Raw genomic sequence first — 57,671 nt, forward strand, 5'->3', positions numbered from 1 at the left:
ATGGCCAAGGCTGGTATACAGGTATGAACGATCCTACCCGAGTTCTCTTCATCGCCACACGACAAATTGGCGATGTGCTGGTCACCACACCTTTAATTGAAGCAGCTCGTCGCATTTGGCCCAAGGCGCAATTTGATTTCTTGGGTTACCGCGGCAAGCTCGATATGCTCAAGGGCAATCCAGAAGTTCATGAGCTGATTGAAACCTCCGAACATCCCAATCTTTGGGAATACCTCAAACTGTTTAATCGCCTATTCCAACGTTACGATTTAGCCATCATCACCCAACCTAGCGATCGAGCCTATTTTTTTGGTTCCCTTGCTGCGCTTCGCCGTGTTGGTGTAGTGGTACAAGATACCCCAAAGAGTCGGCAGAAAAGTGCATGGAAACGCTCCATCTGTATGCATTGGGTTCCAGTCGATTATTTTGAGCAACACGTCATCGTTGAAAAACTCAAGCTTCTCGAACCTTTCTACCGCGCTAAGGGTCTCGACCTTTTTGCAAATCCAATCTCGGTGACTCCTCCAAGCAGCGAAGCCCTTACCCCGGTGTTACAAAGCCAACTTCGTCAACCGTATATTGTTTTGCATCCGGGTCCGCTCAATGGCTATAAGCGCTGGCCTTTAGGGTATTGGGCTCAATTAATTAAAGATCTTGTGGCCTTAAAGTATCAAGTGGTCTTAAGTGCATCGCCTGCAGAGCAGGATCTCTCCCTTAACCGAGATATTCTGTCCTTGCTCGATCACGAGGTCACCCAATTGGTCATTGACACTAAGGGGCAGCTCAACTTACCCCAAGTCAAAACCTTGTTAGATGGTGCGGCTTTATATATTGGTGTTGATACATCAGTAACGCATCTTGCTGCCGCCTGCGAAATCCCAACCATTGCTTTGTTTGGACCTACACCACCTACCAATTTTGGGCCCTGGCCCAATGGTTTCATTGGCGAGCGCCCTTATCAACTTCGAGGTCGAACCCAAATCGTCGGTAAGGTGTGCATTTTGCAAGGCCCGGGTGATTGTGTTCCTTGCCGAAAAGCGGGCTGCTTTGATACCGCCAATAGCAAAAGTGAGTGCCTTGACATGCTAGAGCCCAGTCAAGTATTAGAAGCTACTAAAAAAATGCTGGATCGAAGTACGAGATTATCCTAGCGGCGCTTGACGTAAAACACCATCGTATCGCCCTCGTTATCTGTAGCGATCAGTTCATTACCAGTTTGTTTGCAAAAGGCGGGGATGTCATGCGTTGCGCCTGAATCGGTTGCCTTGAGTTTTAAGACCTCACCGGTTTGCATTTCAGCGAGGGTTTTCTTGGTACGCAGAATAGGCAAAGGGCAGTTCATGCCAATGGCATCCACTTCGCGATGAACCACAATCGAGCCTGCTTCACTCATCTCATTCTCCTATTTGATGCTATTTTAGCGACGAATTGCTAAATCCGCTCGGCAACCCAAGCGTCAACGGCAGCGAGCGCTTTACTTAAACCGCTTGGGTCGCTACCACCAGCCATCGCCATTTCAGGCTTGCCGCCACCTTTGCCGCCCACTTGTTGAGCCACAAAATTGACGAGCTCACCCGCTTTGATCCGATTGGTCGCATCACTGGTCACCCCAGCAATGAGACTTACCTTGCCGTCTTGAACGGATGCCAAAACAATCGCGGCTGACTTTAATTTGGCCTTCAGAGCATCCATCGTGTCTCGCAATACTTTCGTATCAGCCGAATCTAATTGAGCTGCCAACACTTTGATGCCTTGCAGATCTTTTGCTTGATTGACTAAATCATCGCCTTGGCTCGCAGCTAATTTTGCATTTACGCGCTCGAGCTCACGCTCAACATGTCTGAGTTGATCTTGCAATTGACTAACGCGTTGCGGCAGATCATGAGGAGCCGTCTTTAACAACTGGGCCGCCTCTTGAATCTTCGACTCAAGCCCTTGAACAAAATCCATCACATTCGTGCCGGTCACCGCTTCAACCCGACGAATACCAGCAGCCACTCCACCCTCAGAGACGATCTTAAAACTACCAATATCACCCGTTCGCTGGACATGGGTTCCACCGCATAACTCTTTAGAAGAGCCAATTTCAAGTACACGCACACGCTCACCATACTTCTCGCCAAATAGCATCATGGCTCCGGTCTTTTGCGCATCCTCCAAAGCCATCACATTGGCAGCAGTTGCAGTGTTGGTCAAAATCTCCTGATTAACCATCTGTTCAATCCGAGTAATTTCAGCCTTCGTCAAGGGTGCAGTGTGAGTGAAATCGAATCGAGTCTTGTCGGCATCGACTAAGGAACCCTTCTGTTGCACATGATCGCCAAGTACTTCGCGCAAGGCTTTGTGTAGCAAATGCGTGGCGCTGTGATTGCGCATCGTCTTAGCACGCAAGCTTGTATCCACACGCGCCTCAACCATATCTCCAACCCTTAACTCGCCCTCTTGAAGTTCACCTTGATGTCCAAAGACATCGGCCTGAATCTTAAAAGTGTCCGCCACGATGAATTGCGATTGCTCAGTTCGTAACTCGCCACGATCGCCGACTTGACCACCAGACTCTGCGTAAAACGGGGTGCGATTCAGAACTACGACTGCACTTTCACCGGGCCGAATCGAGTCGACGGGGCTACCGTCACGATACAAAGCGGTGATGCGAGCATCCTCAATCAACACTTGCTCGTAGCCCAAGAACTGGGTAGGCTCGCCCCGATAATCCAAGCCTTGTGCCATCTTAAATTTACCGGCAGCCCTTGCTTGATCGCGTTGGCGTTGCATGGCTGCTTCGAAGCCAGCTGAATCGACACCGACTCCGCGCTCACGACAGACATCAGCCGTAAGATCAAGGGGAAACCCAAATGTATCGTGCAGACGAAACGCGGTTTCTCCATCTAGAACAGATTGATTATTTTGAAGCGCAGATTCTAGAATCTCCATGCCATTGGCAATGGTCTGGAAAAAACGTTCCTCTTCTTGCTTGAGCACATCCATGACCCGCGCTTGCGCTTGACGTAACTCAGGATATGCATCGCCCATTTCAGCGACCAAAGCCGGTACTAACTGATGAAAGAAGGCCTGCCGCGCCCCCAATTTATACCCATGACGGATAGCGCGTCGCGCAATACGCCGCAATACATAACCGCGCCCCGCATTACCTGGAATCACTCCATCGACCACAATAAAACTGCAGGCACGAATATGATCCGCTATGACTTTCAGCGATGGGCTATCTAAATCACAACCGGTGGCTCCGGCACGATCAACCGCATCTTTTGCGGCTTGCAGAAGATGAACAAATAAATCGATTTCATAGTTGGAGTGCACATGCTGCAAAACAGCAGCAATTCGCTCCAAGCCCATACCAGTATCAACACTAGGCTTAGGCAAGGGATGCATTTCACCGGCCTCATCGCGATTGAACTGCATAAAGACGTTGTTCCAGATCTCAATGAAACGATCACCATCTTCATCAGGACTACCCGGAGGGCCGCCAGCAATTTCTGGACCATGGTCATAAAAGATTTCAGTGCACGGTCCACATGGCCCGGTGTCGCCCATCATCCAAAAGTTGTCAGAGGCATACCGAGCGCCCTTGTTGTCGCCAATGCGCACGATACGCTCTTTCGGTACGCCAATTTTTTTCTCCCAAATATCGTAGGCTTCATCATCCTCGGCATAGACGGTGACCCATAACTTATCTTTGGGTAACTTAAAAACCTGGGTTAGGAGCTCCCAAGCGAATTGAATCGCATCCTCTTTGAAGTAATCTCCAAACGAAAAATTACCGAGCATCTCAAAGAAGGTATGGTGACGAGCGGTATACCCAACGTTATCAAGGTCGTTGTGTTTACCACCAGCTCGAATGCACTTTTGAGCGGTTGTAGCGCGCTGATATGGTCGCTTGTCAAACCCCAAAAAGACATCCTTGAACTGGTTCATTCCAGCATTGGTAAATAGCAAAGTGGGATCATCACCAGGAACCACGGGGCTCGAAGCCACAATTTGGTGACCTTTGGAAGCGAAATAATCAAGGAAGGCTTGGCGGATTTCGGAGACTTTCATCCGCAGAATTATCGCATTGGCACAGAATTAGGGCAAACCCTTAAATATACCCATACTCATTCCCTTACAATCACAAATCGACTAAAAATAGCCCTTTAAGAAAAAGCAGCGATTGCTACAAAGGAGACAGATTTTGAATATTCGCAATAAAAAGGATTTTGGCGCCGGGATCATGTACATGGTCTTTGGTCTATTTTTTGCGTTAAATGCCTTGAGCTACAAAATGGGTACTGCTGCCAAAATGGGTCCGGGTTACTTCCCTTTCTGGTTAGGCGCCCTTCTGACTGCACTCGGCTTTTTTGTGCTCCTAAAATCGATGTCATCCAAAAATACTAAGGAAGAAATTGGTGGCTGGAACTGGAAAATTGTTATTTGGATTGCAGGATCGGTAGTGCTTTATGGACTGCTATTACCAACGCTCGGTTTTATGTTGTCCATTTTTATCTTAGTACTCATTTCTGCTAGCGCAAGTCATGAATTTACTTGGAAAAGTACCGTGCTAAATGCAATTTTCTTGGTAACTTTCACTTACTTGGCATTTGTACAAGGATTGAACCTTCAATTTCCCTTGCTCCCAACTTTCCTTGAATAACCCCATTGAACGGAATAACAAATGGAATTATTAAATAATCTTTCATTGGGCTTTGAGACTGCATTTACGATGCAGAATCTGATGTATTGCTTTATTGGATGCTTACTTGGCACTCTAATCGGTGTTTTACCTGGGCTTGGCCCGATTGCAACGATTGCCATGCTTTTGCCTGCAACCTACGCTCTGCCTCCAATTGCTGCGCTCATTATGCTGGCTGGTATTTACTACGGTTCGCAATATGGGGGGTCAACCACGGCGATCTTGCTCAACATCCCCGGCGAAACATCCTCTGTGGTGACTGCTATTGATGGCTACCAAATGGCTAAACGCGGCCGCGGTGGTGTGGCGCTATTTACTGCGGGCATGGGTTCATTTTTTGCTGGTTGCGTCGCTACTTTGATTTTGGCTGGCTTTGCTGCGCCCCTGGCAGAAGTTGCATTTAAATTTGGTCCTGCCGAATACTTTTCTCTAATGGTTCTTGGATTAATTGGTGCTGTCGTGCTAGCCTCTGGCTCCCTTATTAAAGCGGTTGGCATGATCTTATTGGGCCTACTACTGGGCCTCATTGGTACCGATGTGAACTCAGGCGTTGCTCGGTACTCTTTTGACATTCCTCAACTGACCGATGGTATCGGTTTCGTTTCGGTTGCTATGGGCGTTTTTGGCTTCGCCGAGATTATGCTGAACTTAGAGAAGAAGGGCTCTGGTGAATCATTCCTCAATAAGGTCACAACTCTAATTCCAGCCTGGTCCGATATCAAACGCATGGTTCCATCGATTTTGCGGGGCACAACGATTGGCTCGCTACTCGGCATCTTGCCCGGTGGCGGTGCTGCCCTTGCCGCTTTTGGTGCATACACCGTTGAGAAAAAATCTTCAAAGCACAGTGAAGAGTTTGGTAAGGGCGCTATTGAAGGCGTGGCTGGTCCAGAGGCGGCTAACAATGCGGCTGCACAAACCTCATTCATCCCCTTGCTGACTCTTGGTATTCCACCAAACGCGGTTATGGCTTTGATGGTTGGCGCGATGACAATTCATAACATTCAACCGGGGCCCCAGGTCATGTCTAGCAACCCCACCCTCTTCTGGGGTCTAATTGCGTCGATGTGGATCGGTAATATTATGTTGATTTTGCTGAACCTGCCTCTAATTGGTATTTGGGTCAAGCTGCTAAAAATTCCGTATCGCATGCTTTATCCCGCGATTCTGGTCTTCTGTTGTATCGGGGTCTATACGGTTAATAACTCGATCTTTGATATTTTCATTACAGCAAGCTTTGGTGTGATTGGGTATATGTTCTTTAAATTTGGTTGTGAACCCGCCCCCCTACTACTAGGCTTTGTATTGGGCCCCATGATGGAAGAAAACTTTCGTCGCGCCCTCCTCCTTTCAAGGGGTGATTTCACAACCTTTGTCACCCGCCCACTCTCTTTGAGCCTTTTAATTGCAGCTGCTCTTTTGCTAATTATCGTTACTCTTCCAGCTATTAAAAAGAGTCGTGAAGAAGTATTTACTGAAGAGTTATAAGACTTTCCTAAGATTTATATTGTTTTGTCTATCTGGCCCGCTGTTGCGGGCCTTATTTTTTGCTTCTAGAACCACTCGAGCAGTCTTCTCTACAATACTGGGATGTCCATGCCATCTGCAAACCCAGTCGAGCCGTCCAATTTCTTACGGCAAATCATTGATCATGATTTAGCCAAAGGTATCTATGTCAATCGCGTTGATGCGCATGGCAAGGCCCTACCAGCCGTGATCACTCGCTTTCCACCAGAGCCTAACGGCTACTTGCATATCGGACATGCCAAGAGTATTTGCCTCAATTATGGCTTGGCAAGAGACTATGACACTTTGCCATCGGGTGGTCGTTGCCATATGCGACTTGACGATACCAATCCAACCAAAGAGGATGTGGAGTATGTCGATAGCATCTTAGATGCGGTACGTTGGTTAGGGTTTGACTGGCATCATCAGGGCGATGAACACCTTTATTACGCCAGTGATTACTTTGAACGCCTCTACGAGTTTGCGCAAATCCTAATGCGTCACGACAAAGCATACGTCGATAGTCAAAGCGCAGAGGAAATTCATCGTAATCGCGGCAACTTTTCCACGCCGGGGGTCAATAGCCCCTATCGAGATCGCTCGGCTGACGAGAACATCGTACTTTTGGAAAAAATGCGTGCTGGCGAGTTCCCCGATGGTAGTCATGTCGTGCGTCTAAAAATTGATATGACTCACCCTAATATCGTAATGCGCGATCCAGTCATTTATCGTATTCGCCATGCCCATCATCATCGCACTGGCGATCAATGGTGCATTTACCCTTTGTATGACTTCACCCATTGCATTTCGGACGCTCTTGAAAACGTATCGCACTCGATTTGTACCCTCGAGTTTGAAAACAACCGTCCGCTCTATGACTGGATTCTCAACAGTCTTAAAGAGTGCGGGGTTTTTAAAGGCCCCTTACCCCATCAATACGAATTTGCCAGACTCAATCTGACCTACACTATTACAAGTAAGCGTAAACTCCTGCAACTCGTCGAGGAAGAACGCGTTGACGGCTGGGACGATCCTCGTATGCCAACCATCGCCGGAATCCGCCGTCGCGGTTACACACCAGAGAGTATTCGTTTATTTTGCGAACGAATTGGCGTATCCAAAGCCGATAGCTGGATTGACATGAGTGTCCTCGAGCAAGCCTTACGCGATGATTTAGATGCGCGCGCCCCTCGTGCCAGTGCGGTACTCGCTCCGCTGAAGCTTGTGATTGAAAACTATGAGGACGGTGCAAAAGAACCCTGTTCTGCCCCCAAACATCCGCACCATCCGGAATGGGGCAAACGCGAATTTCATTTTGGACGTGAGCTTTGGATTGAGGCTGATGATTTTCAAATGAATCCTGAAAAAGGATTTTTCCGTCTGTTCCCACCCAAAGACGGAGGGGCTGGTGGGCGCGTACGCTTACGTCATGGATTCGTCATCGAGTGCACTGGCGTCAAACTTGATGACCAGGGTAAAGTCACCGAGGTTCATGCGCGCTATTTCCCAGATAGCAAAAGTGGTACGCCAGACTCTAATAACTATAAGGTAAAGGGAAACATACATTGGATTAATGCTGCGGAAGCCTTGCCTGTTGAGATTCGTCTTTACGAGCATTTATTTACGGATCCGCACCCTGATAGTGGTGACAATGATTTTCTGAGCTTTATTAATCCGAATTCCAAAAAGGTGATTCAGGCTTATGTAGAACCCAGTATGCAGAGCGCCAAACCGGAAGATCGTTTTCAATTTGAGCGGCACGGCTACTTTGTGGTTGATCGCAAAGATAGCGCTCCAGGAAAGTTAGTCTTTAATCGCAGCGTTGGTCTCAAAGACAGCTGGAAATAATTACAAAGTTTTTAGATAGTCTTTGACCTGAGGGAATTTCAAGGGGCGCTTTAGTTCCCTTAATCGTTGATTACGCACTCGCCGTGACTCAGCCATGAATGACCACATCATGGGACCCACCTGAGAGCGAACCTCATCGGGCGGTAATCGCGGTGGCTTCGGCAAACCCAGTGCACTAGCGACCTCATCAAAGTAATCGCCCATTTTTTGCTCGCTACCATCGCATGCATTGATCACACGCTGTGGTTTACCGATAAACAAGGCTGCACAAATGAGTCGAGCAAGATCATCTGCATGAATATGGTTCGAATACGCATCAAACGGCTCTTGCAAAGCAGGCGTTTGGTTTTTCAAGCGCTCAATCGGTAAGCGATTGGGTCCATAAATTCCGGGTACGCGCAAAATAGTTAATGCAACGCCTTGCGAGGCCGCCCAAAAGCGAAGTGTTTGTTCTGCATCCACGCGTCGCTTCGCCCTCGGGCTGGTGGGCTGCAATTGACTGGTCTCATCTACAAAATCGCCATTGCGATTACCGTATACCCCGGTCGTGCTGATATAAACCAAGCGTCTGACAGATCGCCCCTGCTGGGATAAAATTTGAACTAGATTGCGGGTGCGTTGATCGTACTCACCATCTTGCGCTGGTGGTGCTAAATGAATGACCGTTGTTGCTAAATGGGCAATTCGCCATAAAGTCGCAGGGTGGTCTAGGTTTCCTTCAATTGGTGTGATGCCATGCTTTCGAAGTTCGGTAAAACGCCCAGGGCTACTGCTTAATGCAAAGATCTTAGGTCGACCTTGCGATTGAGCAAGTGCATTTCCTTGCAGCTGCTGTGCAACCCGAATGCCGATATCACCGCATCCAATGATGAGGATGCGGGGGCGACGAAATAGGCTAGTTTTGGACATCATAGAATGAATATCGTAATGATTTATTGGGAGAAGTGGAATTGCAGTACCAGGTGGAACTAAAAAAGAGTGGCAGAACATTCACCGTGGAGGCAGATGAGACTGTTTTAGAAGCGGCCATCCGCCAAGGCGTTCAACTGCCCTATGGCTGCAAAAATGGTGCTTGCGGCTCATGCAAGGGCAAAGTGCTACAGGGCTGGATTGAGCATGGGGATCATAGCCAAAGCGCCCTAAGTGCCCTCGACGAGACTGCGGGGGCGACCCTTTTGTGCTGCGCCCATCCCAAATCAAATGTGCTGATTGACGTTCGCGAAATCCAGGGCGGCGGGGACATTCCGGTACGCAAAGTACCCTGTCGGATTCAGACGATTACATATCCAAGCAATGATGTTGCAATTCTTCAACTGCAACTACCTGCCAGTGAACGTTTTCAGTTTTTAGCAGGTCAGTATCTGGAGTTTTTACTCAAGGACAATAAGCGTCGTGCGTATTCAATTGCTAGCGCCCCACATCAAGAGGGCCCGATCGAGTTGCACATTCGCCATCTGCCAGGCGGTCTTTTTACTGACCCGCTCTTTGGCCAAGGAGCTGATGGCAAATCAATCAAAGAAAAGGACATCTTGCGTTTTGAAGGTCCTCAAGGAAGTTTTTTCTTACGTGAGGACACTCAGAAACCGATTATTTTCTTAGCATCCGGTACAGGCTTTGCGCCGATCAAATCCATTCTGTTACATATGCGTGAGAAGAAAATTGATCGTGAGATCTATTTCTACTGGGGCGGTCGACGCCCCAAAGATCTCTACATGGATACTCTTTGCCAGGAGTTTGCTAGCACCCTGCCTCGCTTCCATTACATTCCAGTTATTTCCGACGCCTTACCTGAGGATCACTGGACCGGCCGGACAGGCTTTGTTCACCGTGCCGTGATGGCAGATTTTCCAGATCTCAGTGCATTCCAAGTCTATGCCTGTGGCGCCCCGATTGTGATTCAATCAGCCCAAACGGACTTTGTTAAGCAATGCGGTCTACCCGGGGATGAGTTTTATGCCGACTCATTCACGAGCGAAGCTGATCTAGTGCATGCCTAATGTTGTGCACTTGAAGGCAAATTCCCTTTTTACACCGATCTTTTGTATGATTGTGCTATGAATCAACTTTCTGATCCCCGTCCTGTTGATGCCCATTCGGTGATGTATATCACCAAGCGGCCGGACATCATCATGATGGAGGGTAAAGGCTCGTGGTTAGTAGATCAAAATGGCAAGCGCTACTTAGACTTCCTGCAAGGATGGGCCGTCAATTGCTTGGGGCACTGCAACCCTGGCATTGTTTCTGCGTTAAACGAGCAGGCTCAGAAGTTAATTAACCCTAGCCCTGCGTTCTATAACGAACCGATGATTCGGTTATCCGATTTACTAACCAGCCATAGCTGCTTTAACAAAGTATTTTTTGCAAACAGTGGGGCGGAAGCCAACGAGGGCGCCATCAAGCTTGCTCGTAAATGGGGGCAGATTCATAAAGGCGGTGCTTACGAAATCATCACTTTTGATCACAGTTTTCATGGTCGGACCTTAGCAACGATGAGTGCGTCGGGCAAACCGGGCTGGGATACTCTATTCGCCCCCCAGGTAGCAGGCTTTCCGAAGGCTGATCTCAACGATATTGAATCGGTTAAACGCTGCATCACCGATAAAACGGTTGCCGTCATGCTAGAACCAGTCCAAGGTGAAGGTGGCGTTATTCCTGCTGATCACGCCTTCATGAAAGAACTACGCCAGCTCACTAAAGAGCTCAATCTATTGCTCATCGTTGATGAGGTGCAAGCTGGTTTTGGAAGAACCGGCAAATTATTTGCCTACCAACATTTTGGGATTGAGCCCGACATCATGACCCTTGGTAAAGGAATCGGTGGGGGCGTGCCTCTCGCGGCCCTTTTATGCGCCGATGCAGTAGCCTGCTTTGTACCTGGCGATCAAGGCGGCACTTACAATGGCAATGCCTTAATGACCGCGGTCGGGATTAGTGTGATTGAACAACTCTTGGCGCCCGGCTTTTTGGACTCAGTGATTCAAAAAGGAGCGTTCCTACAAACTGAATTACTGAAACTTTGTTCTGAATTCGGCTTAAAAGGCGAGCGTGGTAAAGGACTGCTTCGGGCACTCATGTTGGGTAAGGATATTGGCCCCTCCTTGGTCGAGCTTGCTAGGGAGCATGAGCCCGAGGGCTTACTGATTAATTCGCCAAGACCCGATCTATTGCGCTTTATGCCTGCACTCAATGTCACCGAAGAGGAAATCCTCACGATGTGCGCTACCTTGCGGGTTCTGCTAAAGAAACTGACTTAAGTTTCTTAGGTCTATTTGGTTTTTAGATCCGCACCCAAATACGCTTCCCGTACCCGGTCGTCATTGAATAACTGATTGGCCGATCCCGATAGGGTAATGGCCCCACTCTCCATCACATACGCACGGTCTGCCATGGATAAGGCCAAGCGAGCATTTTGCTCGACGAGCAAAATCGTCATACCCTGTTGATTGAGGTTTTGAATCACCTCAAAAATGGTTTCCACCATGAGTGGTGCCAGACCCATCGAGGGCTCATCGAGCAAGAGAAGCTTTGGCTTAGCCATCATAGCCCGAGCAATCGCCACCATTTGCTGCTCCCCACCAGAGAGGGTACCGGCCAATTGGAACAAACGTTCGCGCAGGCGTGGAAAGGTTGTAAGCACCATCTCAAGGTCGTGATCAATACTCTTAGATGACTGAGAACCCTGTCGGATGTACGCACCCATTTGCAGGTTCTCCAATATGGTCATCCTGGCAAACACTCCCCTGCCCTCTGGAACCAAGCCAATCCCAAGCGCGGCCAACTCATAGGCCGGCTTGCCACCAATGGCATGCCCTAAGAATTGAATCGATCCAGCGCTTGGCTTTAGAAGACCTGCGATAACTTTTAACGACGTTGTTTTACCCGCGCCATTTGCCCCGATCAATGTGACCAACTCTCCAGTGTTGATATAAAAATCAATGCCCTTAACGGCAGCAATTCCGCCATACGATAACTTTAGATTTTTAATCTCTAAAAGAGGTGTGGCACTCATGCTGCCGCCCCGCCCAAGTAAGCTCGGATCACCTCTCGGTGACTGCGTACTGCATCAGGCAATCCATCGGCAATCACCTTGCCATAATCAAGTACCGTCAAATGATCACAAAGACTCATCACGAGATGCACATCGTGCTCAATGAGCAAAATTGTTTTGCCATCAGCGCGGATCTTTAGAATTAATTCTTTTAATTCCAGCTTCTCGCTTGCATTCATCCCCGCGGCTGGCTCATCAAGAGCTAATAGAATCGGTTCGGTGGCTAAGGCACGGGCAATTTCAAGACGCCTTTGATAGCCATAAGATAAATTTTTAGCCTTATGTCGCGCATAGTCTTGCAAGCCAACATACGCAAGCAAGGCAAGCGATTTTTCACGGATATCGCGCTCTTCCCGTCGATTGGCTTGCGTACCCAGGATAGCGCCCCACATACCAATGGATGAGCGGCAATGGCATCCCACCATAACGTTCTCTAGTGCGGTCATCTCTTTAAATAAGCGAATGTTTTGAAAGGTTCTAGCAATACCCGCTTGGGTGACCTGAGATACCGAATGAGGGGAATACGGCCGACCCTGGAGCTCAAACGTACCCTGATCGGCTGGATATAAACCAGTAATCACATTAAAGAAAGTGGTCTTGCCAGCGCCATTTGGCCCAATAAGCCCTGCAATTGTGCCCTCCCGCACATGAATAGCGACATCATCAAGCGCCTGAATGCCTCCAAAGCGCTTGGATACTCCAGAAATTTTTAAGAGATCGCTCATCCGTTTGTGGCTTTCAAAGCATCCGGTTTTTGCCAAATCCCATTGGGTCGGTAGAGCATGATGAGGATCAGCGCCAAGCCATAAAGTAACTGACGAATAATTTCGGTATCAACCAAGACCGACCCAAAGACAAATTGCTGAATCGGGGCTGCAATACTTCGTAACAGCTCAGGAAAAACTGCGAGCAAGACCGCTCCGAGAATCACTCCGGGAATATGACCCATCCCGCCCATCACTACCATGGCCAGAACCACAATCGACTCCCATAAAGTGAAGGACTCGGGTGATACAAAGCCTTGAAAGGCGGCAAACAATACCCCTGCGGCACCTGCAAAACTTGCGCCAATCGCAAACGCCAATAACTTCATATTACGCGTCTCAATCCCCATCGCCTCGGCGGCTATTTCATCCTCCCGAATCGCCACCCACGCCCGGCCAATTCGGGAATGCTCTAAACGTGAGCAGACAATGGCGACTAGAACGGCAAGGATTAAGAAAAAATAGAAGAGTAGATAGAGCGAGGGAATCTCTAGACCCCAGATACTCATTGGCTTTGACAGATTGAAACCAAAGAGCTCGATTGGCTGAATACTGCCAATCCCTTTAGGCCCATTTGTTAAATTCAGGGGGCGATCAAGGTTATTTAAGAAGATCCGAATAATCTCACCAAAGCCTAAGGTCACAATCGCTAAATAATCGCCGCGTAACTTTAGCGTTGGAAATCCAAGAAGTACCCCAAAGATGGCAGCCAATCCAAAAGAGAGGATGAGCGCGCCCCACAATGGAAAATGAAGCCCTGCAGGAAAAACAGCGGCAATCGCAGGAAATTGAGTAGTGAGATGGGGTGATGCGAGTAAAGCATAACTATAGGCACCCACTGCATAAAAAGCGATATAGCCCAAATCAAGTAAGCCCGCAAAACCAATCACTACGTTGAGACCTAATACGAGAACGACGTAGAGCAAGGCAAAATCCAGAACGCGAACCCAGTAGTTGCCACCAACCGAGCCGACAATCCATGGTAGCGCTAATAATACGATCGCACTGACGATCCAAAATCGTTGTTGATCACGACGAGATGTGCGATAAAAAAGTTGTTTAAGCACGATCCGATACTCGCTCGCCCAATAAACCGCGAGGCCTAAATACCAACACTAAGATCAATACCATGAAGGCAAAAATATCTTGATAGTTCGACCCCAAGAGACCACCAGTCCAATCGCTAATGTAACCAGCCCCAATCGCCTCAATCAGACCAAGCAACAGTCCACCTAACATCGCCCCCTGAATATTGCCGATGCCTCCCAGCACTGCGGCTGTAAAGGCTTTTAATCCGGGAATAAATCCCATTGAGAAATGCACATTGCCGTAGTTGGTGGCCATCATGATCCCGGCAAGGGCTGCCAGTGCACCTCCCAACATAAACGTGATCGAAATGACCCGGTTGGGATTGACGCCCATCAGCGCAGCCACATTGGGTTGCTCAGCCGTTGCGCGCATCGCCCGTCCAAGCTTGGTCTTTTGCACAATCAAGAGCAATAAAGCCATGACCGAAAAGGAAGTAACAATAATCACGATTTCTTTGCCAGTGATGGTTGCTCCTGAACCAAAGACATCGATGGGTGTTGAAGGCAATAACTGAGGATAAGTCATGGGATTGCGAGACCAGATGATCATGGCCAAGGTTTGCAATAAAACCGAGACGCCAATCGCAGAAATTAATGGTGCCAAACGTGGTGCTTGACGTAAAGGTCGGTAGGCAAAACGCTCAATCAAATAGCTGACCAACGCACACGCAGACATGGTCATCAACAAAACTAAAACCAGTAATGCCCATGGTGGCAAACCCAGGGGTAATTGCGTGATCAGCGTAATAAGAGTGAGGGATACCATTGCGCCAATCATTAGAACCTCACCATGGGCAAAGTTAATGATTCCTAAGATCCCATAGACCATGGTATAGCCCAATGCAATCAAGGCATAGATACTACCCAGTACCAAGCCATTCAAAATCTGCTGTAGCAGAATATCCATCGACAATTAGTCTATAAAAAAATAAGCACCGCGGTGGGTGCTTATTGAATTACTGAATCTTAATAATTTCGAGGACTGACTTCTTCTTATCCTTGTAGTCGTATAAGGTGATCATGCTCTCCTTGAGATCACCTTGATCATTAAACGCAATATTGCCAATCAAACCCTTTACTTGTGTTTGAGGCATCGCGGCTAAGATCTTGGCTGGCTCAACTGAGTTAGCACGTTTCATAGCATCCACAATCACATAAACCGCATCATAGGAAAATGGTGCATAGATATCGACATCAATATTGAAGCGCTCTTTATACTTTTTCTGGAACTCTGGGCCTGCTTCCATTTTTACAAGAGCCATAGCTGCTTCTGAACAAACCACATTGTTAATTGCGTCGCCAGCCAGCTCAGCTAATTTATCAGTACAAATTCCATCTCCGCCCACGATCTTCGCTTTGATTCCTAATTCCTTGGCCTGCTTGGCTAAGGGACCGCCCGTGGCATCCATTCCACCATACATAATGACATCTGGCTTACCGGCCTTCACTTTGGTGAGAATGGCCTTAAAGTCAGTTGCCTTGTCATTAGTGGCCTCGCGGGGCAATACCTTGATACCAGCTGCCTTGACTGTTTTCTCAAACTCGTCTGCAAGGCCCTTGCCATATTGGGTCGAGTCATCAATGATTGCCACCACTTTTGCTTTTAAGTTCTTAGCCACATAATCAGCTAGAGCCGGGCCCTGTTGCGCATCGGTGGCCACTAGACGAAAAGCGGTTTTGAAGCCCTGCTTGGTGTATTCAGGGTTGGTTGCCGATGGAGAAATTTGAGTGATACCAGCATCATGGTAAATCTTTGAAGCGGGGATCGTAGTCCCGGAATTTAAGTGACCTACCACTGCGACAACTTTTGCATCAACTAATTTTTGAGCAACTTGAGTGGCTGTTTTAGGGTCCGCTGCGTCATCTTCTGGAACTAACTTCAGCACCACCTTCTTGCCATTTATTGTTAGGCCTGCTTTGTTAATTTCCTCAACTGCTAGAACAGCACCGTTTTCATTTTGCTTACCCATATGAGCAATCGATCCAGTCAGTGGAGCCACATGACCGATCTTCACCTCACCATCGTTAGCCTTGCCTCCACAAGCCACTAACAATCCAAATGTCGCGAGCGAAAGTACGCTATATGAAAACATCCTTTGATATGGTTTCATGGGCAAATCCTCCAAGTTAAATAGTCATCAGAATTAAACGGGATGCGTCAGATTTTTTGGTAAAGAGAAAGTAACATCCTCCACAACCCCATCCAAAGATCGAATTTGACGTGGGCCAAACTCTTGAATACGAGCCACAATCGCTTGTGCAAGACTCTCTGGCGCTGATGCGCCTGCGGTTAAACCAACTCGCTTCTTGCCTTCAAACCATTCGGGGCGAAGTTGATCCGGAGCATCGACCATGTAGGCCGGTACGCCTAATTTTTCAGCTAATTCGCGCAGGCGATTAGAGTTCGAGCTCGCCTGACTTCCCACGACAATCACCAATTGAACTTGGGGCGCCATAAATTTCACGGCATCTTGTCGATTTTGAGTGGCGTAACAAATGTCCTGCTTCTTCGGTTGAATAATTTTAGGGAATTTTTTGGTGAGCGCATTCACAATTTCTTTCGTTTCATCGACCGATAGAGTCGTTTGGGTCACAAATGCCAAACGCTCATCGGCTGAAAAATTGAGTTTTTCTACATCATCCAAATTCTCAATCAGGAAGATGCCGCTCTCGACCTGCCCCATGGTTCCCTCAACCTCTGGATGGCCAGCATGACCAATCATGAATACCGTAAACCCGTCTTTGCACAACTTCACTACCTCAACATGCACTTTGGTGACCAAGGGACAAGTTGCGTCATACACTTGCAAGCCTCGCTCGGCAGCATCTTGACGCACTTGCTGGGAAACCCCATGAGCACTGTAGATCACAATCGCTCCACGTGGAATTTCATCAATCTCATCCACAAAAATCGCACCCTTCGCGCGCAATTCATCAACCACATATTTGTTATGGACGATTTCGTGACGCACATAAATCGGGGCGCCAAAGCGACTGAGGGCCTCATTGACGATGTTAATTGCTCGATCAACACCGGCACAAAATCCCCTGGGCTGCGCCAAGAGTATTTCAGCAGTTTCAGACGGTAATGGATTACTTTGCATGGATCTTAATTACAAAATGGCAATAATTTCCGCTTCAAAACTTAACTGCTTACCTGCTAAGGGATGGTTGAAATCAAACCACGCACCCTCTTCATTAATGGATTGCAATACGCCTGCATATTGTGCACCGCTAGGCGCATTAAATTCAATCATATCGCCCGGGGCAAATTCAGGGACTTCATCGGTATTGGCTAACAACACATCCATACCCACCCACTGGATGAGCTCGGGCTTGTGCTCCCCAAACGCATCTTGTGGGCTGAGAACCGCCGAGCGCTTTTCACCCACTTTTGCGCCGAGCAAAACTTTTTCAAAACAGGGGGCGAATTGACCCGTACCCAATTGCATCGTCGCCGGCCGATCGTCGAAGGTGTTGATGTAATCCTCCCCGCCAGGGAGAGTCAATCGATAGTTGATGGTCAAGAAAGAATCAGGGGAAACGGTAGGCTCACTCATGCTGCCATTGTAGCCAGAGAGGCGCAGAATCACCCAATCTCTCAATGGCCAAAATCACAACAGCCCCGTGAGAAATTAATCCGCCAAGGCGCCGCCTCCCTATCTGACGCTGAGCTCTTGGCTATTTTTCTGCGTTCTGGGGTCAAAGGTAAAAGCGCTGTTTCTTTGGCCCAGGATCTACTCAGTCAATTTGGAGGGATGCAAGGCCTCATGAATGCACCAATCTCCGATATTTATCGCTGCCATGGGATGGGGCCGTCAAAATGGGCTCAAATCAAGGCCGCCTATGAGCTGGTGAAACGCTGCCTTCATGAGAGCCTCTCTCAGCAAGCAATATTCTCATCCTCAACCCAGGTGAGGGAGTTTTTGCAAACCAAAATTGCCAGACTGGAGCACGAGGTATTTCTTTGCCTGTACTTAGACAACAGCAATCGTTTGATTGAGTGCCAAGAGCTATTTCGGGGATCCATTGATCAAACGGCTATTTACCCCAGAGAAATTATTAAAGAGTGTCTTAATCGCAATGCCAGCGCCTTGGTGATTGCCCATAACCACCCAGGTGGCAACCCACTTCCCAGTCCCAATGATGAGGCCATTACTCACGAACTGAGGCAAGCACTCCATTGGGTCAATATTGCACTTTTGGATCATTGCATCGTAGCCAAGCATGGTTTTTTCTCTTTTTCGGATGCGGGCCTTATAGAAAAGCCTATAAATGAGAGTGTTTACTAACTTTTTTTCGTGATCCAGTCGGAATAGTCATGAAACTCTAGCGCCAAAGGCCAGATGCCTGCTACAATCGATGTTTTTCGTACTGAAGGAGTGTGTCATGGCAAAAGTTTGCCAAGTCACTGGGAAAAAGCCGATGGTCGGCAACAATGTTTCCCATGCAAATAACAAAACAAAGCGTCGCTTTTTGCCTAACTTGCAAAATCGCCGTTTCTGGGTTGAGTCTGAAAATCGTTGGGTTAGCCTGCGCTTAACCAATGCTGGACTTCGTTTAATCGACAAGAATGGTATTGATTCTGTTTTGGCAGATCTTCGTGCCCGCGGTCAAGTTTAAGGATTGAGTAATGGCTAAAGGCGCACGCGAGAAAATCAAGTTAGAGTCGACTGCAGGTACTGGTCACTTTTATACCACCACTAAAAACAAACGAACCAAACCCGAGAAAATGGAGATCATGAAGTTTGATCCAAAAGCTCGTAAGCATGTTGCTTATAAAGAAACAAAGATTAAATAATTCCTCTTCCGATTGGAACTAAAAACCCGCTCATAAGCGGGTTTTTTATTAAGCCGGATTAGAGTAGCGCCGCAAGCGAAGTGAAAACTCCTTAAGGGAGTGTGGACCTGCCTCTTCGGCCCGATTGCACCAAGAACGCAACTGCCCCAGTAACTGCTCACGAGTGGCGTTGGAGCGACCCCAAATTGCATGCAACTCACGACGCATCTCAATCATCTTACGTAACTGAGAATTCGTTTTCATAAGCTCCTCAAGCTTTTCTTTCTCAAGGGCAGTCAATTTAGCTTCATCCTTATAAAGCCAATCACGCGCATCCTTCAGGTGCGATGCAAACTCTTGCATGTGCTGGAACTCGTTTGCGATGCAGCGCTTTAGAGTTTTGCTATAACGTGCCATGATCTCGTAGCGATTGGCAATAATCGCTTCTAAAGTTTGATCATCAGCAGGACGAACCTCTGCGAGAACGGGCTTAGGTGGAACTTTCTTGACCTTTGCCAAACCGAGCGAGCGTAAGGCGCAAATGTAAACCCAGCCAATATCAAACTCATACCACTTGTTCGATAACTTGGCGCTCGTTGCATAGGTGTGGTGATTGTTATGAAGCTCTTCTCCACCAATCAAAATGCCCCAAGGCATGATATTGGTTGATGCATCTTCACAGTCGTAGTTCCGATATCCCCAATAGTGACCGATTCCATTAATGACGCCTGCAGCGGTAATCGGAATCCAGAGCATTTGTACAGCCCAAACGGTTGCGCCAATCGCGCCAAATAAAAATAGGTCGATGATGAGCATGAGGCCTACGCCTTGCCATGTAAAACGCGAATAGAGATTGTGTTCAATCCAATCATCGGGAGTACCGTGACCAAATTTTTCCAGTGTCTCTTTCTTAGCAGCTTCTACCTTGTAGAGTTCTGCACCGCGCAAGAGAACAGTATCGATTCCTAAAATTTGTGGGCTATGTGGATCTTCAACGGACTCGCACTTCGCATGATGTTTACGGTGAACCGAGGCCCACTCTTTGGTCACCATGCCCGTGGTCAACCATAACCAAAACCGAAAGAAATGAGAGGGAATAGCGTGAAGCTCGAGTGCTCGATGGGCCTGACAACGATGTAAAAAAATCGTAACGCTGGCGATGGTAATGTGGGTCATGACCAGGGTAAAGATCACGATCTGCCACCAAGCCCAGTCCAAATAACCGTGAGCCAACCACTGAATCAATCCATCATGCAAACTAGAAACGGCACTCATCTCCAAACAACTCTCCCTTATTTACTGCGATCATGCTTTTAACTCCTCATTTTAAGGCTTTCGCTGCATAATTGCCCCAAAAAATCCATCAGTTCCATGTCTTGATGGTAAAAGCTGCCACCAAGGCTTGTCCTTACTGGTGCCAATCGGAATTCCATCATGTAAAAAATGATGTCCTAGGGCTTCCTTAGCCGATAAAAGCTCAAAATCGGGGTGTTTTTCTAGGAAAAGATTTACAAGTTCTTGATTTTCTTGATCTAAAAGGCTGCAGGTGGCATAAACCAGGCGACCGCCTGGCTTTAACAAACGAGCCGCTGACTCCAAAATGGATAGTTGAGTGGAGCCTAATTTGGCGATCTCGGCTGGTGTTTGACGCCACTTGAGATCGGGATTGCGCCGCAAGGTGCCTAACCCACTGCAGGGCGCATCCACCAAGACCCGGTCAATTTTCCCTACAAGACGCTTAATTCTCGGGTCTCTCTCGCTATCGATCCACATGGGATGCACATTGGATAGGCCACTACGTGCTAGCCGTGGTTTTAAGTTGGCCAAGCGGCGCTCCGAGGTATCAAATGCGTACAGGCGGCCGGTATTACGCATCATTGCACCCAAGGCTAGAGTCTTGCCGCCTGCTCCAGCACAAAAATCAACCACCATTTCTCCTCGCTTGGGATCAAGCAGGTGACACAAGATTTGGCTACCTTCATCCTGGACCTCAAACAAGCCCTCTTTCATCCAGGTCGAGTTTTGCAGAGCAGGTTTTCCAAAAATACGAATTCCGTCCTGTGAGTAAGGAGTTGGGTGCACCTCAAATCGATTCGCACTTTGATTCATTTGCATCAGCAATTGATCGCGTGAGGTCTTTAATGTGTTCACACGCAAATCCAGTGGTGCTGGCTTCATGAGAGACTCAGCCAAACGACCACCCTCTTCCTCACCAAAAGACTGCACCATGGTGTTCCAAAGCCATTCTGGCAAATTATGTTTTACCAATTGCGCCAACGCATCACGATCAACTTGGCCAAAACGACTTAGCCACTCGTACTCCTCCTTTTGTACGACAAAGGCCAAATCAGCCAATGCGCTCTCTAGCCGGTTTGCGCTGCCAAGCCCTCCTTCAGATAAGGCTGAAACGAGGCCCAGCAAGGCCAAGCGGCGGGCTAGGGAGCCAGAACCACTGGCTGCAAATTGAGAGAACTCCTGCTTGCGGCGCAATACAGAAAATGCAGCCTCAGCAATTAAGGCACGGTCGCGATTACCCAATTTGGGATGCGCACGAAAGTAACGACTGACAACACGATCTGCTGGTTGGTCAAATTGCAATACCTCAGGAAGCAACTGCTCAAGATGCAAAACATGCTGCGGTAATGCCTTCGCATGCGAATAATTCTTTTGGCCTTGGGGATTAATCAGTACAGGCGCTTTGGCATCCTTACTCTTTGCATACTTCTTTTCTTTGGATATCCGCTTTGAAGCGGTAGAGGAGGATCGCGTCATGAACTCGCCGTTCTTATGGAAAAGGAATGTACTGTAACTCAGGTGGGTCAACACTCACTCGATTACCTGCAATATGTAAACGCCCATTGATAAACCACTCAACTGCTAATGGATAGATTTGATGCTCCGTCTTTAAAACCCGAGCAGCTAACTCGCTTGGGGTATCGGTGGGTAGGACAGGGACCTCACTTTGACAAATAATCGGGCCCTCATCTACGCCAGCGCTAACAAAATGCACTGTGGCACCATGCACCCGATCTCCGGCCTCCAAGGCACGTTCATGGGTATGCAAACCTGGAAAACGTGGTAGCAGGGAGGGGTGAATGTTCATCATCCGCCCCTCATAGTGCTCAATGAACCCTGGAGTTAGGATTCTCATAAAACCAGCCAAAACCACAAGATCTGCTCCAAAGGCATCAATTTGTTGCATCAGCGCCTCATCAAAACGTTCGCGACTTGGATAGTTTCGGTGGTGAATCACAGCAGTGGGAATCCCAACCGACTTAGCAAACTCCAACCCCTTAGCCTCGGGCTGATTGGCAATTAAGCCCGTAAAGCGTACATCCCATGATTTTGCCTTTGCGGCCTTATAAATTGCCTCGAAATTAGAGCCGCGCCCTGAAATTAAAGAAACGATTGAATGCATGACCAACAATATAATTCAAGGCTAGCCTGAAAGCGAACTGTGAAGGTATTTCGAAGACTTAAGCCCGCCTCGACCCAAGCGCCATGCGCCCTAACCATCGGCAATTTTGATGGTGTGCATCGCGGCCATCAAGCATTACTCCAGCAATTAGTGGAGGGTGCGTGCGCGCGTCATTTAAGCCCCTGCGTACTGACCTTTGAGCCCCACCCCCGAGAATTTTTTTCACCGCAAGATGCGCCACCCCGGATACAGAATCTACGCGACAAATTAATGGCCTTAAAGCAATGCGCTGTCGATACGATTGCAATTGAAGAATTTAATCAAGCCTTCTCCCACTTAAGCCCCTCTGAGTTTGTACAAAATATCTTGATTGAAAAACTCAATACCAAATGGATACTCATTGGTGATGATTTCTGTTACGGCGCTAAACGCGCTGGTAATTTTGATAGCTTGGCGGTCGCAGGAAAGCAGTTTGGTTTTGAAGTTAGTCGCATCCCAAGCGTTCTCGAGAGCGAAGAGCGAATCTCGTCTTCGCTCCTAAGACAGGCTCTCGAATTCGGCGACATGCAGCGCGCCACACAACTACTCGGACGCCCCTTTTCAATTTCGGGTCACGTGCTATATGGAAAGCAACTGGGACGCACGCTCGGATTTCCCACCATCAATTTAGCGGTTTGCACACGTCATCCGCATGCCAAACCAGTGACGAGCGGTATTTTTGTGAGTCAAGTGCATGGCTTGGATAAGAAGCCTTTACCTGCTGTCTCGAGTTTAGGGGTGCGGCCATCCGTAAAAAGCACCGGTCAGGTTCTTTTAGAAACCCACATCTTTGATTTCAATCAATCCATCTATGGGCAAGTGGTTTGCGTAGAATTACTAGCTCGACTGCATGAAGAACGAAAATACCCCGACCTAACTACCCTACAAGCTGCTATCCAAGATGATGCCCAAAAGGCTCGTCAATACTTTCTTAAGAAAAATTCGTATGTCTGATAAATCCCCAAACTACCCGGTCAATTTACTTGAGACCAGCTTTCCCATGCGTGGCGATTTACCCAAGCGGGAACCCAAATGGGTGGAGGAGTGGCAACGCAATAAGGTCTATAAGGCGATTCGCAAGGCTCACGCTGGGCAGCCTAGTTTTATCCTGCACGATGGTCCTCCGTATGCCAACGGTGATATTCATATTGGTCATGCTGTCAATAAAATTCTGAAAGATATGATCGTGAAGTCCCGCTGGTTAATGGGCTTTGACGCCGTCTATGTGCCAGGCTGGGATTGCCACGGCATGCCCATTGAGATTCAGATTGAAAAACAATTTGGCAAAAACCTGCCCACTGCTGAGGTACAAGCCAAAGCTCGTGAATATGCGCAGGCTCAAGTTGCAAAGCAGAAAAAAGATTTTCAACGCTTAGGGGTTCTTGGCGAGTGGGATGAGCCCTATCTCACCATGGATTTTCAAAATGAGGCCGATGAAATTCGTGCACTTGGTGAGATCTGGAAAAAGGGTTATGTCTTTCGTGGATTAAAACCAGTGAACTGGTGCTTTGATTGCGGTTCCGCCCTAGCCGAAGCGGAAGTGGAATATCAAGATAAAACCGATCCCGCGGTTGATGTTGGTTTTGCCTTTGATTCCAATCAGACTACAAAACTTGTCAATGCATTCGGTCTCAAAGAACTGCCCAATAAACCCGGTATGGCAGTGATTTGGACCACAACCCCATGGACCTTGCCAGCGAATCAAGCCTTAAACGTCCACCCCGATCTTGAGTACGCATTGGTCGAAACCGATCAGCGCTTGCTATTGTTAGCCAAAGATCGCGTTAAGGACTGTTTAGAGCAATATGGTCTAGAGGGAAAGATTTTGGCAAGTTGTAAAGGTAAAGCACTTGAGAATATTTCCTTTTGGCATCCGTTAGCGAATTTAGACTCCGGATACAAACGCCTAGCACCAATTTACTGCGCTGATTACGTCACACTCGATACTGGTACGGGCCTAGTACATTGCGCCCCAGCTTATGGTGAAGATGACTTCAAATCCTGCAAGGCTCATGGTTTAGCCGATCACGACATTATCAATCCGGTCATGGGTGATGGAGTCTATGCCTCCTCTCTGCCACTATTTGCTGGTCAACATATTTGGAAAGCCAACCCAAATATTGTGAAAGCACTTGATGAGGCTGGGAGCCTTCTGAAGAATAAATCCTATACGCACTCCTACATGCATTGCTGGCGACACAAGACCCCTATTGTCTACCGCGCGACCTCCCAATGGTTTGCGAGCATGGATAAAAAACCAGCTGGTGAGAAGGCCTCATTGCGAGAAACCGCCTTAGCGGGAGTTGAGAGTACGCATTTCTATCCGGCCTGGGGCAAGCAACGCTTACACAGCATGATTGCCAACCGTCCCGATTGGACTCTTTCTCGCCAACGGCAATGGGGCGTACCTATGGCTTTCTTGATTCATAAAGAAACGGGTGAGCCGCATCCTCGCACCCCAGAACTACTTGAGCAAATCGCTCAGTTGGTTGAAAAAAATGGTATTGAGGCTTGGCAGAATTTAACCGTTGAAAGCTTGATTGGCGATGAAGCGAGTTCTTATGAGAAAAATCGTGACACGCTTGATGTGTGGTTTGACTCAGGCACAACCCATTGGCATGTGATGCGCGGCTCACATCGCAACGTACTGTATCGCCAGGAATCCGAGGGCGCAGAAGGTCGTTGGGCTGATCTTTATTTAGAGGGTTCTGATCAACATCGCGGTTGGTTTCACTCATCGCTCTTAACGGGCGCCATGCTTGATGGCAAACCCCCATATCGTGCCCTCTTAACCCATGGCTTTACGGTAGACGGTCAAGGTCGCAAGATGAGCAAGTCGGTTGGCAATGTGATTGCGCCTCAAGAGGTAGCCGACAAACTGGGTGCTGAAATTATTCGCTTGTGGGTTGCTTCGACTGACTACTCTGGAGAGATGTCAATCTCGGATGAGATTTTGAAACGGGTTGTTGAAAGCTATCGACGCATTCGTAATACCCTACGCTTTCTCTTGGCGAACCTCGCAGATTTTGATCCAAAAACAAATCAGCTACCCACCTCCGATTGGCTAGAGATTGATCGCTACAGCGTTGCACTAGCAGCCGACTTACAAAACACGATTGAAGCACACTACCGTGATTATGAATTTCATCCAGCGGTCTCAAAAATATTGGCATTTTGTTCTGAAGACTTAGGCGGCTTCTATTTAGATATTCTCAAAGATCGTCTCTACACCATGCCCGCAAATTCTGTAGGTCGACGCTCTGCTCAAAACGCGTTATTTCATATTAGCCAACATTTACTCAAATGGCTATCGCCCTTCCTCAGCTTTACCGCTGAGGAGGCTTGGAAATGCTACCCACACTTTGCCAAGTCCAAAGATAGCGCATCGATCTTCACCGAAGAATTTGGGTCCTTTCCTGAAATCAAGGACGCCCAATCCTTGCTGACTAAATGGCAACGCATTCGCGAGATTCGCTCTGACATTACAAAAGCTATCGAACTCGAACGTGAAGCCGGGAAGATTGGGTCCTCCCTACAAGCTGAGTTACTGATCCAAGTAAACGCGACTGATTTTGAGCTACTGCAATCAATTGCTCCGGATCTACGCTTTGTGACGATTACCTCTCAATCTGAAATTGCGCTATCGGCCGATGGTAATACTCAGATCACAGTGAAGCCAAGCGCCTATCAAAAATGCGCGCGTTGCTGGCATCACACAGCCGATACTGGATCCCATTCAAACCATCCCGATCTCTGCGGGCGCTGCATTAGTAATCTTGATGGCGCTGGCGAACTTCGTCAGTTTGCATAAATATGGTCAAGGCATCTTACCAAGAGGGCTCAAGCAAATGGTATTTACTGCTAGCCCTTGGAGTATTGATTGCTGATCAAGTCACCAAGTGGTGGGCTCAAATGAGTTTACCGATGGCTCAGGCAATTCAAGTTACTGATTTTCTGAATTGGTTCTTGATTTACAACCCAGGTGCAGCCTTCTCCTTTTTGTCTCAGGCAGGTGGTTGGCAACGCTGGTTTTTTACCGTAATTGGGATTGTTGCTGCCATTGTGATTATTTGGCTTTTACAAAAAAATACGCAAGATCGCCCTTTTTGTCTTGCCCTTTCCTTAATCCTTGGTGGGGCCATCGGGAATGTCATCGATCGCTTGCTTTATGGCGCTGTGGTTGACTTTATTGATGTGCACTATGACGGTTGGCACTGGCCAGCCTTCAATATTGCTGATAGTGCTATCTCAATTGGTGCTACATTAATCGTTATTAACGAAATACGACGGGCCATTAAAGACCGCCCCTAGAGTCAAATCGATTTGGAACCCGCGCATGGCCTCGTTAGCAAACAAAAAAATTGTTTTAGGAATCTCCGGCGGAATTGCAGCCTATAAATCCGCTGAATTGGTCCGCGCCCTGATTCAAGAGGGAGCCGAGGTTCAAGTGGTGATGTCAGAATCTGCCATGCAATTCATTACTCCCGTCACCATGCAAGCACTCAGTGGTAAACCGGTCTTTAGTAGTCAATGGGATCCGCGGATTAGTAATAATATGGCGCACATTGAGCTATCCCGTAAGGCCGATGCAATTTTGATTGCCCCTGCTAGCGCCGATCTGATGGCAAAACTATCGCTTGGTTTGGCAGATGATTTACTAACGACGATGTGCCTTGCGCGTGATTGCCCTCTTTTGATTGCGCCTGCCATGAATCTGCAAATGTGGGCCCACCCTGCTACCCAGCGTAGCCTCCAGCGACTTCAAAACGATGGTGTTGTAGTTCTTGGTCCCGGTAGCGGTGACCAAGCATGTGGTGAAGTTGGTATGGGTCGGATGCTGGAGCCCTCTGAGCTATGCGAGCAACTAGTTGCATTTTTTCAGCCGCAGGTTTTAAGTGGGAAGCGGGTACTTATTACAGCCGGTCCAACATTTGAGGCTATCGACCCAGTTCGAGGCATTACCAACCTTAGTTCCGGCAAAATGGGGTTTGCAATTGCTCAAGCCGCTGTTGAAGCGGGCGCAGAAGTTCATTTGATTGCTGGGCCTTGTGATTTGCCTACTCCTTTGCAGGGCACCGGTAGGATTAAGCGGACGAATGTGATCACTGGTGAAGAGATGCATCGCGCCACGCTCGCCTCAGCAGATTGTGATGTATTTTTTGCGGTCGCTGCTGTCGCCGACTGGACGATCGCTAATCGCGCTCCACAGAAGATTAAGCGCCAAGAGCAGTCTGGACTTGACTTAGAGTTTCGTTCGAATCCCGATATCTTGCTCGATATAGCTAAATTGGCTAAGCGCAAATCAAAGCCATACTGCGTTGGCTTTGCTGCTGAAACCGATCGTTTGGGCAAACACTCTAAAGAGAAGCGTATTCGCAAGGGTATCCCAATGATTGTGGGAAATATCGGCCCCACCACCTTTGGTCTCGATACCAATGAAATTCTCGTAGTGGACGACAAAGGCAGTAAAAACCTAGGCCGCGCCAGCAAGCTAGAGCTCGCCAGAAAACTCATTGCAATCGTTGGCACCCGCTTACCTTAAATAGGAATATCAATAGTGCAAGTTCTTCAAGTGAAAATTCTCGATGAGCGGATGCGCTCACAAATGCCTAGCTATGGCACCCCAGGAAGCGCTGGATTAGATTTGCGCGCCTGTATTGACAACGCAATTGAGCTTGCCCCTGGTCAAACGGAGCTCATTCCAACAGGTCTGGCAATTTATATTGAAGATCCTCGTTACGCCGCGATGATTCTGCCGCGCTCAGGACTCGGTCATAAACACGGAATTGTGTTGGGTAACCTAGTCGGATTAATTGATTCAGATTACCAAGGTCAATTGATGGTGAGTGCTTGGAACCGAGGCTCAACTGCGTTTCGGTTGGAGCCGATGGAGCGATTAGCGCAACTTGTGATTGTTCCAGTACAGCAAGTGGAACTTAAAGTAGTGGCTGAGTTTGAAAGTAGCACCCGGGGAACGGGTGGCTTCGGTAGCACTGGACGCGGATAACTCCGCGCCCAGCGATTTCTCTAGATTTCTTCGACTGGCTCGATACTCGCCTTACTCGATTTACTTGGCGGCTGGTTCGAGGATTGAATCTGCAGCTGCACCTTACCATCCTCATCAATATCCACCACCACCGAACCACCATGGGCTAAGCGCCCAAAGAGTAATTCATCGGCCAATGCCTTACGTACTGTATCCTGAATAATTCGCTGCATCGGTCGCGCGCCCATGAGCGGATCAAAGCCATGTTTCGCCAGATAGGAACGCAAGGCAGTGCTAAAGACCGCATCGACTTTTTTCTCGTGCAATTGCTCTTCGAGCTGCATGAGGAACTTATCGACCACGCGCATGATGATGGACTCGTCCAAAGCCTTAAAGGAGACGATTGCATCTAAGCGGTTTCTAAACTCCGGGGTGAAGAACTTCTTGATGTCTGCCATTTCATCACCTTGCTCACGCGCATTGGTAAAGCCCATGGTCGACTTTTGCATCGCCTCCGCACCCGCATTGGTGGTCATAATGATGATGACATTGCGGAAATCAGTCTTCCGTCCGTTGTTATCGGTTAAGGTGCCGTGATCCATCACCTGCAAGAGGATATTGAAAATGTCCGGATGCGCCTTCTCAATTTCATCGAGCAACAAAACGCAATGCGGTTTCTTTGAAACGGCCTCGGTTAGTAATCCGCCTTGATCAAAGCCAACGTAGCCAGGGGGCGCTCCAATCAAACGGCTTACCGCATGGCGTTCCATGTATTCGGACATATCAAAACGGAGCAGCTCAATACCCATGATGAAGGCCAACTGCTTCGCAACCTCGGTCTTGCCGACCCCGGTGGGACCTGAAAAGAGGAAAGAGCCAATTGGCCGGTCAACCTTACCTAAGCCAGCACGAGTCATCTTGATGGCGCTCGCAAGGGCCTCAATTGCCGGGTCTTGACCGAAAACGACGCTCTTGATATCGCGATCCAAGGTTTGTAGCTTGCTACGATCATCGACCGATACCGATTGCGGTGGGATGCGCGCAATCTTCGCCACAATCTCTTCAATTTCTTGGCGGTTAATGGTTTTCTTCTGCTTTGATTTAGGGAGAATGCGCTGGGCAGCACCTGCCTCATCAATCACATCAATCGCCTTATCGGGCAAATGGCGATCATTAATATATCGAGATGATAATTCAGCAGCGGCTACAAGTGCGGCAGCTGCATACTTGACACCATGGTGCTCCTCAAAGCGCGACTTCAAGCCACGCAGAATTTGTACGGTTTGATCCACAGTCGGCTCTACCACGTCAACTTTTTGGAAACGCCGCGATAGTGCCGCATCTTTTTCGAAGATGCCACGGTATTCAGTAAAGGTGGTTGCCCCAATACACTTAAGCGTACCGCTCGATAGTGCTGGCTTTAGTAGATTGCTCGCATCTAGGGTTCCACCAGAGGCAGCACCCGCACCAATCAAGGTATGAATCTCATCGATAAAAAGGATGCCATGGGGATTATCTTTTAATGACTTCAGGACGCTTTTGAGCCGCTGCTCAAAATCACCACGGTATTTTGTCCCCGCCAGCAATGCGCCCATATCTAAGGAGTAAACCGTAGCATTTGCCAAAATTTCTGGAACCTCACCCTTTGTGATTCTCCAGGCCAGGCCCTCCGCAATCGCGGTCTTACCTACACCAGCCTCACCAACCAAAAGTGGATTATTTTTACGTCGCCGACATAAAACCTGAATGACCCGCTCGACCTCGCCCTCGCGACCAATTAATGGATCGATCTTGCCTTGACGCGCCATCGCGTTGAGGTTTTGGGTAAACTGATCAAGAGGACTTTCTTTGCCACTACTTGCAGCCTCCTCAGTATCAGGGCTCGCCTCAGCCGCTTTTGCAGGTTCCGTGTTGTCTTTACGAACACCGTGACTAATGAAGTTCACCACGTCCAAGCGGGTTACCCCTTGCTGTTGCAAGAAATACACCGCGTGCGAATCTTTCTCACCAAAGATAGCCACTAACACATTAGCGCCAGTCACCTCTTTTTTACCATTCGAGGTCGACTGCACATGCATGATGGCGCGCTGGATGACTCTCTGGAATCCAAGCGTTGGTTGAGTATCGACCTCTTCTGTTCCAGGGACGACTGGGGTATTGTCATTAATAAAATTTTTCAGTTGGGAACGCAACTCAGCAATATTGACCGCACAGGCCTTCAGAACCTCAACTGAGGTAGCGTTATCCAATAACGCCGACAGCAAGTGCTCAACCGTAATGAACTCGTGGCGCGCTGCGCGAGCGTCCACAAAAGCCATATGCAAACTTACTTCCAGTTCTTGAGCAATCATGCTTCCTCCATAGTGCACTGCAATGGGTGACCCGCTTCACGGGAACGTTCTATGACTTGATGGACCTTGGTCGAGGCCACATCGCGGGTATAGATACCGCAAACGCCTTTTCCTGCCAGATGCACTTGCAACATGATGCGAGTTGCCGTCTCTTGATCTTTATTAAAGTATTCCTGAATCACCATCACCACAAATTCCATCGGTGTGTAGTCGTCGTTTAACAACATCACTTTGTACATGGCCGGCACCTTGACCTTTTCGGCCTGCCGTTCCAATAAAACCGTGTCTTCCTTAAACGGGGTGACTGGGCTTCCTCCGGGGGGTGTTTTGGAATTACGACTCATGAGAAACATTCTAACCACACCGCAAAACTCTGCAATAAATCCACGCAAATCAGGTTTTCATCTGACGAAAACCATTCAAAATCAAGGCATATTTGTCATATTGGGGCGTTTTTATGAAAAAAAAGGGTTTTTCCTAGTGATATTGAGTCATATTTCCTTGACACCCCTCCAAAAAGGGCAAACAATCAATCCTGTGGTGTTTTTCTCGTTTGAGATTTACCTGCATTAGGCGTGTTGCGGAGTAAGACTGATCAAAAGGTATTTCCCCTCTTCACGGTTGTCTTTAGATTTTTGTAATGGAGTTCGCATGGCGACCGGAGTTGTTAAGTGGTTTAATGATGCAAAAGGTTTCGGTTTTATCAAACCGGATGATGGAGAAGAAGAGTTGTTTGCACACTTTAGTGCAATCACGATGAGTGGCTTTAAAACCCTCAAAGAAGGTCAAAAAGTAACGTTTGACATTACTCAAGGCCCAAAAGGTAAACAGGCAACCAATATTCAAGCTGCCTGATCACTAGCTGATCCCAAGTAAAAACCCCAGGCTTCAACCTGGGGTTTTTCTTTTAGAGTTCTTGCCAATTACATATTGTCAATCATGACTTGACCAAATCCTGAGCACGAAACTTGGGTCGACCCTGGTAATAAACGCGCAAAGTCATAGGTGACCTTCTTCGAAAGAATGGCTTTTTCCATCGAGGAAATAATCAAGTCCGCCGCTTCGGTCCAGCCCAGATGACGCAGCATCATCTCAGCAGATAAGATTTCGGAGCCAGGATTAACGTAATCTTTGCCAGCGTATTTTGGAGCTGTACCGTGCGTGGCCTCAAACATCGCAATGCTGTCAGACATATTGGCGCCCGGGGCAATTCCAATTCCGCCAACTTGGGCAGCGAGCGCGTCCGAGATGTAGTCGCCATTGAGATTTAAGGTCGCAATCACGCTGTACTCATTGGGACGCAATAAGATCTGCTGCAAGAACGCATCGGCAATCACATCTTTAACAATGATGTCTTTACCGGTTTTAGGGTTCTTAAACTTGCACCATGGCCCACCATCAACCAGTTGCGCCCCAAATTCTTTCATGGCAAGCTCATAGCCCCAATCACGGAAACCCCCTTCGGTAAATTTCATGATATTGCCCTTGTGAACCAAGGTAACAGAAGGCTTGTCATTATCGATTGCGTACTGGAAGGCCTTGCGAACTAACCGCTGTGTACCCTCACGCGATACGGGCTTGATACCAATACTGGAGGACTCTGGAAAACGAATCTTCTTCACGCCCATTTCTTTAATCAAGAAATCAACCATCTTTTTAGCGCCCTCAGTGCCGGCTTCCCATTCAATACCCGCATAAATATCTTCGGAGTTCTCGCGAAAGATCACCATATCGGTCTTCTCGGGCTCGCGCACAGGAGAAGGCACTCCTTTGAAATAACGCACTGGGCGCAAGCAAACATACAAATCAAGGGATTGACGTAAGGCTACGTTCAAAGAACGAATACCGCCACCAACGGGGGTGGTGAGCGGTCCCTTAATGGATACAACGTATTCTTTGACCGCATCGAGGGTCTCATCAGGCATCCAAACATCTGGGCCATAAACCTTGGTCGATTTTTCTCCAGCATAGACCTCCATCCAAGAAATCTTGCGCTTACCGCCATAAGCCTTCTCAACTGCGGCGTCGACCACCTTGATCATCACTGGAGTGATGTCCATCCCGGTACCATCCCCCTCGATAAACGGAATAATGGGGTTATTAGGAACATTGATTGAAAAATCTGGATTAACCGTAATTTTTTCACCAGCTGGGACTTTAATGTGCTTGTACATGATGCTTTTCTCCGTTTAACGAATATGGTATTTTCACATGAGGCAAAACTGCCTATTCCTGAAAACGCCCTATTTTAATTCCCCTCGCCCTATGATCCGCAAATACTTGACCATTCTGGCGGCTTGTTTTTTCTTCATCCTCACAGAAAATACCGCTGCTCAAGGCTCCTCCTTGCCAATCATTGAACTCAAGGCTGGAATGCACCGAATTGAGGCTGAACTCGCCGACACCCCAGCAGCAAGGCAAACGGGCTTAATGTACCGAACGTTTATGCCCACCAATGCTGGAATGCTCTTTGTTTTTCCAGAAAAGGCCATTCATTGCTTTTGGATGCGCAATACAAAATTACCGCTAACCATCGCGTTTATTGATGATGATGGCAAGATCGTGAATCTCTCCGATATGGAGCCCGAAACTCAGAATAATCACTGTCCCCGAGCGCCGGTTCGGTTCGCTCTCGAAATGAATCAGAAATGGTTTGCGCAACGGGCTCTTGGGCCCGGCACGGTGATTACAGGCTTACCAAAACGCTAGTAGCTAGCCAAAGTGACAAACGTAATGCACTGGTTGCTCAGCACGAATTACAAAATATCCACCGGCCTCAACAGTCCATGATTGCCCTGCAGTAAAGGTCTGTTCGGCGTGACCATTGATGCTGACATATGCGGTGCCCTCAACGACTTCCATCACCTCTTTGGTGCTTAGGTCAAAACGTAAGGTGCTGGGCAAAATCACCCCAACTGATTTACGGACCCCATTGGGTAGTGTGACCGTATGCGATACGCACTTCCCATCAAAATAAACATTTGCTTTTTTACCAACTGAAACGCCATCGAACTGCATATCAACTCTTTCCTAGTTTGGTGATTATTTTGCGCGTTTACGTTTTGCGATTTCAGCAATCCGCATCCGCAATGCATTAAGTTTAATAAAGCCACCGGCATCGGCTTGGTTATATGCGCCGCCATCATCATCAAAGGTTGCAATGGTTTGATCAAACAAGGTATTGGCTGAATCGCGTGCCAACACAGAAACTGAACCTTTGTATAACTTGAGACGCACAACCCCATTCACAGTTTTCTGAGTATGGTCAATTAAAGTCTGTAATGCCAAGCGCTCAGGCGACCACCAATAGCCGTTATAGATCAGCGCGGCATAGCGCGGCATCAGATCATCCTTGAGATGAGCGACTTCACGATCTAAGGTAATACTTTCAATCGCACGATGCGCTTTGAGCAAAATAGTTCCGCCAGGCGTCTCATAGCAACCCCGGCTCTTCATCCCGACGAAACGATTCTCGACCAGATCCAGTCGGCCAATACCGTGCGCACCGCCCAGTCGATTTAACTCGGATAGTAATTCGTGAGGCTTTAAGGATTTCCCATTGATCGCGACTGGATCACCTTGCTTAAATTCGATTTCAATCACCTGCGCTTGATCGGGGGCCTTCTCCGGGGAAACGGTCCAGCGCCACATTGCCTCTTCCGCTTCTGCGTTTGGATCTTCGAGATGCCGCCCCTCAAAACTAATGTGTAATAAATTAGCATCCATGGAATAAGGAGCACCCCCTTGTTTATGTTTCATCTCCACAGGGATGTCATGTTTTTCTGCATAAGCTAGAAGTTTTTCTCGCGAGAGCAAATCCCACTCACGCCAGGGAGCAATTACCTTGATTCCGGGCTCAAGTGCGTAGTAACCAAGTTCAAACCGCACTTGATCATTCCCTTTACCGGTAGCGCCGTGGGATACCGCATCTGCGCCTACTTGACGGGCGATCTCAATTTGACGTTTTGCGATTAAAGGGCGAGCAATTGATGTTCCTAGCAAATACTCGCCTTCGTAAATCGTGTTTGCCCGAAACATTGGAAACACAAAGTCACGCACAAACTCTTCACGCAGATCATCAATAAAGATGTGCTCGGGCTTAATTCCAAATTTGAGTGCCTTAGCGCGTGCAGGTTCGAGCTCCTCGCCTTGCCCCAAGTCGGCGGTAAAGGTAACGATCTCACAACCATAAGTATCTTGAAGCCATTTCAGAATCACGCTGGTATCAAGGCCGCCAGAATAGGCTAATACTGCTTTTTTAATTTCAGACATAGTGTTTACGATCTCAATAAGTTAAGCAATCACTGCGATGACGAAAATTGATTTTATAAGCGACCACAGAGTAAGAATTCCATCAGAGCCTTTTGGACATGCAGCCGGTTTTCAGCCTCCTCCCAAACAACACTTTGGGGGCCATCAATTACTCCGGCACTAACCTCCTCGCCGCGATGCGCAGGCAAACAGTGCATGAAGAGTGCGTCAGGATGGGCTAATGCCATTAACTGCTCGGTCACCATCCAGTTCTTGAATGCTGCCATCCGCGTTGCGTTCTCAGCCTCATATCCCATGCTGGTCCATACATCAGTGCTTACCAAATCGGCGCCCTTACACGCATCCTTTGGGTCAGCACAGACGACGAGATGATTAAAGGCTGATGGCTGAAGGCGGGAGCGTTCCAACTGATATCCCTCGGGGGCAGAGAAGCGGAACTCAAAATCCAGTTTCTCAGCCGCCTGAATCCAGGTGTACGCCATATTGTTCGCATCACCAACCCATGCCACCGTTTTCCCCTGAATCGGTCCGCGTGCCTCGACATAGGTAAATACATCGGCTAATACTTGGCAAGGGTGATATTGATTGGTCAAACCATTCATGACAGGAACTCGCGAGTTGGCAGCAAAGCGCTCAATCGTCTCTTGCTCAAAGGTCCTAATCATGATGATGTCAGTCATCCGTGAGATGACTTGCGCAGCATCCTCGATCGGCTCACCCCGTCCTAACTGGGTATCACGCGTGTTCATGTAAACCGCATGCCCACCCAACTGATGAACGCCTGCTTCAAAAGAAAGGCGAGTACGGGTCGAGTGTTTTTCGAAGATCATGGCTAGAGTGCGATCGTGCAATGGATGCCAGGTCTCGTAGCGCTTAAACCGCTCCTTTAACCACGCGGCGCGACCAAACAGATACTCGTACTCATCACGACTAAAGTCCGAAAATTGCAGGTAATGCCTAAGTCGGCCAGGAGATTGTGGCTTAGCCAGTGATTGGCCATTACCCCACTCTGCAAACTGAGCACTTGATGATGCGATCGAAGTGTTATGCGGCTTATTGTGCAAAAGAACGCTCCACTAAACAAAAACCCGCTCAACAGGAGAGCGGGTCAGAAAATCAGTACTTCCTTAGGCCCGCAACAGGCCTAAAAATTAGGCCATTGCTTTAATCGCAGCAGATAGTCGTGACTTCTGGCGAGCGGCAGTATTTTTATGGGCAATCTTTTTATCGGTAATCTTATCGATGGTCGATTGCGCAGCAACAAATACTTTCTTTGCAGCATCTTTATCGCCAGCTTCAATTGCTTTGCGAACTGCCTTAATGGAAGTGCGAAGTTTGGAACGCAAACTAGCGTTGTGAGCATTGAGCTTCACGGATTGACGAGCGCGCTTGCGAGCTTGTGCGGTATTAGCCATTCAATTAACCTATCTAAACAAATAATTAGAATGAAATCAGTCCCTTAAAGAAAGTGGGGCTAAATTCATTAGCGTTATATGAGATCAAATATCCGATCTCGAAAACCTGACATTCTACCTTAAAGACCCCAAAATGCCCACCCCTCCCCCCAAATAAGGGAAAATTAGGCCATGAACCTCCTCTCTGCCGCAGCGAAGGTAAGCTCCCTGACCATGGTTTCCCGCATTACGGGATTGGTTCGGGAAACCTTGATCGCTAGAAGCTTTGGGGCCTCGGAGTGGACCGATGCCTTTAATGTAGCCTTCAGACTCCCCAATCTATTGCGTCGGCTCTTCGCAGAGGGGGCTTTCTCCCAGGCTTTTGTACCAATCCTGGGAGAAATCTCCAATCGGGGAGAAAAAGATCAGACCCGAGCGCTAATAGACGCGATTGCCACCATTCTGTTTTGGGCCCTCAGTCTCACGGTCATGATTGGGGTCATCGCAGCACCAATCCTGGTTTTTATTATTGCAGCGGGTCTCAAGGATGGGGCCGCTTTTGAGACCACCGTCTTTATGACACGGGTCATGTTTCCTTATATTGGCCTCATTTCCATGGTTTCGTTATCAGCGGGCATCCTCAATACCTTTGGACGCTTTGCGGTTCCTGCCTTTACCCCTGTACTCCTCAATCTTTCCCTAATCGGTGGCGCCCTTTTTATTGCACCCACCTTAGAGCAACCGATTTACGCCTTAAGCATCGGGGTCATGATCGGTGGTGTCTTGCAGCTGGCGATTCAGATTCCAGCCTTAATGCGACTCGGATTATTGCCTCGGATTGGCTTGCTCCCCAGAAAAATCAAATCCGCCTGGCAAAATCCAGATGCCCGCCGTGTCCTAAAACTCATGGTACCGGCTGTATTTGCAGTCTCCGTTGCGCAAATTTCCCTCATCATCAATACCAATATTGCCTCGCATTTGCAAACCGGTAGCGTCTCTTGGCTCTCGTATGCGGATCGCCTAATGGAGTTTCCGACCGCTCTGCTGGGGGTTGCACTTGGAACTGTTTTATTACCAAGCCTTAGCAAAGCAAATGCCGCTCAAGATACTGCGCAGGCTGGAGAGTTGTTGATTTGGGGATTGCGCCTCACCTTTTTACTGGCAGCGCCCTGCGCGATCGCCTTATTTCTGTTTGGTACCCCAATCTCAGCGGTTTTGTACCACTACGGGCAATTTAATGCCATGGATGTGGAAATGACCCGGCAAGCACTGGCTGCCTATGGTGTAGGTCTGATTGGTCTCATTTTGGTCAAGATCTTAGCCCCAGGGTTTTACTCACGTCAGGATATCCGTACCCCCGTCAAAATTGCATTGGTGGTCTTAGTCTTTACACAGCTCGCCAATATCGGGCTCGTGCCACTGTTTGCCCATGCTGGCCTTGCTCTATCCGTTGGTCTTGGGGCGTGTTTAAACGCAGCCCTGTTGTGGCTAGGGCTACGTCGACGTGGGGCCCTTCCAAGCGCGGTTGGCTGGTTCAAATATTTCGGTCAACTGCTTGTTGGACTATTGCCACTGAGCATGGTGCTTTTTTATGGTGCACAGGCACACGATTGGCTCGCTTTACAAGTCAACCCCTTGATTCGCATTGGTCTTCTTGGTCTTTGGTTGGGTGCAGCAGCAATCATTTACTTTGCCAGCCTGTGGATCGTCGGTTTACGCTGGCAAAATTTTCTGCGTCATGCAAAATAGGAAATATGCCAACTCAACAACTTGACTACTTTGCCACCTTGGTTGCTGAGGACGAGCATTTTCCCCTCACGGAGGCATGCATTGCAGTAGCCCAACATGCATTTCCTGATTTAGATGTCCAACATACCCTCGATGAGATTGATCAGCTAGGCGATCGACTCAAAAAACGAATCTCCGCCGATGCTTCTGCGGTGCAGCGACTCCAACAGCTCAAACATTTCTTTTATACCGAACTTGGATTTGGGCCCAATCCCAATGATTTTTATGCCCCCGAGAACTCTTATCTGCATCATGTTTTACAAAGTCGTCGGGGCATTCCAATTTCATTGGCGATCTTAATGATGGAGCTTGGCAATCAGATTGGATTAAAAATCCGTGGGGTGTCCTTTCCCAATCACTTTATGCTGCGCGTTTCCTTACCCCAAGGCGAGATCATTATGGATCCGCTGACTGGTGCATCCCTATCGAAGCACGAACTTCAAGAGATGCTCGATCCGTATTTGGAGGCAAAGGGTTATGTTGGCGAGTTACAACTCCCACTGAACGTATTTTTGCGAGTCTCCAGCTGCCGCGAGATCATCTCGCGTTTCTTGCGCAACCTCAAACTCATTTATACCGAACATGAGCGTTGGGAGCGCTTGTTGGGGGTTCAACAGCGACTTGTGATCCTCTTGCCTGATGCCGTGGAAGAGATTCGGGATCGCGGCCTAATCTATGCGCAATTGGAGTATCTGCGCCCTGCCATCGACGATATGCAGCAATACCTCACCGAAGTTCCTAACGCTTCAGATGCCGATGAAATCCGGGAGCATATTGCCACGCTTGAGCATCAAGTGCGTCAACATTAATTTCAACAGAGCGGATGTCGGCCAAGGTTTTATCGATTGTGGGCCCTACCGGGGTCGGCAAAAGCAATTTAGCGCTTGAGTTAGCCAGGCAATGCCGCCAACAGCATCTGAATATCGAGATCATCAGCATGGACTCCGCCCTAGTTTATCGTGGGATGGATATCGGGACAGCAAAGCCCACTGCTGCTGAACAAGCTGAGGTTACGCATCATCTGATTGATATTCGTGATCCGAGCGAGAGTTATTCAGCGGCTCATTTTGCTAGCGATGCAAAACAATTAATTGAAGAGATTCAGGCGCGGGGACATATTCCACTCATTGTGGGGGGAACCATGCTGTACTGGCGAGCCTGGGTCTATGGGTTCTCCAAATTACCCCCTGCTGATCCACAAACCCGCAAGCAACTCGATGATGAAGCTGCCGTGTTGGGTTGGCCTGGTATGCATGCCAAACTTGCTCAAATTGACCCAGTTACTGCAAGTCGACTACAGCCTAACGATAGCCAACGAATTCAGCGAGCGCTCGAGGTCTATGCATTAACGGGCCAACCCATATCTCAGTTGTTTGAAGAGTCACCAAGCGCTACTGGGCGTGATTCAGAGCTCTCCGAGCATGCCGTTGAAGTGATTTCTTTAGAACCGAGTAACCGTCAATCTCTGCATACACGTCTTGAAGAACGTTTTGATCAAATGCTTGAAAATAATTTCATGGACGAGGTGCGCTCTTTATTTGAGCGCGGCGACTTGCATACTAATTTGCCGGCGATTCGCTCGGTGGGCTATCGCCAGGTGTGGGAATACTTAGAGGGCAAGGTAGATTACTCGACGATGAAACAAAAAGCATACGCTGCCACACGACAGCTCAGTAAACGTCAGATGACTTGGCTAAGAGCGATGCAGCGGCATACGTTTGACCCATTGAACCCAGCAGAACTTCAAGCCGCAAAATCAATGGCGATGGTCACCCTCCAAAGATCCTTTAAATAAGAATCGTTTGTGGCGCTCCCTCTGGACGCTGAGCAATATCACCTAACAACCAAGCATTTAGGCCTTGCTGTTCAATACTAGCAATCACAGCTTTTGCTTCTTGCTGTTCAACGACAACCACCATCCCAATGCCGCAATTGAAGACACGCACCATCTCCGCATCAGCAACGCCGCCTTTCATTTGCAACCAACGAAACAGCGGTGGCAGGCTCCATGAATCACGACGCAGCACTGCTTGGGTATTCTCTGGTAACACCCGTGGGATGTTATCCACTAAACCGCCACCCGTAATATGCGCCAATCCCTTCAAGGGATGTTGCGACATCACATTTAAAAGTTGCTTAACGTAGATTTGAGTGGGTGCCATAACTAATTCTTGCAAGGTCTTACCCTCAATGGTCTCACTGGGTTTTGCGCCAGCTCGCTCAATAATCTTCCGAATTAAGGAATAGCCATTTGAATGCGCACCACTAGATGCAATTCCAATAATTGCGTCACCCGGCCGAATACTGGAGCCATCAATAATTTTCGATTTCTCAACCACACCAACCGCAAAGCCTGCCAAATCGTATTCACCCGGCGGATACATGCCTGGCATCTCAGCAGTTTCACCCCCAATTAAGGCGCAGCCAGCCAACTCACACCCCTTGGCAATTCCGGCGATTACGGTCGCTGCTGTATCGACCGATAACTTACCGCATGCAAAGTAATCGAGAAAGAAAAGAGATTCGGCGCCTTGGACCAAAATGTCATTAACGCTCATCGCCACTAAATCCTGGCCAATCGTCTCATGGGCATTCCACTCAAAAGCGAGCTTTAATTTGGTGCCAACCCCATCGGTACCGGATACCAAAATGGGTTCTTTGTAGCGTTTGGGTACCTCAAATAAAGCCCCAAATCCTCCAATTCCCGCCAAAACACCATCGCGCATGGTCTTTCTTGCCAGTGGCTTAATACGATCAACTAGAGCGTCCCCAGCGTCAATGTCGACACCCGCGTCACGGTAAGACAAGCCTGGGCTTTTTGATGGATTAGTCATAAATGGGTCTTCAAAAAAGGGTAAATCCTGCAGATCAGTCATTTACATCGTTAGAATCTCTGAATTCTAGAGTATGAAGGCCCATGGCTGAAATTTTTACCCCTTTTCTATTTGCATTTATTTTGGCTTACATTCTGAGGCCCTTGGTTCTGCGTCTTCAAAATCTAGGACTTGGTAAAACCCTTGCCAGCAGCATCGGCATGCTTTTTGGGCTTGGCGTTTTTCTCATCATCCTGTTACTGCTGATTAATCTACTGCGCTATGAAATTCCTCTCATTAAGGCTCAGCTACCCATTTGGCTTCAAAGTCTGCAAACGTGGCTGGGGCCTAAATTACTCAGCCTGAATATTGAGATCGATTGGCTCGCTTTGCGAGATGCGATTACGCAAAAATTGACTGCTCATTTTTCTGCAAACGCCAACCAAATATTAAGTACGAGTTTTGAAACCATCTTAGCCTCTGGTAGCTCCGTACTTGGCGGCCTCGTCAATATTGTCTTGATTCTCTTCGTTCTTTTTTATCTGCTGATTGATTGGAAACACTTCTTTGAATTACTCAAGCAACTGCTTCCAATTCGCTATCAAGACACTGCGGTCAGGTTAGCACTAGAAACCGACTTATTGCTATCGCAATACCTGCGGGGGCAAATGCTGGTGATTTTGATCATGGCGGTTTTCTATAGCGCCGGATTGAGTTTGACAGGTATGCATGGAGCACTCGGTCTAGGCGTATTTACCGCCTTGGTGATTGTGATTCCTTATATTGGAATTGCGCTGGGTCTGATTCTGGCGATCCTATCGGTCATTTTGCAATTTGGGCTTGGACCTGAACTCGTGATTGTGCTGGTCGTATTTGGGATTGGCCAAGTGCTCGAAGGATTTTTCCTAACCCCCCGTTTAGTAGGCGAACGAATTGGGCTTCACCCAGTGGCGGTTTTATTTGCTTTACTAATCTTCGCTAAATTATTTGGATTTTTTGGAGTGTTACTTGCCCTACCAGCTAGCGCGGTTGTGTTGGTATTGATCCGCTTTGCATGGTCGCAATACGCCCAAAGTACCTGGTATCAAAAGTAATGGCCCCATCCGCACTGCCCCGTCAATTTGCGCTCGATATCAATCAAGCCCCTAAACCCTCATTGCACAATTTTTTACCGAATGGTAATGAGGCACTGATTGACGCACTCAACCAGTCCATCGCTCGTTGGAACTCTCCTGCTAAGACCGCTTCCCACTCGATTGAGGGACGCTGGTTTTATTGGTGGGGAAGCGCTGGCGCCGGATGCTCTCATCTTCTTAGCGCTATCGCAAACCAAGCGCAAACGCTTGGGATGGGATCGATTCGCCTGCTACCCAACGATCCGAGTACCTGGGTCGATGCCGAGCAAAAACTCTCTGCAGCGGTAAACCCTGCACCGATCATCATGACCGTTGATGATGTGGATCAGCTGGATACGCATCAACAAGCCAGCCTTTTTCGCTTACTCAATTTAGTACATGCCTCACCACACTCGTTTGTGTATCTATCTGGGCATGTGCCCCCTGCACAATTGACATTACGAGAAGACTTGCGTACCCGTCTTGGCTGGGGGCTGATCTTTGAAGTTCATCCGCTGTCTGATTCAGAGAAGATCGAGGCGCTATCTCGCGCTGCAAAAGAGCGGGGTTTGATCTTATCCAACGAAGTTTTGCCTTGGTTGATTCATCATTTCTATCGAGATATGCCAAGTTTGATGGCATTACTCGATGCACTCGATGCCTATTCTTTGGAGACCAAGCGCGCGATTACCCTACCCTTGGTTCGTGAACTCTTACAAATTTCTGGACACACCCCATGACTCGCTTAGCTCTGTTTGATTTAGATCACACCCTCTTACCGTTTGACAGCGATTACGAATGGGGGCAATTTCTGGTGCGCTTAGGCGTTGTTGATGGGGAGCAATATGCCAAAGCCAACGATCAGTTTTACGCCGATTACAAAATAGGTAAGCTTGATATTGATGCATTCTTACGTTTTGCCCTAAAACCCTTGGCTGACAACCCGCGTACGCAATTAGAGGGCTGGCATCGTGCATTTATGCAAGAGAAGATCGATGGACGTCTTCATCCACAAGCGATGAGGCTTGTCCAACAACATTTAGATGCGGGGGATTTGTGTTGTGTGGTGACCGCTACCAATAGTTTTGTCACTCGCCCGATTGTGAACGCCTTTGGAATTGAACATCTAGTTGCTACTGAACCGGCCACGGAGAATAATCAACCAGGAGCAAATTTCACAGGCGGTATTGTGGGAGTTCCGAGCTTTAAGGAAGGAAAAATTACTCGAGTTAATGATTGGTTAGCCGGTTTGGGATTACGCTTGGAATCCATCGAGCAAAGCTTCTTTTACTCCGACTCCATGAATGATTTGCCACTATTAGAAAAAGTAACCAATCCAGTGGCCACCAATCCAGATGCCCGCTTGCGTGCAGAAGCCGAGAAGCGAAATTGGCCGATCTTAGAACTATTTCATTAAATTAATTCTGGCGCATCCTCATGATCACTAAATTCATCGATCGGTTATTGCGTCGAGGCCCTCGCCCCAAGTCAGATCAATCTGGGGCCACCCTAGTAGCCCATAAGGTTTCTAAGAAAACCCATCGGATCGACCCTGCCTTACTTTCAAAAAATGCGGTCAAGGTGACACACACCCTGCAACAAGGGGGTTATAAGGCCTATATTGTGGGCGGGGCAGTTCGCGATCTGGTTTTGGGGATCGCCCCTAAGGATTTTGATGTAGCAACCAATGCCACTCCTGAACAGGTCCAAAAATTATTTAGACGCTCACGCTTGATTGGTCGCCGCTTTCAGATTGTGCATGTCACTTTTTTTGGTAAAGAGCGTCCGGAAATTATCGAGGTTTCTACCTTTCGGGCGGTGTTAGAAAGCGTGGGCGAGCACATAGCCGAGAGCGGTCGTATTCTGCGTGACAACGTTTGGGGTACACATGCCGAAGATGCCGCCCGCCGTGACTTTACGATCAATGCAATGTATTACGACCCCAGCTCAGAAACAGTGCTCGATTATCACGGTGGCATGGAGGATATACGCTCTAAAACGATTCGTATGATTGGCAACCCGACAAAGCGCTACCGCGAAGATCCCGTTCGTATGTTACGAGCGATTCGCTTTGCTGCTAAGACAGGTTTTCAGATTGAGCCTAAGACACTCGCACCGATTCATGAGCTTGGCCAATTAATCCATGACGTTCCAAGCGCTCGCCTATTCGATGAGATTTTGAAGTTACTCATGTCAGGGCATGCTTGGGCTGGAATCCAGGCATTACGTGATGCGAACTTGCATCATGGGCTTTTGCCATTTATGAATCGTGTCCTTGAAGATGCGCAAGCAGCTCAATTTATTGAACAGGCGCTGCGCAATACCGATGAACGAATTCAAATGGGTAAATCGGTTTCCCCGGGCTTTCTATTTGCAGCCCTACTTTGGCCCGATTTAGAGAAGGAGTGGCAAGTACTTCGAAATACTGGAATGCCAGCGTTAGCAGCACTTCATGCTGCAATTGATACGGTTGTCTCCCCCGCACATACCGGCATCACCATTCAGCGCCGCCATGAGGGTGATATGCGGGATATCTGGACGATGCAACCGCGTTTTGAAAAACGAGTGGGGCGCTACCCCGAGCGACTGCTAGAGGTTCCGCGCTTTCGGGCTGGCTACGACTTCATGCTCCTACGCGGCCAAACAGGGTATTGCAAACCCGGTCTTGGGCAATGGTGGACAGACTTTTATCATGCGGATTTACCCGAACGTGAAGCCTTGCTGGCAAGTGCCAAGCTAGAAGATTTAGCTTCCGGCAAAACCCCATCAAACCCAAATAGAAACAGGCGCCGCAGGTCAAAAAAGCCCAAGCCAAACCCTGATGCCCATGCCGATTCTGGGTCAAATGACGCCAAGCAAAGTTAATTGATTTTCAGTAAAGTAAGCGCATATTCTTAGTAGGAAACTCATGGCGCAGGCCTTTATTGGATTTGGTGGCAACATTGGCGATGCTCGGCAGAGCATCACCGATGCAATCGTCTGCCTTGCTCAGCATGTTCAAATTCATATTGTTAACAAAAGTTGCTTTTATCAAAGCGCGCCTGTAAACGCCGTAGGCGGTGATTACATCAATGCAGTTGTCGAAATTGATACTGAACTCAATCCCTATGGACTTTTGTATGTTTGCCAATCGATCGAGCATCAGTTTGGTCGCGAACGCCCTTACGCCAATGCACCCCGTACCCTTGATCTTGATATTCTGTTTTATGAAGGTATCGAGCAAAATCATTCGGAGCTCACCATTCCGCATCCACGCATTGCCGAACGCTCATTTGTGATTCTTCCTTTACTTGAAATCTGCCCTGATTTTTTCTTGCCCAATTATGGTCCTCTAAAAAATCTTTTGCCGAACATTGCGCATCAACGCATCACCCGAATTACTTGCAAACACTGCGATTGCGACCAACAGCTGCATTAGGCTTAAAATTGGTTTATGAGTTATTTACAAGGCGATAAGCCAATTACGATCACGAAGTTATTCGCCATGCATGCTGATGGCGAGAAAATTGCGGTTCTAACCGCATACGACTCGACCATGAGCGCCCTTCTCAATCGCTGTGGAATTGAAGTGATTTTGATTGGGGACTCCCTTGGCAATGTAATCCAAGGTCACAGCAGTACCACTCCAGTCACCGTTGAGGAAATGGCCTATCACACGGAATGCGTTGCCCGGGCTAATCAGCATGCATTCTTAATTGCCGATCTACCTTTTGCGAGCTATGGAGACCCTGTGCAAGCATTGGAATCGGCTGCCGAGCTGATGCGCGCAGGTGCCGACATGGTGAAACTTGAAGGAGGCAGTTGGCAGGTCGATATTATTCAATTTTTAGTCGAGCGCAGTGTTCCGGTTTGTGCTCACTTGGGGCTTTTACCTCAGTCCGTGCACTTACTAGGGGGTTATAAAGTCCAAGGCAAGTCAAAAGATGCTAGTGCTCTGATGTTTGAACAGGCGCATGCCTGCCAAGCCGCAGGCGCTCAAATGCTTGTCTTGGAGGCGATCCCATCAGCGCTCGGAGAAAAAATTACCCAATCACTTCATATTCCCACGATTGGGATTGGAGCGGGGCCAAATTGCTCCGGACAAGTTTTGGTACTGCCAGATTTACTCGGAATTAGCCCTGGCAAAGCGCCGAAGTTTGTGAAAGACTTCATGGCTGGCAACAGCTCGATTGAGGCAGCGATTAAAGCCTATGTTCGTGAAGTTAAGTCCGGAAAATTTCCTGGACCCGAGCACTGCTTTGCCTCTTAGTTAAAAAAGCTCTTCATTCGCTCAAACCAACCCTCTTGTTGAGGACTGTGTTTTTTACCACCACTTCGAAGCGACTCATCGAATTGAGACAGCAATGCTTTTTGTTCCTCCGATAATTTCACCGGGGTCTCAAGCAAGACATGCACATACAAATCACCCAATAGGGAAGAACGCAACTGCTTAATTCCTTTGCCGCGCAATCGGAAGGTTTTGCCCGTTTGCGTTCCCTCGGGAATCGTTAGCTCAACCCTGCCACCAAGCGTTGGAACTTCAATATCACCACCCAAGGTGGCGGTCGCAAATGAAACGGGCATTTGAATATGCAAATCGCTGCCATCGCGCTCAAATACGGGGTGCTCCTTGACATGTACTTCGACGTAGAGATCACCCGAGGGTCCCCCGTTGATACCTGGCTCGCCATTTCCAACGGAGCGCACCCGCATACCATCATCGATACCGGCTGGGATCTTAATTTCAAGTGTCTTTTGCTCCTTGATCTTGCCACTGCCATGGCAGGTCTTACAGGGCTTCGGTATGTATTGACCGGTGCCACGACACTTGGGGCAGGTTTGTTGCATTGAGAAAAAACCTTGAGCAATCCGGACTTGGCCGCGGCCATCACAAGTGGGGCATTCCTCAATCTTTGAGCCTGGCTCTGCACCAGAACCACTACAGGTTTTGCAATTACTCCAACTAGGCACCCGAATCTGAGTGGTGTAGCCCTCAGCAGCTTGCTCGAGAGTAATCTCCATGTTGTAGCGCAGGTCGGCGCCCTTATAAACCTGAGGGCCAGAACCTCTTCCTTGACCAAAGATATCGCCAAAGATATCGCCAAAGGCGTCAGCAAAACCACCCGCGGCCCCTCCAAACCCACCCATACTAGGGTCAACGCCAGCATGGCCGTATTGATCATACGCATTACGCTTTTGGGGGTCCGCCAATGTCTCGTAGGCTTCCTTGGCCTCTTTAAACTTTACCTCGGCAGATGGGTTATCAGGATTGCGATCAGGATGGTATTTCATGGCCAATTTGCGATAAGCTTTTTTAAGCTCCTCGTCGCTGGCATTTTTACCAACCCCCAGCACTTCATAAAAATCACGTTTACCAGTTGCCACAACCCATTCCTTTTTCTTGGCCCAAAAGGCGAAGTCGGCACAAGGCCGACTCACCAATTTGCATCATTCTTTTTTAAGAATTACTTCTTCTCATCCACTTCCTTAAAGTCAGCATCGACCACTTCTGCATCATGATTGGCTTTCGCCTCACCAGCTGGATTAGCAGCGCCTGGGTTAGCCTTTGCTTGCTCAGCAGCATAGGCTTTCTCGCCAAGCTTCTGACTGGCCTTTGCCAATGCTTCCGTTTTGGACTCAATTGCTGCTTTATCACTTCCCTTGATGGCTTCCTCAAGCTCTTTCAGTGCCGATTCAATTGCACTCTTCTCAGAAGCATCGAGACTTGCGCCATGCTCATCGAGCGCTTTCTTTGTGGAGTGCGCTAAGGCATCGGCCGCATTTCGGACGGTGACCAGCTCAAGTAATTTACGATCTTCCTCAGCATTGGCTTCGGCGTCTTTCACCATCCGCTGAATCTCATCCTCAGAGAGACCTGAATTTGCCTTGATGGTGATCTTGTTCTCTTTGCCAGATGCTTTGTCTTTAGCAGTGACATGCAAGATTCCGTTGGCATCGATATCAAAGGTCACTTCAATTTGTGGCAAGCCACGGGGTGATGGCGGGATGCCTTCTAAATTAAATTCACCAAGCAATTTATTAGCACTAGCCATCTCACGCTCACCCTGGAAACACTTGATAGTCACTGCTGGCTGATTATCTTCAGCGGTGGAAAACACTTGAGCGTGCTTGGTCGGAATGGTCGTATTTTTGGGGATCATCTTGGTCATCACGCCACCCAAGGTCTCAATACCTAAGGACAACGGCGTGACATCAAGCAATAAGACATCCTTTCGATCACCAGACAATACCGACCCCTGGATCGCAGCACCAACCGCGACCGCCTCATCGGGGTTCACGTCTTTGCGCGGCTCCTTGCCAAAAATGGCTTTGACTTGCTCTTGCACCTTCGGCATACGCGTTTGGCCGCCGACTAAGATGACATCATCAATATCAGCTGCTGAAACCCCAGCATCCTTCATCGCCACTTGGCATGGACCCATAGTGCGAGCAATCAATTCTTCAACTAGAGACTCCAATTTAGAGCGAGTCAACTTTAAGTTCAAATGCTTGGGGCCACTTGCATCAGCGGTTACATAAGGCAAGTTGATTTCGGTTTGTTGGGAGGAAGACAGCTCAATCTTAGCTTTTTCAGCAGCATCCTTTAGGCGCTGCAATGCCAAGACATCTTTGCTCAAATCAACGCCCTGTTCTTTCTTGAACTCAGCAATGATCCAATCAATGATGCGTTGGTCAAAGTCTTCACCGCCTAAGAAAGTATCACCATTGGTAGATAACACTTCGAACTGTTTTTCTCCATCCACATTCGCGATTTCAATAATCGAAACGTCGAAGGTGCCACCACCTAAGTCGTAAACAGCAATCTTGCGATCGGATTTGTCTTGCTTATCCAATCCAAATGCCAGAGCAGCAGCGGTAGGCTCATTAATGATGCGCTTGACTTCCAGACCAGCAATTCGACCGGCATCTTTCGTGGCTTGACGCTGACTATCATTAAAGTAAGCAGGCACCGTGATCACGGCCTCGGTGACCTCTTCACCCAAATAATCTTCGGCAGTCTTTTTCATTTTGCGCAGAACTTCAGCCGATACTTGCTGAGGGGCAATTTTCTTATCGCGCACCGATACCCAGGCATCACCATTGTCTGCCGCGATGATGCTGTAAGGCATTAAACCAATATCTTTTTGCACTTCTGCGTCGGTAAATTTGCGACCGATTAAACGCTTAACCGCATAGATTGTATTTTTTGGATTGGTGACTGATTGTCGCTTAGCGGGCGCGCCAACCAATACCTCTCCGTCTTCCATATACGCAATGATGGAAGGAGTGGTTCTAGCACCCTCAGCGTTTTCAATGACTTTAGGGGCGTTGTTCTCTATAACTGCGACGCAGGAATTAGTTGTTCCTAGGTCAATTCCAATAATTTTTCCCATAATGGCTCCAAATGATGGTGAGGCGTTGTTTCGAATAATGACTAGATGGGGGCAACTTAGCTTATTTCAAGGGCTCTAAGTCCTTGAAATAATTGGCCCAAACTTATTTTGCTTGGCTAACCGTCACCAAAGCCGGCCTTAATACACGATCAGCGATCAAAAAGCCCCTTTGCAAGACCGAGACCACCGTATTGGGTTCTTGGTCAGATGGAACCATGGAGATTGCCTGATGCTGGTGGGGATCAAATTTAGCCCCAGGCTCAGGGTTAATCTCAACCAAACGGCCTTTTTCGAAGGCAGCAATGAGTTGCTTTAGGGTGATCTCAAGACCTTCCTTAAACGCTTTTGCATCGCCAGCCTCAGTGGCTAAGGCGGCGTATAAGCTATCGCTCACTGGAATCAAGTGCTCCGCAAAACTTTCAATAGCAAATTTATGGGCTTTTGCAATGTCTTCAGTAGCACGACGACGAATATTCTCACCCTCAGCTTTGGCACGTAAGAAGTTATCTTGCATTTCAGCAAGCTTCGTCTTGAGCTCTGCTAACTCCTCTTCGATACTCAGGGGAGGCTGTTCATTCACTTCGGATGTTGTGTTATCAGCCGCTTGCTGCTCAGATTTGTGATCACTCATAGTCGTTCCACCTTATTTTCTGCATTTTATATGGGGTCAGTGATCACCCATTTCAAGGGGAGTGGTTATCCAACAGTAATCGCGGCCTCTGCTGCTTGGGCACGCTGATTGCGAAGCTCCAAAACTACAGGGGACTCGAGCGCTGTTGACCAGCCATGCATATGCTCTAAAGCAATGGTGTGCAAAGCCGAAATGAAATTAGTATCGTCATTCAAGCATGGGATATAACGATACTCTTTGCCACCATGCTCATGAAAGATCTCTTGACCTTCCATAGCAATTTCTTCCAAAGTCTCTAAACAGTCAGCCGGGAAACCAGGGCAAACAATATCCATATGGGGGCAGCCTGCCTTTCCAAGCTCTTCAATCGTTAGGGCGGTATAAGGCTTTAACCATTCGGCACGCCCAAAACGCGACTGAAAGGTGACGTGATAATTAGACGGCTCTAATCCAAGAGCCTCTCCTAGTAAACGGCCCGATTTCAAACATTCGCAATGATAGGGATCGCCTTGCATCAAATTTCGTTTGGGTAAGCCATGAAACGACATGATAAGTTTGGCGCCCTTTGAAAATTCTGGTCGACCATGCTGCACCCAGTAGGCTTCAATCTGCTGACGTAGCGACTCAATGTAAGCGCCATGATCATGATAGTGCTTCACAATTCGAAGTTCGGGTTGATTGCGCCATGTTTTAAGGACCGAGAACACTTCATCAAAACTTGAGGCGCTCGTCGTCGCTGAATATTGAGGGTACAAAGGCAATACTAATAAACGCTCAACATTTGCATCTTGAAAACGTTTGAGGACTTCGGAAATAGATGGTTTACCGTAACGCATCGCCAGGTCCACGATCACATTGGAATCCTTGCCCGCAAAGCGATCCCGCAAACCCTGAGCCTGTGCTTGCGAGTAGACCAATAAAGGTGAGCCCTCTTTTAACCAGATCGAAGCATATTTCTTCGCTGAGGCGCCGCTGCGAATTGGCAAAATAATCCCGTGCAAAATGAACCACCAGATAATGCGCGGAATTTCAACGACCCGAGGGTCCGACAAAAATTGCTTTAAGTAGGTTTTCACCGCTGCGCGCGTGGGCGCCTCTGGGGTACCCAGATTAATCAACAAAACACCAGTCCGTGAGGTTCTTAAATGAGGGTTTGTTTTCAAAAGTGATCCAATCATCAAGAGGAGCTCAAGGCGCCACTTAATAGCTTCGAGGTGATATCCACAATCGGAATCACGCGATCATACGCCATTCGAGTGGGCCCAATCACGCCGAGCGTGCCCACCACTTGCCCATCCACGCTATAGGGAGCGCTGATCACTGCCAAATCCTCATAAGGTAACAACTCGCTTTCCCCACCAATAAAGATCTGGATGCCATCAGCATGACTGGATACGTCCAACAATTGCATTAGCAAGGATTTTTGCTCGAGCATATCGAACATTTTGCGCAATTTACTCAAATTGGAGCTCAACTCACCCACATCGAGTAGATGACGCTCTCCCGAGATCACCACATCCGGGTGATTTAATCCCGTATCGCTCACTCCATTCTCCAGGGCGAGCGCCATTAATCCAGCAATGTCACTCCGCAAGTGATCTAGCTCTGCCCGTAAGCGACTGCGAACCTCTGAAAAACTCTTTCCTGAGAAATGCGCATTAATGAAATTACTTGCCTCAGTAAGCTGTGCAGGGCTGTAATCTTGGTTAGTCGGCAAGATGCGATTTTGCACATCCCCCTCGGGAGTCACCAAAATTAACAAAATCTTGCCTTCGCCAAGGCGCAGAAACTCAATATGTTTAAAAATCTGGGAGCGCTTCGGGGTCATGACTACGCCAGCAAAATGCGTCAGATTGGATAAGAGCTGAGCTGCAGAACTGATCACCTTTTGGGGAGCATCGGGATATAGTGATTGCTCAACCTGTTTAGAAGCCACCTCCTCTAGGGGTCGAATGGTCAACATCGTGTCGACAAACAAACGGTAACCACGCGGGGTTGGAATGCGTCCGGCTGAAGTATGAGGACTGGTCACCAAACCAAGATCCTCAAGATCGGCCATGACGTTCCGAATCGTCGCTGCCGAGAGATCCAATCCTGAAAAGCGTGACAGGGTCCGCGAGCCTACTGGCTGGCCTTCCTCGATATATCTCTCGATTAAGGTTTTGAGTAGAACTTTTGAACGATCATCCATGATTGGAGTAATTTTATGCCTATGGTTTAATCGTCATATGTTAAGCCCATCAAGCAAACCCTTGCAGAAGAAGTTTAGGCGCGTAACCCTTGTGGGTAAGCACCAAGCAGATGGTATTGGCCAGCATTTACTTGAATTGGCCCAAATCCTCACCAATCATGGCTGCGAGCTCAGTATTGAGGGGTCCACGGCCGCCCATTTGCCAGAGGCCAATTTGCAGGTTATCCGGCTCCAGGATTTTCAGAAATCCACGGATTTGGCGGTGATTTTGGGGGGTGATGGCACCATGCTCGGCATTGGTCGCCAGATCGCAGGTACGGGGGTGCCGCTCTTGGGAATCAATATGGGGCGCTTGGGCTACATGACCGACATCCCTTTTGAAGAGGCCAAAACGGTTCTACCGCCCATGATTGATGGTCATTATGAAATCGATGAACGATCGCTTCTAGAGGCTGCTGTATGGCGCAACGATCAAGAGATTCATCGTGGCCTAGCCTTAAACGATGTGGTCGTAAATCGTTCAGGACTCTCAGGAATGGTGGAGCTCAAGGTGCATGTCAACGGCTCCTTCATGTACAACCAGCGTTCTGATGGGTTGATCGTGTCCACCCCAACCGGCTCAACCGCATACGCGCTCTCAGCAGGCGGTCCCATTTTGCATCCCCGCGTGCCAGGGATTGTGCTGGTACCAATCGCCCCCCATGCTCTCTCCAATCGACCCATCGTATTGGCCCAAGAGTCCCAAATTACGATCGAAGTTGCCGGTGGCCGAGAAGTAATTGTGAACTTTGATATGCAATCATTAACTAAATTACAAATCGGTGATCGGGTTGAGGTAAAGCGCTCGAACAAATCCATCTCCCTCCTACATCCACTGGGACACAGTGATTACCAGACCCTAAGAGAAAAGTTGCACTGGAACGAGTATCCTTCCACGTTTTAATCTGGGCAAATCAATATGCTTCAATCATTAGCATTGCGTGATTTTGTGATTGTGGATCACCTAGAACTTGATTTTGGCTCGGGTTTTAGTGTTTTAACTGGTGAAACCGGTGCAGGTAAGTCGATTTTGCTCGATGCTCTCGCCCTTGCCCTGGGCGAGCGTGCCGATACCAGTCAAATTCGTGAAGGCTGCCAACGCGCAGAGATCGCTGCCATTTTTCAGGTTGAAGAGGATCTACAAGATGAAATTGCAGCATGGCTAGGCGAGGCCGACTTCCCGCTCGAAGATGACCATCGGATTGTGATTAAACGCAGCATAGATCATTCAGGTCGCAGCAAAGCCTACATTAATGGCAGCGCAGCCTCATTAAATCAATTACGCGAACTGGGTGATCGTCTGGTGGATATTCATGGGCAACACGCCCACCAACTCCTTCTCAAGACCGGTGCACAACGCGAGCTGCTCGATCAACATGCCAATCTTCATGACCAAGCAGCAATTGTGGCGCAAGCATATCAATCCATGAATGCCACTGCCAAGCAATTACAGCAAGCTGAAGCGGCCGGCGCCGATTTACAACGTGAGCAAGAACGTCTCCAATGGCAGCTCGATGAGCTCAATGAAATTGCACCACAAGCACACGAGTGGGAAGAAATCCAAACTGCGCATGCACGTCTAGCCAATGCTGCCAAGATTATTCAGGGGATTGAGCTTGCGATTGATAGCCTCAGCGATTCTGAGCAATCGATTGAATCACAACTTCATCGAGTACAGCATGCGATTGATGATTTAGTGAGGCATGATCCTAATTTGAATGAGATCAATGAAAGTCTTCGTAATGCTCAAATTCAAATTGACGAGGCGATTCATGGATTAAATCGATACCGACAAAAAATGGATTTGGATCCAGATCGTCTTGCAGAACTCGAAGCCCGAATGCAGGCTCTCCATACTGCGGCCCGCAAATACAAAGTCAATCCCGAGCAATTGCCAGAACTCTGGATTAGCTCTCAAGAAAAATTAGCGGCCTTCACGGCAGCACAAGATATCGAGTCTTTGCGTCAAAAATTTAAGGTTCAAGAGTCTGAATTTCTGAAACTTGCTAGGGATTTATCAAAGCGTCGTCATCAGGCAGCCGCAGAGCTCAGCCAAGCCGTCAGCGATGCGATGCAGCACCTCGCAATGGCAGGCGGTAAGCTGCAAGTTCTTGTGGGTCCAAGCGAAGCCAGTCGTCATGGAATCGATCAAATTGAGTTTCTGATCGCCGCGCACAGTGGCAGTACACCTAAGCCTTTGGCCAAAGTTGCCTCTGGGGGAGAGTTAGCGCGCATTAGCTTAGCCATTAGCGTCATTACCAGTAAGGCAAGCTTTACCCCAACCCTAATCTTTGATGAGGTGGATTCTGGCATTGGTGGAGCAGTAGCTCAAACGGTTGGCGAACTATTAAAGCAACTAGGTCATTCCCATCAAATCCTTTGTGTTACTCATCTAGCTCAAGTGGCCGCCCAAGGCGATCATCATTTCAAGGTTAGCAAACAAGCGTTGGATGGCAAAACCAATTCCGAAGTCAGGAGTTTGGGCCGTCAAGAACGCATTGAAGAAATTGCTCGGATGCTAGGTGGCACAACCATTACTGACACTACGCGGCGACACGCGAGAGAACTGCTAAACCAAACCTAAAGTCAATTAAACAGGTTGCGAGGGAGCGCCAAAGACTGCGTCCCACAGTTTGGTCACGCACGCTTTTGCTTTCGCAAAATCAGGGTGCTCATGGATGGATACCCGAATTTTTTCCGCTCCGTCCAGACGTAATCGATGTTGTTGGGCCCGAAACATGCGATAGGCATTCCCAATTTCAAGCGCATCCATCTCAGAAATTAACTGGTGCTTTGCGGCAATTCCTAAAAGTGCAATATTGCCTAAATTACCCAATAAATCAGGGTACTGGCGAGCGAACCCCAAAACCAAATATTGAACAATGAATTCAATATCGACCATGCCGCCGGGATCATGCTTTAGATCAAAATCGTTGGAGGGATTAGGATGGCCAGCATGGACCTTATGGCGCATCTCAATAATTTCATGTTTGAGATCAGAATGATTTCGTTCGTGGGCAAGAACCTCTTTGCGTATCTCTTCAAATTGGGCTCCTACATTTGGATCGCCAGCAGCAAACCGCGCCCGAGTAATGGCTTGATGCTCCCAAACCCAAGCAGCGTTATCCCCCTCGCGCAATTGATAGCGTCGAAAGGAATCAAGGCTAGTTACCAAAAATCCTGCGGCTCCATTGGGGCGCAGGCGAGTATCGATTTCAAATAAAGTGCCGGCAGCGGTCAAGGTCGTCAACCAATTAATCATGCGCTTACCGAGTACCGAATAAATCTCCTGAGCCGCATAGTCGGTTGAAGATGCGTCATACAAAAACACGAGATCAAGATCTGAGGCATAGCCTAACTCTTTACCGCCTAATTTCCCATAGGCAATCACTGCAAATGGCGGTAGATGTTGAGGATTGAGACCAAACTTCTCTGCAACCGATGGCCAAACGCGCTCATAGGTTGCCTGCAATATCAAATCAGCCAATGCAGATAAGCGATCACTCACCCGCTCAGTAGTTAGACCTTCTGGAGCACCTATTCCTAGATCAGCTAGGAGAATCAAAAAAGTTTCAGTGTGATGCGTTACCCGCAGGATATCCATGGCATGATCTGGGCTCGCCCCATCTGCAAGGGCGTCATCTAAACGCAAATCAAGATTTGCCTTTACTTTGTACCAATAACTCTCAGGATCATGAATCAGCTCAGATTGCGCATTAGCTGATAACAGATCGTCTAATAAATGAGGGTGCCTTGCTAAATATTGAGCAGCCCATTGCGAGGCATTGAGAAGCATCAATACTTTTTGCAAGGCATTGGAGTTCTCGGCCAGAATAGATAGATAGGCGCTACGACGACAAATGGCCTCTAAGAGATCAAAAAATCGCAAGAGGGTTTGATCTGCATCGTCTGGATGATCAGCCTCAATATCATTCGCGGCTTTTTTTAATAAGCTTCGTATCGTAAGTCGACTTTTCTCTGGCAGTGATTTGGCACGGGAGCTCTCCTGCCAGGCGCTCCACCGCTCATTAGCCATGGGAAATAAATCAGCATTGGGTTGCCAGCTTGCGTCGTTTACATCAATTTGTAAACGATTACTTTCGTCTAAGGCAAAGGCCTTTTCAAAATAACGCGCCACCTGATTTTGATGCTCGGTAAGCGTTTGCATAAACTCTTCGAGACGCCCTTCTTGATTCGGTCCAGCCATGGCTTGCGCCAACTGCGCTCTCGCATCATCCTGCTCGGGTAAATAGTGTGTCTGCTGGTCTTCCCAAATCTGGATGCGATGCTCTAAACGCCTCAGAAACACATAAGCAGATTTGAGGGCTTCAATTTCTTCTGCGCTCATCAGCCCACCCTCTTGCAATCGATCTAAGACCTCAAGGGTTGGACGAATTCGTAAGCGCGGATCAGTGCCGCCCCGCATTAACTGAAACATCTGGGCTAGAAACTCAATTTCACGGATTCCACCGCGGCCTAACTTAATGTCACGCGATCGCCCGCTGCGTTGATTACTCCGCTTATCTGCCTCTCGCTGAATTTGTGCATGCAACTCCCGAATGGCTGCAATCACACCGTAATCTAAATGGCGGCGATAAACAAATGGCCGAATAATTTGCTCAAGCCCCTTCTCACATCGAACATAATCGGGGTGTGATATGGGCGGATAAATCATACGGCCTTTAATCCACGCATAGCGCTCCCACTCACGTCCTTGGACAAACAAATACTCTTCGAGCATTTCTAGACTACAAACTAAGGGTCCAGAATCCCCATTAGGTCGCAAGCGCATATCCACCCGGAACACAAATCCATGCGCATCATGCTCAGAAATCATTTTGATCAGACGCCGGCCTAGCTTCGTAAACCACTCGTGGTTTGAAATCGAACTTGCCCCATGTTGGGTCTCACCTTCTTCCTCGTACAAGAAGATCAGATCAATATCCGAGGAAAGATTGAGTTCACGACCACCCAATTTACCCATCCCGACAATGAGAAGTGGCAGTTCATAGTCTTCGGTCCGAGCCCAAGGTAGACCAAACCGCTCTTGTAAATCCGCACGAAGATAACGCACGACTAGCCCAAGTGCTTGTTCCGCAAAATAGCTGAGTGCCTGGGTTACCTCCAATAAAGGGGCCAGTCCATTGAGGTCTCGGCAACCAATCCAAAGCATCAACTGTTGACGAACTAGCCGTAGCTGACTCATGAGTGCCGCCTCATCCAACTCCTGACGATCGAGAGCCCGGTTTATTGGCAGGAGCAACTGATCGATTTGGGTAGCATCGACCTGTGTATGCATGCGCTCCTCCAACCAAGTGCGCCAATCCACGTGGGCACTTAGCCAGCGATTTGCATAAAGGGAGTTTTTCTCCAGAAAAGAAAGGGCGTCTTGATTGGAAACCATACCTTATCTTAATCGCTACTAGCCCAATCAACGAAGGGTGTCGGATAATGGATAGCAATGACAGAAAAAAAGTATCCGTTACGCCTCAAAGACCTTCTCACGATGCGGCCCGACGCCACCTCGTGGTCACGTT

Annotated in this window: 56 protein-coding genes (2 of these 56 cut by a window edge); 29 read left to right on the forward strand and 27 right to left on the reverse strand. The window is 48.3% G+C overall.

Annotation, left to right across the window (positions count from 1 at the left end; all coding sequences use genetic code 11):
- Positions 1–27, forward strand: partial view of a glycosyltransferase family 2 protein gene (locus tag QUE60_RS07205; protein WP_286226547.1) — the 3' portion only. The gene continues 768 nt to the left of window position 1, outside the view; 27 of the gene's 795 nt are visible here — the last part of the coding sequence; its start codon lies off the left edge, out of view; its stop codon occupies positions 25–27.
- Positions 24–1,151: a glycosyltransferase family 9 protein gene (locus tag QUE60_RS07210; protein WP_286226548.1), complete on the forward strand. Its 1,128-nt coding sequence runs from the start codon at positions 24–26 to the stop codon at positions 1,149–1,151. The genes QUE60_RS07205 and QUE60_RS07210 overlap by 4 nt, the downstream gene beginning before the upstream one ends.
- Here the strand turns inward: QUE60_RS07210 and QUE60_RS07215 are convergent.
- Both QUE60_RS07215 and alaS read right to left on the reverse strand, forming a co-directional pair.
- Positions 1,148–1,375, reverse strand: a complete 228-nt coding sequence (locus tag QUE60_RS07215; RefSeq protein ID WP_108509395.1) for a sulfurtransferase TusA family protein — start codon at positions 1,373–1,375, stop codon at positions 1,148–1,150. The genes QUE60_RS07210 and QUE60_RS07215 overlap by 4 nt on opposite strands.
- 56 nt (positions 1,376–1,431) lie before the next feature.
- Complete coding sequence (alaS, locus tag QUE60_RS07220; protein ID WP_286226549.1) at positions 1,432–4,059, reverse strand: alanine--tRNA ligase; 2,628 nt, start codon at positions 4,057–4,059, stop codon at positions 1,432–1,434.
- A 133-nt stretch (positions 4,060–4,192) separates the two neighbouring features.
- Here alaS and QUE60_RS07225 point away from each other — a divergent pair, with 133 nt between their 5' ends.
- The 3 genes from QUE60_RS07225 (at position 4,193) to QUE60_RS07235 (ending at position 8,044) form a co-directional block, all read left to right on the forward strand.
- Positions 4,193–4,651 (forward strand): tripartite tricarboxylate transporter TctB family protein, encoded by a 459-nt coding sequence (locus tag QUE60_RS07225; RefSeq protein WP_286226550.1) that lies wholly within the window; start codon positions 4,193–4,195, stop codon positions 4,649–4,651.
- Between the two features lie 21 nt (positions 4,652–4,672).
- Positions 4,673–6,178, forward strand: a complete 1,506-nt coding sequence (locus QUE60_RS07230) for a tripartite tricarboxylate transporter permease (RefSeq protein ID WP_286226551.1) — start codon at positions 4,673–4,675, stop codon at positions 6,176–6,178.
- A 108-nt stretch (positions 6,179–6,286) separates the two neighbouring features.
- A complete protein-coding gene (locus QUE60_RS07235) occupies positions 6,287–8,044 on the forward strand; it encodes a glutamine--tRNA ligase/YqeY domain fusion protein (RefSeq protein WP_458574810.1) in 1,758 nt (585 codons plus the stop codon).
- Here QUE60_RS07235 and QUE60_RS07240 read toward each other — a convergent pair whose 3' ends face one another.
- Positions 8,045–8,956 (reverse strand): SDR family oxidoreductase, encoded by a 912-nt coding sequence (locus tag QUE60_RS07240; protein WP_286226553.1) that lies wholly within the window; start codon positions 8,954–8,956, stop codon positions 8,045–8,047.
- A gap of 38 nt (positions 8,957–8,994) precedes the next feature.
- On the opposite strand from QUE60_RS07240, the gene QUE60_RS07245 reads away from it, so the two are divergent.
- Together QUE60_RS07245 and QUE60_RS07250 are read left to right on the forward strand one after the other, a co-directional pair.
- The gene (locus tag QUE60_RS07245; RefSeq protein ID WP_286227505.1) at positions 8,995–10,041 is read left to right on the forward strand and encodes a CDP-6-deoxy-delta-3,4-glucoseen reductase; all 1,047 of its coding nucleotides are present in this window, start codon (positions 8,995–8,997) and stop codon (positions 10,039–10,041) included.
- 57 nt (positions 10,042–10,098) lie between these two features.
- Positions 10,099–11,298, forward strand: a complete 1,200-nt coding sequence (locus tag QUE60_RS07250; protein ID WP_286226554.1) for an acetylornithine transaminase — start codon at positions 10,099–10,101, stop codon at positions 11,296–11,298.
- Positions 11,299–11,309: 11 nt separating this feature from the next.
- On the opposite strand, the gene QUE60_RS07255 is transcribed toward QUE60_RS07250, so the two are convergent.
- Genes QUE60_RS07255 through QUE60_RS07285 form a run of 7 tightly spaced genes read right to left on the reverse strand, consistent with a single transcriptional unit; the run spans position 11,310 to position 17,504 of the window.
- A complete protein-coding gene (locus QUE60_RS07255; protein WP_286226555.1) occupies positions 11,310–12,053 on the reverse strand; it encodes an ABC transporter ATP-binding protein in 744 nt (247 codons plus the stop codon).
- Positions 12,050–12,817 (reverse strand): ABC transporter ATP-binding protein, encoded by a 768-nt coding sequence (locus tag QUE60_RS07260; RefSeq protein WP_286226556.1) that lies wholly within the window; start codon positions 12,815–12,817, stop codon positions 12,050–12,052. The genes QUE60_RS07255 and QUE60_RS07260 overlap by 4 nt, the downstream gene beginning before the upstream one ends.
- Positions 12,814–13,923 carry an ABC transporter permease subunit gene (locus tag QUE60_RS07265; protein ID WP_353506033.1) on the reverse strand — a complete coding sequence of 370 codons (1,110 nt, stop codon included), beginning with the start codon at positions 13,921–13,923 and terminating at the stop codon, positions 12,814–12,816. The genes QUE60_RS07260 and QUE60_RS07265 overlap by 4 nt, the downstream gene beginning before the upstream one ends.
- On the reverse strand, positions 13,916–14,851 hold the full coding sequence (locus tag QUE60_RS07270; RefSeq protein ID WP_286226557.1) for a branched-chain amino acid ABC transporter permease: 936 nt from the start codon (positions 14,849–14,851) through the stop codon (positions 13,916–13,918). The genes QUE60_RS07265 and QUE60_RS07270 overlap by 8 nt, the downstream gene beginning before the upstream one ends.
- Before the next feature lie 49 nt (positions 14,852–14,900).
- On the reverse strand, positions 14,901–16,055 hold the full coding sequence (locus QUE60_RS07275) for a branched-chain amino acid ABC transporter substrate-binding protein (RefSeq protein ID WP_286226558.1): 1,155 nt from the start codon (positions 16,053–16,055) through the stop codon (positions 14,901–14,903).
- Between the two features lie 33 nt (positions 16,056–16,088).
- Entirely contained in the window at positions 16,089–17,048 is a 960-nt protein-coding gene (ispH, locus tag QUE60_RS07280; RefSeq protein ID WP_286226559.1) for a 4-hydroxy-3-methylbut-2-enyl diphosphate reductase, read from the reverse strand.
- Positions 17,049–17,057: 9 nt separating this feature from the next.
- Positions 17,058–17,504 (reverse strand): FKBP-type peptidyl-prolyl cis-trans isomerase, encoded by a 447-nt coding sequence (locus QUE60_RS07285; RefSeq protein ID WP_286223417.1) that lies wholly within the window; start codon positions 17,502–17,504, stop codon positions 17,058–17,060.
- 36 nt (positions 17,505–17,540) lie between these two features.
- Between QUE60_RS07285 and radC the strand changes: the two genes are divergently transcribed.
- The 3 genes from radC (at position 17,541) to rpmG (ending at position 18,745) form a co-directional block, all read left to right on the forward strand.
- Positions 17,541–18,236: a RadC family protein gene (gene radC / locus QUE60_RS07290; protein ID WP_286227507.1), complete on the forward strand. Its 696-nt coding sequence runs from the start codon at positions 17,541–17,543 to the stop codon at positions 18,234–18,236.
- A gap of 97 nt (positions 18,237–18,333) precedes the next feature.
- A complete protein-coding gene (gene rpmB / locus QUE60_RS07295) occupies positions 18,334–18,567 on the forward strand; it encodes a 50S ribosomal protein L28 (protein ID WP_108508948.1) in 234 nt (77 codons plus the stop codon).
- A gap of 10 nt (positions 18,568–18,577) precedes the next feature.
- Positions 18,578–18,745, forward strand: coding sequence for a 50S ribosomal protein L33 (gene rpmG / locus QUE60_RS07300; protein WP_108508949.1), 168 nt, complete (start codon positions 18,578–18,580; stop codon positions 18,743–18,745).
- A gap of 48 nt (positions 18,746–18,793) precedes the next feature.
- Here rpmG and QUE60_RS07305 read toward each other — a convergent pair whose 3' ends face one another.
- The 3 genes from QUE60_RS07305 to purN are packed head-to-tail and all read right to left on the reverse strand — an operon-like array spanning position 18,794 to position 22,142.
- Entirely contained in the window at positions 18,794–19,999 is a 1,206-nt protein-coding gene (locus tag QUE60_RS07305) for a DesA family fatty acid desaturase (protein ID WP_286226560.1), read from the reverse strand.
- A gap of 51 nt (positions 20,000–20,050) precedes the next feature.
- Positions 20,051–21,496, reverse strand: coding sequence for an RsmB/NOP family class I SAM-dependent RNA methyltransferase (locus tag QUE60_RS07310; RefSeq protein WP_286226561.1), 1,446 nt, complete (start codon positions 21,494–21,496; stop codon positions 20,051–20,053).
- 13 nt (positions 21,497–21,509) lie between these two features.
- Entirely contained in the window at positions 21,510–22,142 is a 633-nt protein-coding gene (purN, locus tag QUE60_RS07315) for a phosphoribosylglycinamide formyltransferase (protein ID WP_286226562.1), read from the reverse strand.
- Positions 22,143–22,181: 39 nt separating this feature from the next.
- Between purN and QUE60_RS07320 the strand changes: the two genes are divergently transcribed.
- The 5 genes from QUE60_RS07320 to dut are packed head-to-tail and all read left to right on the forward strand — an operon-like array spanning position 22,182 to position 28,188.
- Positions 22,182–23,135, forward strand: coding sequence for a bifunctional riboflavin kinase/FAD synthetase (locus QUE60_RS07320; RefSeq protein WP_286226563.1), 954 nt, complete (start codon positions 22,182–22,184; stop codon positions 23,133–23,135).
- Complete coding sequence (ileS, locus tag QUE60_RS07325) at positions 23,128–25,992, forward strand: isoleucine--tRNA ligase (RefSeq protein WP_286226564.1); 2,865 nt, start codon at positions 23,128–23,130, stop codon at positions 25,990–25,992. Before QUE60_RS07320 ends, ileS begins: the two co-directional genes overlap by 8 nt.
- Before the next feature lie 2 nt (positions 25,993–25,994).
- On the forward strand, positions 25,995–26,492 hold the full coding sequence (gene lspA, locus QUE60_RS07330) for a signal peptidase II (protein WP_286226565.1): 498 nt from the start codon (positions 25,995–25,997) through the stop codon (positions 26,490–26,492).
- Between the two features lie 25 nt (positions 26,493–26,517).
- On the forward strand, positions 26,518–27,723 hold the full coding sequence (coaBC, locus tag QUE60_RS07335; protein WP_286226566.1) for a bifunctional phosphopantothenoylcysteine decarboxylase/phosphopantothenate--cysteine ligase CoaBC: 1,206 nt from the start codon (positions 26,518–26,520) through the stop codon (positions 27,721–27,723).
- 15 nt (positions 27,724–27,738) lie between these two features.
- On the forward strand, positions 27,739–28,188 hold the full coding sequence (gene dut / locus QUE60_RS07340) for a dUTP diphosphatase (protein ID WP_286226567.1): 450 nt from the start codon (positions 27,739–27,741) through the stop codon (positions 28,186–28,188).
- A gap of 20 nt (positions 28,189–28,208) precedes the next feature.
- Here the strand turns inward: dut and clpA are convergent, their stop codons facing one another.
- Together clpA and clpS are read right to left on the reverse strand one after the other, a co-directional pair.
- Positions 28,209–30,518: an ATP-dependent Clp protease ATP-binding subunit ClpA gene (clpA, locus tag QUE60_RS07345; protein WP_108508958.1), complete on the reverse strand. Its 2,310-nt coding sequence runs from the start codon at positions 30,516–30,518 to the stop codon at positions 28,209–28,211.
- Complete coding sequence (clpS, locus tag QUE60_RS07350; RefSeq protein ID WP_458574682.1) at positions 30,515–30,862, reverse strand: ATP-dependent Clp protease adapter ClpS; 348 nt, start codon at positions 30,860–30,862, stop codon at positions 30,515–30,517. Before clpS ends, clpA begins: the two co-directional genes overlap by 4 nt.
- 307 nt (positions 30,863–31,169) lie before the next feature.
- Between clpS and QUE60_RS07355 the strand changes: the two genes are divergently transcribed.
- Complete coding sequence (locus QUE60_RS07355; RefSeq protein WP_108508961.1) at positions 31,170–31,373, forward strand: cold-shock protein; 204 nt, start codon at positions 31,170–31,172, stop codon at positions 31,371–31,373.
- Positions 31,374–31,441: 68 nt separating this feature from the next.
- On the opposite strand, the gene icd is transcribed toward QUE60_RS07355, so the two are convergent.
- Positions 31,442–32,692 (reverse strand): NADP-dependent isocitrate dehydrogenase, encoded by a 1,251-nt coding sequence (gene icd, locus QUE60_RS07360; RefSeq protein ID WP_286225159.1) that lies wholly within the window; start codon positions 32,690–32,692, stop codon positions 31,442–31,444.
- A 91-nt stretch (positions 32,693–32,783) separates the two neighbouring features.
- Here icd and QUE60_RS07365 point away from each other — a divergent pair, with 91 nt between their 5' ends.
- Positions 32,784–33,227 carry a DUF192 domain-containing protein gene (locus QUE60_RS07365; RefSeq protein ID WP_286226568.1) on the forward strand — a complete coding sequence of 148 codons (444 nt, stop codon included), beginning with the start codon at positions 32,784–32,786 and terminating at the stop codon, positions 33,225–33,227.
- Between the two features lie 3 nt (positions 33,228–33,230).
- Here the strand turns inward: QUE60_RS07365 and ppnP are convergent, their stop codons facing one another.
- From ppnP to rpsT, 4 genes are all read right to left on the reverse strand, one after another.
- Positions 33,231–33,536, reverse strand: a complete 306-nt coding sequence (gene ppnP, locus QUE60_RS07370; RefSeq protein ID WP_286226569.1) for a pyrimidine/purine nucleoside phosphorylase — start codon at positions 33,534–33,536, stop codon at positions 33,231–33,233.
- Between the two features lie 24 nt (positions 33,537–33,560).
- Positions 33,561–34,790, reverse strand: coding sequence for an argininosuccinate synthase (locus QUE60_RS07375; protein WP_286226570.1), 1,230 nt, complete (start codon positions 34,788–34,790; stop codon positions 33,561–33,563).
- Positions 34,791–34,843: 53 nt separating this feature from the next.
- Positions 34,844–35,779, reverse strand: coding sequence for an ornithine carbamoyltransferase (argF, locus tag QUE60_RS07380; protein WP_286227508.1), 936 nt, complete (start codon positions 35,777–35,779; stop codon positions 34,844–34,846).
- A 162-nt stretch (positions 35,780–35,941) separates the two neighbouring features.
- On the reverse strand, positions 35,942–36,205 hold the full coding sequence (rpsT, locus tag QUE60_RS07385; RefSeq protein WP_108508965.1) for a 30S ribosomal protein S20: 264 nt from the start codon (positions 36,203–36,205) through the stop codon (positions 35,942–35,944).
- 171 nt (positions 36,206–36,376) lie between these two features.
- Between rpsT and murJ the strand changes: the two genes are divergently transcribed.
- From murJ to miaA, 3 genes are read left to right on the forward strand one after another with little or no spacing between them, the layout of a single operon-like run.
- A complete protein-coding gene (murJ, locus tag QUE60_RS07390) occupies positions 36,377–37,933 on the forward strand; it encodes a murein biosynthesis integral membrane protein MurJ (protein WP_286226571.1) in 1,557 nt (518 codons plus the stop codon).
- A 5-nt stretch (positions 37,934–37,938) separates the two neighbouring features.
- Positions 37,939–38,781, forward strand: coding sequence for a SirB1 family protein (locus tag QUE60_RS07395; RefSeq protein ID WP_286223434.1), 843 nt, complete (start codon positions 37,939–37,941; stop codon positions 38,779–38,781).
- Positions 38,782–38,795: 14 nt separating this feature from the next.
- The gene (gene miaA / locus QUE60_RS07400; RefSeq protein WP_286226572.1) at positions 38,796–39,767 is read left to right on the forward strand and encodes a tRNA (adenosine(37)-N6)-dimethylallyltransferase MiaA; all 972 of its coding nucleotides are present in this window, start codon (positions 38,796–38,798) and stop codon (positions 39,765–39,767) included.
- On the opposite strand, the gene purM is transcribed toward miaA, so the two are convergent.
- Entirely contained in the window at positions 39,760–40,806 is a 1,047-nt protein-coding gene (gene purM, locus QUE60_RS07405) for a phosphoribosylformylglycinamidine cyclo-ligase (protein WP_286226573.1), read from the reverse strand. The two genes, miaA and purM, sit on opposite strands and share 8 nt — an antisense overlap.
- Positions 40,807–40,889: 83 nt before the next feature.
- On the opposite strand from purM, the gene QUE60_RS07410 reads away from it, so the two are divergent.
- Genes QUE60_RS07410 through panB form a run of 6 tightly spaced genes read left to right on the forward strand, consistent with a single transcriptional unit; the run spans position 40,890 to position 46,149 of the window.
- Complete coding sequence (locus QUE60_RS07410; RefSeq protein WP_286226575.1) at positions 40,890–41,879, forward strand: AI-2E family transporter; 990 nt, start codon at positions 40,890–40,892, stop codon at positions 41,877–41,879.
- A complete protein-coding gene (hda, locus tag QUE60_RS07415) occupies positions 41,879–42,640 on the forward strand; it encodes a DnaA regulatory inactivator Hda (RefSeq protein WP_286223438.1) in 762 nt (253 codons plus the stop codon). The genes QUE60_RS07410 and hda overlap by 1 nt, the downstream gene beginning before the upstream one ends.
- Positions 42,637–43,317 carry a histidinol-phosphatase gene (locus QUE60_RS07420; protein ID WP_286226576.1) on the forward strand — a complete coding sequence of 227 codons (681 nt, stop codon included), beginning with the start codon at positions 42,637–42,639 and terminating at the stop codon, positions 43,315–43,317. Before hda ends, QUE60_RS07420 begins: the two co-directional genes overlap by 4 nt.
- A gap of 20 nt (positions 43,318–43,337) precedes the next feature.
- Positions 43,338–44,765: a polynucleotide adenylyltransferase PcnB gene (pcnB, locus tag QUE60_RS07425; protein WP_286226577.1), complete on the forward strand. Its 1,428-nt coding sequence runs from the start codon at positions 43,338–43,340 to the stop codon at positions 44,763–44,765.
- A 43-nt stretch (positions 44,766–44,808) separates the two neighbouring features.
- Complete coding sequence (gene folK / locus QUE60_RS07430) at positions 44,809–45,318, forward strand: 2-amino-4-hydroxy-6-hydroxymethyldihydropteridine diphosphokinase (RefSeq protein WP_286226578.1); 510 nt, start codon at positions 44,809–44,811, stop codon at positions 45,316–45,318.
- A 15-nt stretch (positions 45,319–45,333) separates the two neighbouring features.
- The gene (panB, locus tag QUE60_RS07435) at positions 45,334–46,149 is read left to right on the forward strand and encodes a 3-methyl-2-oxobutanoate hydroxymethyltransferase (RefSeq protein WP_286226579.1); all 816 of its coding nucleotides are present in this window, start codon (positions 45,334–45,336) and stop codon (positions 46,147–46,149) included.
- Here the strand turns inward: panB and dnaJ are convergent.
- From dnaJ to hrcA, 5 genes are all read right to left on the reverse strand, one after another.
- Complete coding sequence (dnaJ, locus tag QUE60_RS07440) at positions 46,146–47,264, reverse strand: molecular chaperone DnaJ (protein WP_286226580.1); 1,119 nt, start codon at positions 47,262–47,264, stop codon at positions 46,146–46,148. The genes panB and dnaJ overlap by 4 nt on opposite strands.
- A gap of 80 nt (positions 47,265–47,344) precedes the next feature.
- The gene (gene dnaK / locus QUE60_RS07445; RefSeq protein WP_286226581.1) at positions 47,345–49,273 is read right to left on the reverse strand and encodes a molecular chaperone DnaK; all 1,929 of its coding nucleotides are present in this window, start codon (positions 49,271–49,273) and stop codon (positions 47,345–47,347) included.
- Positions 49,274–49,376: 103 nt separating this feature from the next.
- Positions 49,377–49,904, reverse strand: coding sequence for a nucleotide exchange factor GrpE (grpE, locus tag QUE60_RS07450; RefSeq protein WP_286226582.1), 528 nt, complete (start codon positions 49,902–49,904; stop codon positions 49,377–49,379).
- A 65-nt stretch (positions 49,905–49,969) separates the two neighbouring features.
- Positions 49,970–51,082 carry a ferrochelatase gene (hemH, locus tag QUE60_RS07455; protein ID WP_458574787.1) on the reverse strand — a complete coding sequence of 371 codons (1,113 nt, stop codon included), beginning with the start codon at positions 51,080–51,082 and terminating at the stop codon, positions 49,970–49,972.
- Positions 51,082–52,098, reverse strand: coding sequence for a heat-inducible transcriptional repressor HrcA (gene hrcA, locus QUE60_RS07460; RefSeq protein WP_286227509.1), 1,017 nt, complete (start codon positions 52,096–52,098; stop codon positions 51,082–51,084). Before hrcA ends, hemH begins: the two co-directional genes overlap by 1 nt.
- Before the next feature lie 34 nt (positions 52,099–52,132).
- Here hrcA and QUE60_RS07465 point away from each other — a divergent pair, with 34 nt between their 5' ends.
- Together QUE60_RS07465 and recN are read left to right on the forward strand one after the other, a co-directional pair.
- A complete protein-coding gene (locus tag QUE60_RS07465; RefSeq protein ID WP_286226584.1) occupies positions 52,133–53,038 on the forward strand; it encodes an NAD kinase in 906 nt (301 codons plus the stop codon).
- A gap of 15 nt (positions 53,039–53,053) precedes the next feature.
- Positions 53,054–54,718: a DNA repair protein RecN gene (gene recN, locus QUE60_RS07470; protein WP_286226585.1), complete on the forward strand. Its 1,665-nt coding sequence runs from the start codon at positions 53,054–53,056 to the stop codon at positions 54,716–54,718.
- 6 nt (positions 54,719–54,724) lie between these two features.
- Here recN and glnE read toward each other — a convergent pair whose 3' ends face one another.
- Positions 54,725–57,538 carry a bifunctional [glutamate--ammonia ligase]-adenylyl-L-tyrosine phosphorylase/[glutamate--ammonia-ligase] adenylyltransferase gene (glnE, locus tag QUE60_RS07475; protein ID WP_286226586.1) on the reverse strand — a complete coding sequence of 938 codons (2,814 nt, stop codon included), beginning with the start codon at positions 57,536–57,538 and terminating at the stop codon, positions 54,725–54,727.
- Positions 57,539–57,595: 57 nt separating this feature from the next.
- On the opposite strand from glnE, the gene QUE60_RS07480 reads away from it, so the two are divergent.
- A protein-coding gene (locus QUE60_RS07480) for a YhdP family protein (RefSeq protein ID WP_286226587.1) crosses the window boundary here: on the forward strand, positions 57,596–57,671 show its start. The gene runs 4,079 nt beyond the window's last position; only the first 76 of its 4,155 coding nucleotides appear in the window; its start codon is at positions 57,596–57,598; its stop codon lies beyond the right edge, outside the window.

Origin of the sequence: Polynucleobacter sp. HIN11, assembly GCF_030297675.1 — a bacterium.
Classification (GTDB): Bacteria; Pseudomonadota; Gammaproteobacteria; order Burkholderiales; family Burkholderiaceae; genus Polynucleobacter.

Coding starts and splice junctions, on each gene's coding strand:
- QUE60_RS07210 (WP_286226548.1), top strand. CDS start 24: ATGAACGATCCTACCCGAGTTCTCTTCATCGCCACACGACAAATTGGC.
- alaS (WP_286226549.1), bottom strand. CDS start 4,059: ATGAAAGTCTCCGAAATCCGCCAAGCCTTCCTTGATTATTTCGCTTCC.
- QUE60_RS07230 (WP_286226551.1), top strand. CDS start 4,673: ATGGAATTATTAAATAATCTTTCATTGGGCTTTGAGACTGCATTTACG.
- QUE60_RS07235 (WP_458574810.1), top strand. CDS start 6,287: ATGCCATCTGCAAACCCAGTCGAGCCGTCCAATTTCTTACGGCAAATC.
- QUE60_RS07240 (WP_286226553.1), bottom strand. CDS start 8,956: ATGATGTCCAAAACTAGCCTATTTCGTCGCCCCCGCATCCTCATCATT.
- QUE60_RS07250 (WP_286226554.1), top strand. CDS start 10,099: ATGAATCAACTTTCTGATCCCCGTCCTGTTGATGCCCATTCGGTGATG.
- QUE60_RS07255 (WP_286226555.1), bottom strand. CDS start 12,053: ATGAGTGCCACACCTCTTTTAGAGATTAAAAATCTAAAGTTATCGTAT.
- QUE60_RS07260 (WP_286226556.1), bottom strand. CDS start 12,817: ATGAGCGATCTCTTAAAAATTTCTGGAGTATCCAAGCGCTTTGGAGGC.
- QUE60_RS07270 (WP_286226557.1), bottom strand. CDS start 14,851: ATGGATATTCTGCTACAGCAGATTTTGAATGGCTTGGTACTGGGTAGT.
- QUE60_RS07275 (WP_286226558.1), bottom strand. CDS start 16,055: ATGAAACCATATCAAAGGATGTTTTCATATAGCGTACTTTCGCTCGCG.
- ispH (WP_286226559.1), bottom strand. CDS start 17,048: ATGCAAAGTAATCCATTACCGTCTGAAACTGCTGAAATACTCTTGGCG.
- QUE60_RS07285 (WP_286223417.1), bottom strand. CDS start 17,504: ATGAGTGAGCCTACCGTTTCCCCTGATTCTTTCTTGACCATCAACTAT.
- rpmB (WP_108508948.1), top strand. CDS start 18,334: ATGGCAAAAGTTTGCCAAGTCACTGGGAAAAAGCCGATGGTCGGCAAC.
- rpmG (WP_108508949.1), top strand. CDS start 18,578: ATGGCTAAAGGCGCACGCGAGAAAATCAAGTTAGAGTCGACTGCAGGT.
- QUE60_RS07305 (WP_286226560.1), bottom strand. CDS start 19,999: ATGAGTGCCGTTTCTAGTTTGCATGATGGATTGATTCAGTGGTTGGCT.
- QUE60_RS07310 (WP_286226561.1), bottom strand. CDS start 21,496: ATGACGCGATCCTCCTCTACCGCTTCAAAGCGGATATCCAAAGAAAAG.
- purN (WP_286226562.1), bottom strand. CDS start 22,142: ATGCATTCAATCGTTTCTTTAATTTCAGGGCGCGGCTCTAATTTCGAG.
- ileS (WP_286226564.1), top strand. CDS start 23,128: ATGTCTGATAAATCCCCAAACTACCCGGTCAATTTACTTGAGACCAGC.
- lspA (WP_286226565.1), top strand. CDS start 25,995: ATGGTCAAGGCATCTTACCAAGAGGGCTCAAGCAAATGGTATTTACTG.
- coaBC (WP_286226566.1), top strand. CDS start 26,518: ATGGCCTCGTTAGCAAACAAAAAAATTGTTTTAGGAATCTCCGGCGGA.
- clpA (WP_108508958.1), bottom strand. CDS start 30,518: ATGATTGCTCAAGAACTGGAAGTAAGTTTGCATATGGCTTTTGTGGAC.
- clpS (WP_458574682.1), bottom strand. CDS start 30,862: ATGAGTCGTAATTCCAAAACACCCCCCGGAGGAAGCCCAGTCACCCCG.
- QUE60_RS07355 (WP_108508961.1), top strand. CDS start 31,170: ATGGCGACCGGAGTTGTTAAGTGGTTTAATGATGCAAAAGGTTTCGGT.
- icd (WP_286225159.1), bottom strand. CDS start 32,692: ATGTACAAGCACATTAAAGTCCCAGCTGGTGAAAAAATTACGGTTAAT.
- QUE60_RS07365 (WP_286226568.1), top strand. CDS start 32,784: ATGATCCGCAAATACTTGACCATTCTGGCGGCTTGTTTTTTCTTCATC.
- ppnP (WP_286226569.1), bottom strand. CDS start 33,536: ATGCAGTTCGATGGCGTTTCAGTTGGTAAAAAAGCAAATGTTTATTTT.
- QUE60_RS07375 (WP_286226570.1), bottom strand. CDS start 34,790: ATGTCTGAAATTAAAAAAGCAGTATTAGCCTATTCTGGCGGCCTTGAT.
- rpsT (WP_108508965.1), bottom strand. CDS start 36,205: ATGGCTAATACCGCACAAGCTCGCAAGCGCGCTCGTCAATCCGTGAAG.
- murJ (WP_286226571.1), top strand. CDS start 36,377: ATGAACCTCCTCTCTGCCGCAGCGAAGGTAAGCTCCCTGACCATGGTT.
- QUE60_RS07395 (WP_286223434.1), top strand. CDS start 37,939: ATGCCAACTCAACAACTTGACTACTTTGCCACCTTGGTTGCTGAGGAC.
- miaA (WP_286226572.1), top strand. CDS start 38,796: ATGTCGGCCAAGGTTTTATCGATTGTGGGCCCTACCGGGGTCGGCAAA.
- purM (WP_286226573.1), bottom strand. CDS start 40,806: ATGACTAATCCATCAAAAAGCCCAGGCTTGTCTTACCGTGACGCGGGT.
- QUE60_RS07410 (WP_286226575.1), top strand. CDS start 40,890: ATGGCTGAAATTTTTACCCCTTTTCTATTTGCATTTATTTTGGCTTAC.
- hda (WP_286223438.1), top strand. CDS start 41,879: ATGGCCCCATCCGCACTGCCCCGTCAATTTGCGCTCGATATCAATCAA.
- QUE60_RS07420 (WP_286226576.1), top strand. CDS start 42,637: ATGACTCGCTTAGCTCTGTTTGATTTAGATCACACCCTCTTACCGTTT.
- pcnB (WP_286226577.1), top strand. CDS start 43,338: ATGATCACTAAATTCATCGATCGGTTATTGCGTCGAGGCCCTCGCCCC.
- folK (WP_286226578.1), top strand. CDS start 44,809: ATGGCGCAGGCCTTTATTGGATTTGGTGGCAACATTGGCGATGCTCGG.
- panB (WP_286226579.1), top strand. CDS start 45,334: ATGAGTTATTTACAAGGCGATAAGCCAATTACGATCACGAAGTTATTC.
- dnaK (WP_286226581.1), bottom strand. CDS start 49,273: ATGGGAAAAATTATTGGAATTGACCTAGGAACAACTAATTCCTGCGTC.
- grpE (WP_286226582.1), bottom strand. CDS start 49,904: ATGAGTGATCACAAATCTGAGCAGCAAGCGGCTGATAACACAACATCC.
- hemH (WP_458574787.1), bottom strand. CDS start 51,082: ATGATTGGATCACTTTTGAAAACAAACCCTCATTTAAGAACCTCACGG.
- QUE60_RS07465 (WP_286226584.1), top strand. CDS start 52,133: ATGTTAAGCCCATCAAGCAAACCCTTGCAGAAGAAGTTTAGGCGCGTA.
- recN (WP_286226585.1), top strand. CDS start 53,054: ATGCTTCAATCATTAGCATTGCGTGATTTTGTGATTGTGGATCACCTA.
- glnE (WP_286226586.1), bottom strand. CDS start 57,538: ATGGTTTCCAATCAAGACGCCCTTTCTTTTCTGGAGAAAAACTCCCTT.